Source organism: Vibrio sp. ZF57 (assembly GCF_001691235.1).
GTDB lineage: Bacteria > Pseudomonadota > Gammaproteobacteria > Enterobacterales > Vibrionaceae > Vibrio > Vibrio crassostreae_C.
The window spans coordinates 107,087-164,757 of the sequence record NZ_MAKD01000137.1 but is presented as its reverse complement, the minus strand read 5'-3'; the positions used below and the strand labels follow the sequence as shown (position 1 = coordinate 164,757).

At 43.9% G+C, this 57,671-nt stretch carries 53 protein-coding genes and 1 other annotated feature (1 of these 54 cut by a window edge); of the genes, 26 read left to right on the top strand and 27 right to left on the bottom strand.

Going from position 1 to position 57,671, the window contains the following annotated elements; all coding sequences use genetic code 11:
• Positions 1–82: the 5' portion of a hypothetical protein gene (locus tag A6D97_RS20625; protein WP_017061494.1), read on the bottom strand. It extends 686 nt beyond the left edge of the window; 82 of the gene's 768 nt are visible here — the first part of the coding sequence; its start codon is at positions 80–82; its stop codon lies beyond the left edge, outside the window.
• A 137-nt stretch (positions 83–219) separates the two neighbouring features.
• On the opposite strand from A6D97_RS20625, the gene yeiP reads away from it, so the two are divergent.
• The 3 genes from yeiP to A6D97_RS20610 all read left to right on the top strand — a co-directional run bounded on the left by yeiP (position 220) and on the right by A6D97_RS20610 (position 1,759).
• The gene (yeiP, locus tag A6D97_RS20620) at positions 220–789 is read left to right on the top strand and encodes an elongation factor P-like protein YeiP (RefSeq protein ID WP_017055115.1); all 570 of its coding nucleotides are present in this window, start codon (positions 220–222) and stop codon (positions 787–789) included.
• A 10-nt stretch (positions 790–799) separates the two neighbouring features.
• Positions 800–1,129 carry an HI1450 family dsDNA-mimic protein gene (locus A6D97_RS20615; RefSeq protein WP_065585164.1) on the top strand — a complete coding sequence of 110 codons (330 nt, stop codon included), beginning with the start codon at positions 800–802 and terminating at the stop codon, positions 1,127–1,129.
• 147 nt (positions 1,130–1,276) lie between these two features.
• Positions 1,277–1,759: an RNA methyltransferase gene (locus A6D97_RS20610; protein ID WP_017061495.1), complete on the top strand. Its 483-nt coding sequence runs from the start codon at positions 1,277–1,279 to the stop codon at positions 1,757–1,759.
• A 260-nt stretch (positions 1,760–2,019) separates the two neighbouring features.
• On the opposite strand, the gene rluB is transcribed toward A6D97_RS20610, so the two are convergent.
• From rluB to A6D97_RS20595, 3 genes are all read right to left on the bottom strand, one after another.
• Positions 2,020–3,054 (bottom strand): 23S rRNA pseudouridine(2605) synthase RluB, encoded by a 1,035-nt coding sequence (gene rluB, locus A6D97_RS20605; RefSeq protein ID WP_017055112.1) that lies wholly within the window; start codon positions 3,052–3,054, stop codon positions 2,020–2,022.
• 159 nt (positions 3,055–3,213) lie between these two features.
• Positions 3,214–3,834, bottom strand: coding sequence for an L-threonylcarbamoyladenylate synthase (locus A6D97_RS20600; RefSeq protein WP_009848751.1), 621 nt, complete (start codon positions 3,832–3,834; stop codon positions 3,214–3,216).
• Positions 3,835–3,896: 62 nt separating this feature from the next.
• Positions 3,897–4,751 carry a PHP domain-containing protein gene (locus tag A6D97_RS20595; protein WP_017061496.1) on the bottom strand — a complete coding sequence of 285 codons (855 nt, stop codon included), beginning with the start codon at positions 4,749–4,751 and terminating at the stop codon, positions 3,897–3,899.
• 120 nt (positions 4,752–4,871) lie between these two features.
• Here A6D97_RS20595 and A6D97_RS20590 point away from each other — a divergent pair, with 120 nt between their 5' ends.
• The 8 genes from A6D97_RS20590 to A6D97_RS20555 all read left to right on the top strand — a co-directional run bounded on the left by A6D97_RS20590 (position 4,872) and on the right by A6D97_RS20555 (position 13,594).
• On the top strand, positions 4,872–4,997 hold the full coding sequence (locus A6D97_RS20590; protein ID WP_009848753.1) for a trp operon leader peptide: 126 nt from the start codon (positions 4,872–4,874) through the stop codon (positions 4,995–4,997).
• Positions 4,944–5,058: a sequence feature (Trp leader region), on the top strand. Its footprint overlaps the gene before it by 54 nt.
• 125 nt (positions 5,059–5,183) lie before the next feature.
• A complete protein-coding gene (locus A6D97_RS20585) occupies positions 5,184–6,773 on the top strand; it encodes an anthranilate synthase component 1 (RefSeq protein WP_017067406.1) in 1,590 nt (529 codons plus the stop codon).
• 2 nt (positions 6,774–6,775) lie between these two features.
• Entirely contained in the window at positions 6,776–7,366 is a 591-nt protein-coding gene (locus A6D97_RS20580; protein ID WP_010438041.1) for an aminodeoxychorismate/anthranilate synthase component II, read from the top strand.
• A gap of 9 nt (positions 7,367–7,375) precedes the next feature.
• Complete coding sequence (trpD, locus tag A6D97_RS20575; protein WP_065585163.1) at positions 7,376–8,371, top strand: anthranilate phosphoribosyltransferase; 996 nt, start codon at positions 7,376–7,378, stop codon at positions 8,369–8,371.
• A gap of 25 nt (positions 8,372–8,396) precedes the next feature.
• Positions 8,397–9,836 (top strand): bifunctional indole-3-glycerol-phosphate synthase TrpC/phosphoribosylanthranilate isomerase TrpF, encoded by a 1,440-nt coding sequence (gene trpCF / locus A6D97_RS20570; RefSeq protein WP_065585162.1) that lies wholly within the window; start codon positions 8,397–8,399, stop codon positions 9,834–9,836.
• A gap of 131 nt (positions 9,837–9,967) precedes the next feature.
• Positions 9,968–11,158 (top strand): tryptophan synthase subunit beta, encoded by a 1,191-nt coding sequence (gene trpB / locus A6D97_RS20565; RefSeq protein WP_017063541.1) that lies wholly within the window; start codon positions 9,968–9,970, stop codon positions 11,156–11,158.
• On the top strand, positions 11,158–11,964 hold the full coding sequence (trpA, locus tag A6D97_RS20560; protein WP_017070760.1) for a tryptophan synthase subunit alpha: 807 nt from the start codon (positions 11,158–11,160) through the stop codon (positions 11,962–11,964). Before trpB ends, trpA begins: the two co-directional genes overlap by 1 nt.
• 310 nt (positions 11,965–12,274) lie before the next feature.
• Positions 12,275–13,594 (top strand): dicarboxylate/amino acid:cation symporter, encoded by a 1,320-nt coding sequence (locus A6D97_RS20555; protein ID WP_346393668.1) that lies wholly within the window; start codon positions 12,275–12,277, stop codon positions 13,592–13,594.
• Between the two features lie 102 nt (positions 13,595–13,696).
• On the opposite strand, the gene A6D97_RS20550 is transcribed toward A6D97_RS20555, so the two are convergent.
• The 5 genes from A6D97_RS20550 to hisC all read right to left on the bottom strand — a co-directional run bounded on the left by A6D97_RS20550 (position 13,697) and on the right by hisC (position 19,048).
• A complete protein-coding gene (locus A6D97_RS20550; RefSeq protein ID WP_010438025.1) occupies positions 13,697–15,004 on the bottom strand; it encodes a TRAP transporter large permease in 1,308 nt (435 codons plus the stop codon).
• A gap of 21 nt (positions 15,005–15,025) precedes the next feature.
• Positions 15,026–15,505 (bottom strand): TRAP transporter small permease, encoded by a 480-nt coding sequence (locus tag A6D97_RS20545; protein WP_004736522.1) that lies wholly within the window; start codon positions 15,503–15,505, stop codon positions 15,026–15,028.
• A 67-nt stretch (positions 15,506–15,572) separates the two neighbouring features.
• On the bottom strand, positions 15,573–16,532 hold the full coding sequence (locus A6D97_RS20540; protein ID WP_017063537.1) for a TRAP transporter substrate-binding protein: 960 nt from the start codon (positions 16,530–16,532) through the stop codon (positions 15,573–15,575).
• A 580-nt stretch (positions 16,533–17,112) separates the two neighbouring features.
• Complete coding sequence (locus A6D97_RS20535; protein WP_029235360.1) at positions 17,113–17,886, bottom strand: ABC transporter substrate-binding protein; 774 nt, start codon at positions 17,884–17,886, stop codon at positions 17,113–17,115.
• A gap of 10 nt (positions 17,887–17,896) precedes the next feature.
• A complete protein-coding gene (hisC, locus tag A6D97_RS20530; RefSeq protein ID WP_065585160.1) occupies positions 17,897–19,048 on the bottom strand; it encodes a histidinol-phosphate transaminase in 1,152 nt (383 codons plus the stop codon).
• A gap of 181 nt (positions 19,049–19,229) precedes the next feature.
• On the opposite strand from hisC, the gene A6D97_RS20525 reads away from it, so the two are divergent.
• The 6 genes from A6D97_RS20525 to A6D97_RS20500 all read left to right on the top strand — a co-directional run bounded on the left by A6D97_RS20525 (position 19,230) and on the right by A6D97_RS20500 (position 22,827).
• Positions 19,230–20,117, top strand: coding sequence for a LysR substrate-binding domain-containing protein (locus A6D97_RS20525; RefSeq protein ID WP_065585159.1), 888 nt, complete (start codon positions 19,230–19,232; stop codon positions 20,115–20,117).
• Between the two features lie 285 nt (positions 20,118–20,402).
• Complete coding sequence (locus A6D97_RS20520) at positions 20,403–20,651, top strand: hypothetical protein (RefSeq protein ID WP_010438008.1); 249 nt, start codon at positions 20,403–20,405, stop codon at positions 20,649–20,651.
• Positions 20,652–20,784: 133 nt separating this feature from the next.
• The gene (locus A6D97_RS20515) at positions 20,785–21,351 is read left to right on the top strand and encodes a septation protein A (protein WP_065585158.1); all 567 of its coding nucleotides are present in this window, start codon (positions 20,785–20,787) and stop codon (positions 21,349–21,351) included.
• A gap of 188 nt (positions 21,352–21,539) precedes the next feature.
• Positions 21,540–21,938, top strand: a complete 399-nt coding sequence (yciA, locus tag A6D97_RS20510) for an acyl-CoA thioester hydrolase YciA (protein WP_017061510.1) — start codon at positions 21,540–21,542, stop codon at positions 21,936–21,938.
• Between the two features lie 195 nt (positions 21,939–22,133).
• Positions 22,134–22,430, top strand: a complete 297-nt coding sequence (locus A6D97_RS20505; protein ID WP_065585157.1) for a YciI family protein — start codon at positions 22,134–22,136, stop codon at positions 22,428–22,430.
• A gap of 1 nt (position 22,431) precedes the next feature.
• Positions 22,432–22,827 carry a GspS/AspS pilotin family protein gene (locus A6D97_RS20500; protein ID WP_010437997.1) on the top strand — a complete coding sequence of 132 codons (396 nt, stop codon included), beginning with the start codon at positions 22,432–22,434 and terminating at the stop codon, positions 22,825–22,827.
• 107 nt (positions 22,828–22,934) lie between these two features.
• Here the strand turns inward: A6D97_RS20500 and metE are convergent, their stop codons facing one another.
• Entirely contained in the window at positions 22,935–25,289 is a 2,355-nt protein-coding gene (gene metE, locus A6D97_RS20495; RefSeq protein WP_065585156.1) for a 5-methyltetrahydropteroyltriglutamate--homocysteine S-methyltransferase, read from the bottom strand.
• Between the two features lie 281 nt (positions 25,290–25,570).
• On the opposite strand from metE, the gene A6D97_RS20490 reads away from it, so the two are divergent.
• Entirely contained in the window at positions 25,571–26,482 is a 912-nt protein-coding gene (locus A6D97_RS20490; protein WP_010437993.1) for a LysR substrate-binding domain-containing protein, read from the top strand.
• A gap of 138 nt (positions 26,483–26,620) precedes the next feature.
• Here the strand turns inward: A6D97_RS20490 and A6D97_RS20485 are convergent, their stop codons facing one another.
• Together A6D97_RS20485 and A6D97_RS20480 are read right to left on the bottom strand one after the other, a co-directional pair.
• On the bottom strand, positions 26,621–26,821 hold the full coding sequence (locus tag A6D97_RS20485) for a DUF4250 domain-containing protein (protein WP_010437991.1): 201 nt from the start codon (positions 26,819–26,821) through the stop codon (positions 26,621–26,623).
• 115 nt (positions 26,822–26,936) lie between these two features.
• A complete protein-coding gene (locus A6D97_RS20480; protein WP_029235143.1) occupies positions 26,937–27,617 on the bottom strand; it encodes a hypothetical protein in 681 nt (226 codons plus the stop codon).
• 237 nt (positions 27,618–27,854) lie between these two features.
• Here A6D97_RS20480 and A6D97_RS20475 point away from each other — a divergent pair, with 237 nt between their 5' ends.
• Positions 27,855–30,245: a YgiQ family radical SAM protein gene (locus A6D97_RS20475; protein ID WP_081325381.1), complete on the top strand. Its 2,391-nt coding sequence runs from the start codon at positions 27,855–27,857 to the stop codon at positions 30,243–30,245.
• Between the two features lie 85 nt (positions 30,246–30,330).
• On the opposite strand, the gene A6D97_RS20470 is transcribed toward A6D97_RS20475, so the two are convergent.
• From A6D97_RS20470 to A6D97_RS20460, 3 genes are read right to left on the bottom strand one after another with little or no spacing between them, the layout of a single operon-like run.
• Entirely contained in the window at positions 30,331–30,795 is a 465-nt protein-coding gene (locus A6D97_RS20470) for a GtrA family protein (RefSeq protein ID WP_065585155.1), read from the bottom strand.
• On the bottom strand, positions 30,782–32,269 hold the full coding sequence (locus A6D97_RS20465; protein ID WP_065585154.1) for a glycosyltransferase family 39 protein: 1,488 nt from the start codon (positions 32,267–32,269) through the stop codon (positions 30,782–30,784). Before A6D97_RS20465 ends, A6D97_RS20470 begins: the two co-directional genes overlap by 14 nt.
• Complete coding sequence (locus tag A6D97_RS20460) at positions 32,266–33,285, bottom strand: glycosyltransferase family 2 protein (protein WP_050634924.1); 1,020 nt, start codon at positions 33,283–33,285, stop codon at positions 32,266–32,268. Before A6D97_RS20460 ends, A6D97_RS20465 begins: the two co-directional genes overlap by 4 nt.
• A 125-nt stretch (positions 33,286–33,410) precedes the next feature.
• Between A6D97_RS20460 and A6D97_RS20455 the strand changes: the two genes are divergently transcribed.
• From A6D97_RS20455 to A6D97_RS20440, 4 genes are all read left to right on the top strand, one after another.
• The gene (locus A6D97_RS20455; protein ID WP_065585153.1) at positions 33,411–34,088 is read left to right on the top strand and encodes a response regulator transcription factor; all 678 of its coding nucleotides are present in this window, start codon (positions 33,411–33,413) and stop codon (positions 34,086–34,088) included.
• Positions 34,085–35,383: a HAMP domain-containing sensor histidine kinase gene (locus A6D97_RS20450; protein WP_065585152.1), complete on the top strand. Its 1,299-nt coding sequence runs from the start codon at positions 34,085–34,087 to the stop codon at positions 35,381–35,383. Before A6D97_RS20455 ends, A6D97_RS20450 begins: the two co-directional genes overlap by 4 nt.
• A gap of 161 nt (positions 35,384–35,544) precedes the next feature.
• Entirely contained in the window at positions 35,545–36,480 is a 936-nt protein-coding gene (locus A6D97_RS20445) for a 1-aminocyclopropane-1-carboxylate deaminase/D-cysteine desulfhydrase (RefSeq protein ID WP_065585151.1), read from the top strand.
• Between the two features lie 222 nt (positions 36,481–36,702).
• Positions 36,703–37,440, top strand: a complete 738-nt coding sequence (locus A6D97_RS20440) for a dienelactone hydrolase family protein (RefSeq protein WP_065585150.1) — start codon at positions 36,703–36,705, stop codon at positions 37,438–37,440.
• 75 nt (positions 37,441–37,515) lie between these two features.
• Here A6D97_RS20440 and A6D97_RS20435 read toward each other — a convergent pair whose 3' ends face one another.
• The 7 genes from A6D97_RS20435 to A6D97_RS20405 form a co-directional block, all read right to left on the bottom strand.
• Positions 37,516–38,769, bottom strand: a complete 1,254-nt coding sequence (locus A6D97_RS20435) for a D-amino acid dehydrogenase (protein WP_065585149.1) — start codon at positions 38,767–38,769, stop codon at positions 37,516–37,518.
• 313 nt (positions 38,770–39,082) lie between these two features.
• On the bottom strand, positions 39,083–42,856 hold the full coding sequence (locus tag A6D97_RS20430) for a cellulose synthase subunit BcsC-related outer membrane protein (protein ID WP_065585148.1): 3,774 nt from the start codon (positions 42,854–42,856) through the stop codon (positions 39,083–39,085).
• Positions 42,847–43,956: a cellulose synthase complex periplasmic endoglucanase BcsZ gene (gene bcsZ / locus A6D97_RS20425; RefSeq protein ID WP_065585147.1), complete on the bottom strand. Its 1,110-nt coding sequence runs from the start codon at positions 43,954–43,956 to the stop codon at positions 42,847–42,849. The genes A6D97_RS20430 and bcsZ overlap by 10 nt, the downstream gene beginning before the upstream one ends.
• Positions 43,953–46,247 carry a cellulose biosynthesis cyclic di-GMP-binding regulatory protein BcsB gene (bcsB, locus tag A6D97_RS20420; protein WP_065585146.1) on the bottom strand — a complete coding sequence of 765 codons (2,295 nt, stop codon included), beginning with the start codon at positions 46,245–46,247 and terminating at the stop codon, positions 43,953–43,955. Before bcsB ends, bcsZ begins: the two co-directional genes overlap by 4 nt.
• Entirely contained in the window at positions 46,237–48,870 is a 2,634-nt protein-coding gene (gene bcsA / locus A6D97_RS20415; RefSeq protein ID WP_065585145.1) for a UDP-forming cellulose synthase catalytic subunit, read from the bottom strand. The genes bcsB and bcsA overlap by 11 nt, the downstream gene beginning before the upstream one ends.
• A gap of 3 nt (positions 48,871–48,873) precedes the next feature.
• Positions 48,874–49,656 carry a cellulose biosynthesis protein BcsQ gene (gene bcsQ / locus A6D97_RS20410; RefSeq protein WP_083190255.1) on the bottom strand — a complete coding sequence of 261 codons (783 nt, stop codon included), beginning with the start codon at positions 49,654–49,656 and terminating at the stop codon, positions 48,874–48,876.
• Positions 49,653–49,850 carry a hypothetical protein gene (locus tag A6D97_RS20405; RefSeq protein ID WP_065585144.1) on the bottom strand — a complete coding sequence of 66 codons (198 nt, stop codon included), beginning with the start codon at positions 49,848–49,850 and terminating at the stop codon, positions 49,653–49,655. The genes bcsQ and A6D97_RS20405 overlap by 4 nt, the downstream gene beginning before the upstream one ends.
• Positions 49,851–50,326: 476 nt before the next feature.
• On the opposite strand from A6D97_RS20405, the gene bcsE reads away from it, so the two are divergent.
• From bcsE to bcsG, 3 genes are read left to right on the top strand one after another with little or no spacing between them, the layout of a single operon-like run.
• Positions 50,327–51,910: a cellulose biosynthesis protein BcsE gene (bcsE, locus tag A6D97_RS20400; RefSeq protein ID WP_065585143.1), complete on the top strand. Its 1,584-nt coding sequence runs from the start codon at positions 50,327–50,329 to the stop codon at positions 51,908–51,910.
• Positions 51,907–52,083, top strand: coding sequence for a hypothetical protein (locus A6D97_RS22085; protein ID WP_170791835.1), 177 nt, complete (start codon positions 51,907–51,909; stop codon positions 52,081–52,083). The genes bcsE and A6D97_RS22085 overlap by 4 nt, the downstream gene beginning before the upstream one ends.
• The gene (gene bcsG, locus A6D97_RS20395; protein ID WP_065585142.1) at positions 52,083–53,711 is read left to right on the top strand and encodes a cellulose biosynthesis protein BcsG; all 1,629 of its coding nucleotides are present in this window, start codon (positions 52,083–52,085) and stop codon (positions 53,709–53,711) included. Before A6D97_RS22085 ends, bcsG begins: the two co-directional genes overlap by 1 nt.
• A gap of 132 nt (positions 53,712–53,843) precedes the next feature.
• Here the strand turns inward: bcsG and A6D97_RS20390 are convergent, their stop codons facing one another.
• From A6D97_RS20390 to A6D97_RS22270, 5 genes are all read right to left on the bottom strand, one after another.
• A complete protein-coding gene (locus tag A6D97_RS20390) occupies positions 53,844–54,770 on the bottom strand; it encodes a LysR family transcriptional regulator (protein WP_065585141.1) in 927 nt (308 codons plus the stop codon).
• A 245-nt stretch (positions 54,771–55,015) separates the two neighbouring features.
• Positions 55,016–55,993 (bottom strand): DHH family phosphoesterase, encoded by a 978-nt coding sequence (locus A6D97_RS20385; RefSeq protein ID WP_017062040.1) that lies wholly within the window; start codon positions 55,991–55,993, stop codon positions 55,016–55,018.
• A gap of 58 nt (positions 55,994–56,051) precedes the next feature.
• Entirely contained in the window at positions 56,052–56,858 is an 807-nt protein-coding gene (locus A6D97_RS20380; protein ID WP_017062041.1) for an ETEC_3214 domain-containing protein, read from the bottom strand.
• A gap of 2 nt (positions 56,859–56,860) precedes the next feature.
• Complete coding sequence (locus tag A6D97_RS22080; protein ID WP_170791834.1) at positions 56,861–57,031, bottom strand: hypothetical protein; 171 nt, start codon at positions 57,029–57,031, stop codon at positions 56,861–56,863.
• Positions 57,032–57,109: 78 nt separating this feature from the next.
• Positions 57,110–57,671, bottom strand: a 562-nt coding sequence (locus tag A6D97_RS22270; protein ID WP_240492712.1) for a transglycosylase SLT domain-containing protein, incomplete at its 5' end; no start/stop codon positions are given.

The window sequence follows — 57,671 nt, the reverse complement described above, 5'->3', positions numbered from 1 at the left end:
TTAGAAAGGTAATCAGATCGTTAACCACAGGTTGAAATTCAGGTTGAAAAGGCTGTGTTGGGTCAATAACGGGTAGCTGCATAGGTCGTTTCGGTAAATAAAATAATGATTTAACTATAACTCTATGATCGCCTAGGTGACTTTATGATTCAAGCTATTCCTATTTATAGCATCTCCGAGATATAATCAGCGGATAGACCCACTAAGGACAAACACAAAATGCCTAGAGCAAGTGAAATTAAAAAAGGTTTTGCTATCACAGTAGAAAGCAAAACAGTGATCGTTAAAGATATCGAAGTAACAACACCAGGCGGCCGTGGCGGCCAAAAGATTTACCGCTTCCGTGGTAACGATGTAGCAACTGGCGTTAAAACTGAAGTTCGCCACAAGGCTGACGAAATTGTTGAAACTATTGACGTAACTAAGCGTGCAGTAATGTTCTCTTACGTTGATGGCAACGAGTACATCTTCATGGACAACGAAGATTACACACAATTCATCTTCAACGGTGAGACTATCGAAGACGAACTACTGTTCATCAACGAAGAAACTCAAGGCATGTACGCGATCCTTATCGACGGCAACGCTGCAACGCTTGAGCTACCAACATCTGTTGAACTAGTTATCGAAGAGACTGATCCTTCAATCAAAGGTGCATCAGCGTCTGCTCGTACTAAGCCTGCTCGTCTTTCTACAGGTCTTACTATTCAAGTACCTGAATACATCGCGACTGGCGACAAAGTAGTAGTAAACACTGCTGAACGTAAATACATGAACCGCGCAAGCTAAGATACTTATTATGACCGAAGCTAACGACCTAATGTCTTATGACGACGCAATTGACACTGCATACGACATCTTCCTAGAGATGGCACCTGACAACCTAGAGCCTGCAGACGTGATTCTTTTCACTGCTCAGTTTGAAGATCGTGGCGCAGCAGAGCTTGTTGAAACTGGCGATGATTGGGTTGAACATGTTGGCTTTGAAGTCGACAAAGAGATCTACGCTGAAGTGCGCATTGGTCTTGTGAATGAAGCTGATGACGTTCTAGACGACGTATTTGCTCGCATGTTAATCAGCCGTGATCCAGAACATAAGTTCTGTCACATGCTGTGGAGACGCGACTAATACCGCTGTTGACGCTCATCTGCATGAGTAAACAAGTATTCATGTAAGCGAGTTAAAAGTTAGCCGAGCCCATTGCTCGGCTATTTTTATCACGCTATTTTCCATCGTGATTCATCACTTTCATCATCAACGTTAGATTCACTGATTATGACCAAAGCAAAAACAGACACACAATCAAAAGGCTATGCCTGCATTGGCCTAGTTAACCCAAAGACGCCAGAAAACGTAGGCTCAGTGATGCGAGCAGCTGGCTGCTACGGCGCCAACTCTGTGTTTTACACTGGCACACGCTACGACCATGCGCGAAAATTCCATACCGATACCAAAGAAAAGCACTTAGCCCTGCCTTTGATTGGTGTTGAAGAGCTGAAAGATATTATTCCAGTAGGCTGCGTGCCGGTTGCTGTTGATCTGATTGAAGGTGCTAAGCCTCTACCTGATTACAAGCACCCACCACGTGCGTTTTACATTTTTGGCCCAGAAGATGGCACGCTAAAGAAAGAAATCACAGATTTCTGTCGTGAGACGATTTACGTTCCGACCAACGGCTGTATGAATCTAGCGGCATCAGTGAATGTTGTGCTTTACGACCGACTGGCGAAAGGCGATAACTTTTCGAATCATAAGTAAAAGAAACGAGATACGAGATACGAGATACGAGATACGAGATACGAGATACGAGATACGAGCAGATTATAGATGCGCCTACACGAGATAAGAGATGCGAAAAGCTCGCTTACTGTCACTTATGGCAGCATGTTTTCGATACTCGGTTACTCGCATCCCGCATCTGCTATTTCTCCAGACGTAAAAAAACCTGCTCAATGAGCAGGTTTTTTAGTATTCAGTGCTTTCAGCTAATGAAGCTTTACGCGTAAGAAATTACGTAATTACTGACGTGTTCTTGGCTTAGCTGGTTTAGCCGGACGACCGTTGTTCAGTTTAGGCTTACTTTTGTTAGCCTGAGGTTTGCCTTTGTTTGCAGCTGGAGCGCTACGACCTGAATCAGGTGTTGTAGTACCGCGAGTTGCAGGCTTCTTACGCTTAGTTTGGTTGCTACGGCCTTTTGGTGCGTTTGCACGCTCTTCGTGACGTTTAACAGCACGACGAATTTTTTGGCTACGAGAACGCTCACGCTTACGAGAAGTGTTTGAAGGATCAAGATCCAACAGTGTCTCTTTCTCAGGCTTAAGCTCAACAAGCTCACGCAGGTAGTTAACTTCTTGAAGATCTAGCTCTTTCCAACCGCCACGAGGCAGTTTCTTATCAAGGTAGATATCACCGTAACGTACACGTTTCAGGCGGCTTACTGTCGTTTCTTGAGATTCCCAAAGACGACGAACTTCACGGTTACGACCTTCGTTAATCGCTACGTAGAAAGTATGGTTCATACCTTCACCACCAGCGTAAACAACATCTTCAAAACGAGCCATGCCGTCTTCTAGTTGTACACCACGAGTAACGTTTTTAACTTTTTGCTCAGTCACTTCACCGAATACACGTACTAGGTACTCACGCTCAACCTGACGGCTTGGGTGCATTAGACGGTTTGCAAGCTCACCATCAGTAGTGAAAAGCAAAAGGCCTGATGTGTTTGCATCAAGACGACCAACTGAAATCCAACGAGAACCACGGATCTTAGGTAGACGATCGAAAACAGTACGGCGGCCTTCAGGGTCGTGACGAGTACAAAGCTCACCTTCAGGTTTGTAGTAAGCAAGTACACGACAAACCACTTCTTCAGAAGCCTTGCCTGAAACAGTATGGCCATCGATACGGATCACTGAGTTCTCGTCTTCAAGACGCTCGCCCAGTTTCGCAACTTGACCGTTAACACTTACACGACCAGATTTGATTAAACCTTCTAGTTCACGACGAGAACCGTGACCAGCTCGCGCTAAAACCTTCTGTAATTTTTCGCTCATTTACTCTTTTCTACCTAATTGTCGTCTTCACAGACGTCGAATGAATTTTTCGCGACCAAATCGCGGTCGCGTATTATCGCAAATAACCTGCCAAAAAGCACTTGTTATTTACTGTGGCAGGTTTGCTGTATCGTTACAGACTGTTAATCAGTAAAGCGATTATTCAAACGGCGCAGGATCGCCAGCACCACGACGTAGAACCACGGCATCATCGTCACTGAAGTCAATAACCGTCGTCGGTTGCTCACCTAAGTAACCGCCATTCAAAATGACATCAACCGCATGCTCTAGGCTGTCACGAATTTCTTCTGGATCCGACTCTGTAGTCTCGTTACCCGGAAGAATCAGAGACGTCGACATCAGTGGTTCGCCCATCGCTTCCAACAGGTCGAGTGCAATCTTGTTGTCTGGGACACGAATACCAATCGTTTTACGCTTGGCGTTCATCAAACGCTTTGGCACTTCTTTAGTTGCTTTAAAGATAAACGTGTAAGCACCTGGCGTGTGTGCTTTCAGCAGACGGAAAGCCACGTTATCAACGCGTGCATACAGTGATAACTCAGAAAGATCACGGCATAACAAGGTGAAATTGTGCTTGTCATCGATGCGACGAATTTTACAGATACGTTCAAGTGCTTGTTTGTTTTCAAGCTGACAGCCCAGCGCATAACCGGAATCTGTTGGATAAACCACAACGCCGCCATTGCGAATAATCGCAACCGCTTGAGTAATTAAGCGTGCTTGTGGGTTATCTGGGTGTACATAAAAAAACTGGCTCATTGTTGATCCTCGTTATCGAATCTCTCGACTCTATCATCAGAAGGAGCTGGCTCACCTAAAGACTATTCAGATGGTGAAACCGTTTGAAACTCCCAATCTTTCCATACTTCTTCGACCCCAGAAGGTAGCCAGAGATTGCGTCCAAGTTCCATCCACGGAGATGGGTAATGGAAATCACTGCCTTGGGAGGCTAATAGTTTGTATTGTATAGCATAATCCGCGAGTGTGCGTCTTTCTTGTTGCGCTTGCTGAGGTTGAGCTACTTCCATCGCATCCCCTTTCGCTTCAACAAATGCCGCTAGCAGGCGCTTAACCCACTTGGCTGTAAGTCCATATCGCCCAGGGTGAGCGAGTACGGCTTGTCCACCAGCAGCATGAATAGCCGTGACAGCATCACTCATTGAACACCAAGTTGGCGGCACATAACCTGGGTTATTACGAGTAAGAAACTTTTTAAACACCTGCTGCATAGTTTTCGCATAGCCATTGTCGACTAGCCACTTAGCAAAGTGAGCGCGAGTGATTGGTGCATCACCCGCAATCAATTTAACTTCTTCTAACACCCCTTCACGAGTCGCTTTCTCAAGACGGTGAGCGATCATCTCAGCACGCCCAATACGGTGTTGCTTCTGTTGTTCAATGAGCGCTTTGAGTTCTGGTGACTCAGGATCAACGTTTAACCCAACAATATGGATATCTTTGTTTTGCCAAACAGTCGAAATCTCAATGCCGTTTATCAACTGAATAGGAAGGTTGTTATCCGCAATGTAGCTGCGTGCTTCAGCAAGCCCATCAGTCGTGTCATGATCTGTAATCGCTAGCGCTTCGATGTTAAAGCCAAGCGCTCGGTCAATTAGCTCAGGTGGAGTAAGTCGGCCATCTGAGGCTGTTGTATGACTATGTAGATCAATTCTCATATATTCTTTTTCATTGTTTTCAATTTTTATCGTTATATTTGTGTCAACACACTTGACCCGCAAGCAGAAAACTAGTTAACTAGTACACAAATACGAAGTATCACATTTGATAGGTTCACCATGTTACAAGAATTTAACCAAAACCATAAAGATAAAGTTTTAGAACTTTCTTCAGTAGAAGCAAGTTCAGAGCTTAATTGGTGGCGCACTTGGACAAGTTCTTGGTGGGCTAACGTGTACTTCTAGTTAAACAGTTTGTTTATAAAAAAGTTATCACTAAGCCCGCTTTAATAGCGGGCTTTTTAATTTGTCGAACATCTCACATTCAACTGACTAACAAATCATCGAATTGACCATATTCTAGATTGGGTGAAAGGTATCTTTATGCGACTATGTACGGCAGGAAATTTAAAGAATCATAAAGGAGGTCTTGTGAACAAGGCCATTGAAATCAAAAAGCTGGGAACCATTGAGGTCATCAATTCCTCAGTTCCTTACTCGCAAGATCCAACCAGCGTTTTTCATACTTTGTGTGAAAACAAAACTGATAGTCTTTTGTTGGAATCTGCCGAGATTGAATCTAAACAGAACCTGACAAGCCTACTCCTTATCGACTCTGCTGTTCGCATCGTATGTCGCGGACATGAAGTAACCTTTCAAGCATTGACTGAAAACGGTCAAGCGCTTATCGAACATCTCACTCAAAACGTGAAAGCAGAAATTAAATCTGACCTTACTGATAACGTTTTGATGCTGACTTTTATCGAACCAAGCAACGAATTAGACGAAGACTCACGTTTAAGAGAAGCCTCTTCATTCGATGCACTGCGTTTGGTTCAGCACAGCTTTGAGCAAGACGCGGATAACAAACACGCATTATTCATGGCGGGCTTATTCGCTTACGACATCGTGGCAAACTTTGAGCCACTAGGTGATGCTGAAGCAACCAACAATTGTCCTGACTTTGTATTCTACGTAGCTGAAACACTATTGCGTTTCGATCACCAAGAGAACGAAGGCCTACTTCACGCGAGCTTATTTGCTCAAGATGACAACATCAAAGCGCAATTAACTGACCGTCTAGCCGACATTCAAACTCAGTGTCAGTCCCTGAAAGCCATCACTGAAGTAACGCCGTTAGACAACGTTGAAGCTGTACCTAGCGTTTCAGATGAAGACTTCTGCCAAACGGTTCGTGATTTAAAAGAGTACGTAGTTAAAGGCGATGTATTCCAAGTGGTACCTTCACGCCGCTTCACTCTACCTTGCCCTGCCCCACTGGCGGCTTATAAAGAACTCAAACAAAGCAACCCAAGCCCTTACATGTTCTACATGCAAGACGAGCTGTTTACTCTGTTCGGTGCATCTCCAGAAAGCGCGCTGAAATACGAGACAGAAACCAACCAAATCGAGATCTACCCGATTGCTGGTACTCGTCGTCGTGGTAAGCGCCCTGACGGTCAAATCGATTTCGACCTAGACAGCCGTATCGAGCTTGAACTGCGTACCGACAAGAAAGAAAACGCCGAGCACATGATGCTAGTTGACCTAGCGCGTAACGATGTGGCACGTATTGCCGAAGCTGGCACTCGCCACGTAGCAGACTTACTGAAAGTAGACCGCTACAGCCATGTAATGCACTTGGTTTCTCGTGTTGTTGGTCAGCTCCGTGAAGACTTAGATGCTCTGCACGCTTACCAAGCTTGTATGAACATGGGCACGCTAACGGGCGCACCAAAAATCCGCGCAATGCAGCTTATTCGAGACGTAGAAAAAACGCGTCGTGGTAGCTACGGTGGTGCAGTCGGTTATCTAACTGGTGAAGGGACTCTAGATACTTGTATCGTAATTCGCTCTGCTTACGTTGAAGATGGCGTGGCACAAGTACAAGCAGGCGCTGGGGTCGTATTTGACTCAGACCCACAAGCAGAAGCCGATGAAACTCGCGGCAAGGCACAAGCGGTTATCTCAGCGATTCAAGCAGCTCATACTAAGAACCTAACAAATAAGAAGGAGTCGTAATCATGGCTGATATTGTATTCATCGATAACTTCGACTCGTTCACTTACAACCTTGTAGACCAATTTCGTTCATTAGGTCACAGCGTAAAAATTTACCGTAACAACATTCCTGCAAAAGTAGTTGAAGCGGCGATCAACGAACTAGACAACCCTGTTGCACTGCTTTCACCAGGCCCTGGCGCTCCAGCAGATGCGGGCTGTATGCCAGAGCTGATTCAGCTTCTAAAAGGTAAAGTGCCAATGATTGGTATTTGCTTAGGCCACCAAGCGATTGTTGAAGCCTATGGCGGCACCGTTGCAGGCGCTGGCGAAATCATTCATGGTAAGGTGTCGATGATGGAACACCAAAACCATGCGACTTACCAAGGCTTACCTTCGCCATTGGCTATCGCTCGCTACCACTCTTTAGTGGCAACGCATGTATCTGATAGCCTAACGGTGACCGCTGAAGTAGATGATTTGGTGATGTCTGTGGTTCAAGAACAAGACAAGGTGTGTGGATTCCAATTCCACCCTGAATCAATTATGACGACCTACGGTGCAACGCTTCTAGCAAACGCTATCGAATGGGCTCTTGAGAAAAAGACGATATAGGAAACGATCATGGAACAGATTAATAAACTTTACGAACAGCAGTCTCTTACTCAAGAAGAAAGCCAACAGTTATTTGATGTGATCATCAAGGGTGAACTAGACCCAATCTTGATGGCTTCTGCGCTAACTGCACTGAAAATCAAAGGCGAAACGCCCGATGAAATTGCAGGCGCAGCAAAAGCACTACTTGCGAATGCAAACCCGTTCCCGCGCCCTGATTACGATTTCGCAGACATCGTAGGTACAGGTGGCGACGGTCACAACACCATCAATATCTCGACGACTTCTGCATTTGTTGCCGCAGCGTGTGGCTTAAAAGTCGCGAAGCACGGTAACCGCAGCGTATCGAGCAAATCAGGCTCTTCTGACCTACTGGATTCGTTCGGTATTAACCTAGCGATGACAGCAAAAGACACTCGTACTGCAGTCGACGAGCTTGGCGTAGCATTCCTATTTGCTCCGCAGTATCACGTTGGTGTACATCACGCGATGCCTGTTCGTCAAACCATGAAAACGCGCACTATCTTCAATATCCTTGGCCCACTGATTAACCCAGCTCGCCCTAACATCGAGCTAATGGGTGTTTACAGCAAAGAGCTTGTACGCCCTATCGCGGAAACCATGCTGCAAATGGGCATGAAGCGCGCGGCGGTTGTTCACGGTAGCGGCCTTGATGAAGTAGCGATTCACGGCGAAACCATGGTTGCTGAAATCAAAGATGGCACAATTCACGAATACACAGTGACACCAGCAGACTTTGGTTTGAACACTCACCCTCTTGAAGCAATCAAGGGCGGCGAGCCAGAAGAGAACAAAGCCATCACAACCGATATCCTGACGGGTAAAGGCACTGATGCTCAAGTTGGCGCAGTGGCAGTCAACGTTGCTCTACTGATGCGTCTGTTTGGTCACGAAGACCTAAAAGCCAACGCACAGCAAGCAATTGACGCGATGAACTCTGGCAAAGCATACGAGCTTGTACAAAAGCTTGCTGCACACGCCTAACGAACGACGAATCGAGACAAAGAACATGACACAGACTACCGATAAACTGTCGACCCACGTTTCAGTCAAAGAAGCTGAAATGGCGGAAGTATTAGCAAAAATCGTTCGTGATAAATACCAATGGGTTGAAGCACGTAAGCAGACTCAACCATTAGACGAGTTTAAAGCGTCACTAACTGCAACAGACCGCAGCTTTTATGACGCTCTGAGCGGAGAACAAACGGTTTTCATCACTGAATGTAAAAAGGCCTCTCCGTCAAAAGGTTTAATCCGTGACGAGTTTGACCTCGACTACATTGCTTCTGTTTACAACAACCACGCAAACGCGATTTCTGTGCTGACAGACGAGAAGTACTTCCAAGGTGACTTTGAGTTTTTACCTAAAGTTCGCAGCATTGCTAAGCAACCTATTCTTTGTAAAGACTTCATGGTTGATACCTACCAAGTGTATCTAGCTCGTCATTACTCAGCTGATGCTATCTTGCTAATGCTATCGGTATTAGATGACGAAGAGTACAAAGCGCTGGCGGAAGTCGCTCACTCACTCAACATGGGTGTATTGACCGAAGTCAGCAACGAAGAAGAGCTTCACCGTGCAGTCGCTCTAAACGCTAAGGTGATCGGCATTAACAACCGTAATCTTCGTGACCTTTCGACTGATTTGAACCGTACTAAAGAGTTGGCGCCGCTGATTCGCGAACTGGCTCCAAACGCAGTTGTGATTTCAGAGTCTGGCATCTACACACATCAACAAGTTCGTGACCTTTCAACGTTTGCAGATGGCTTCCTAATCGGTAGCTCTCTAATGGCAGAGAAGAACCTCGAGCTTGCGGTACGCAAAGTAACACTGGGTGAAAACAAGGTGTGTGGTTTAACTCACTCTGACGATGCAGCAAAGGCTTATCAAGCTGGTGCGGTATTCGGTGGTTTGATTTTCGTTGAAGCGTCTAAGCGTCATGTTGATATCGAAGCAGCTCGTTTAACCATGAGCGGCGCACCTTTGAACTACGTGGGTGTATTCCAAAATCATAGCGTTACTGACGTTGCGAAAACGGTTTCTGAGCTAGGTTTATTTGCGGTGCAACTGCACGGTGATGAGTCTCAAGCGTTTGTCGATGAGCTAAAACAGTCACTACCTGAAAGCGTTGAGATTTGGAAAGCTTACGGTGTTGCTTCCGGTGCTAAAAGCTCGCTACCAGAATTACTGGAAAGCAACGTGACTCGTCACCTGCTAGATACTAAAGTGGGTTCTCAAACTGGTGGCACAGGCCAAGTGTTCGATTGGAACCTAATCAACAACCAAAGCGCAATCATGTTGGCGGGTGGCCTAAACCCAGAAAATGCTAACCAAGCCGCTAAGTTGGGTTGCTTAGGATTAGACCTAAACTCTGGCGTTGAATCCGCTCCAGGAAAAAAAGACGCAGACAAACTGCAACGTGCTTTTGCAGCGATTCGCAATTACTAGTCCAAACTCGGCGCTAGAAATTAGAAAGCAGAAACTAAAAACATATTTGTGAGCTTTGCCTTTTGCGAAGCTCAAACAAGATTAAATGACTTGGTGTGAATACACATCAGTAGAATTGAAGGAATAACACAATGGCTAAACTCGATGCCTACTTTGGTGAATACGGTGGTCAATACGTACCGCAGATCCTAGTGCCAGCACTAGACCAACTTGAACAAGCATTTATCGATGCACAAGCCGATCCTGAGTTCCGCAGCGAATTCATGACGCTTCTTCAAGAGTACGCTGGTCGTCCAACGGCGCTAACGCTAGCACGCAACCTAACAAAAGGTACAAAAACCAAACTGTACCTAAAGCGTGAAGATCTACTTCACGGCGGTGCTCACAAGACAAACCAAGTTCTTGGTCAGGCATTGCTAGCAAAACGTATGGGTAAGCAGGAAATCATCGCTGAAACTGGGGCAGGCCAACACGGTGTGGCAACGGCTCTAGCGTGTGCTCTACTAGGTCTTAAGTGTCGTGTATACATGGGTGCAAAAGACGTTGAACGTCAAAGCCCGAACGTGTTCCGTATGAAGCTAATGGGCGCAGAGGTTATCCCTGTTCATTCTGGCTCTTCAACGCTAAAAGATGCGTGTAACGAAGCACTACGTGACTGGTCTGCAACTTATGAAGACGCGCATTACCTATTGGGTACTGCAGCGGGTCCTCACCCATTCCCAACGATTGTTCGTGATTTCCAACGCATGATTGGTGAAGAAACGAAGAACCAAATTCTAGCTCGTGAAGGTCGCCTTCCTGATGCGGTTATCGCTTGTGTCGGCGGTGGTTCGAACGCTATCGGTATGTTTGCGGATTTCATTGAAGAAGAAACTGTTCGCCTAATCGGTGTAGAGCCGGCTGGTAAAGGTATTGATACCGACCAACACGGCGCGCCGCTTAAGCACGGTAAAACCGGTATCTTCTTCGGCATGAAAGCGCCACTGATGCAAGATGAGAACGGCCAAGTAGAAGAGTCTTACTCTGTATCTGCGGGTCTAGACTTCCCATCAGTTGGTCCTCAACACGCGCACCTAAATGCTATTGGCCGTGCTGAATACGACAACGTGACCGACGACGAAGCGCTAGAAGCGTTCCAATTGATTGCACGTAAAGAAGGTATTATCGCAGCGCTAGAGTCATCTCATGCTTTGGCTCATGCTGTTAAAATGGCTCACGATGACCCAGAGAAAGAACAGCTATTAGTGGTTAATCTATCTGGTCGTGGTGATAAAGACATCTTCTCTGTACACGACATTCTTAAAGAGAAAGGAGCATTATAATGGATCGCTATCAATCACTCTTCACTCGCTTAGCTGAAAAGAATCAGGGCGCATTTGTACCATTCGTAACGGTTGGCGATCCTAACCCTCAGCAGTCTCTTAAGATCATGGAAACACTCGTTGAAGCGGGTGCTGATGCACTTGAACTTGGTATTCCATTCTCAGATCCGCTTGCAGATGGCCCGACAATCCAAGGTGCAAACATTCGTGCGTTAGATTCAAAAGTAACGCCAGATGTGTGTTTTGATCTTATTGGTCAAATTCGTGCTAAATACCCAGATCTGCCAATCGGCCTACTGATGTACGCAAACTTGGTGTACGCACGTGGTATCGAGAACTTCTACGAGCGTTGTGCGAATGCAGGTATCGATTCAGTATTGATTGCTGATGTACCAACCAACGAGAGTGGCGAGTTTGTTGCTGCAGCTAAGAAGTTTGGTATTCACCCAATATTTATTGCTCCACCAACAGCAAGTGATGAGACGCTTCAATCGGTTTCTGAGCTAGGTGGTGGTTACACTTACCTACTTTCTCGTGCTGGCGTAACGGGTGCAGAAACCAAAGCAAACATGCCTGTGACAGCCCTACTTGACCGTTTGAACAAGTTTGATGCGCCACCAGCACTGCTTGGTTTCGGTATCTCTGCTCCTGAGCAAGTAAAAGAAGCCATCGAAGCTGGCGCTGCTGGTGCTATCTCTGGCTCTGCGGTTGTGAAAATCATTGAAAACAACGTTGAACAACCAGAAGCAATGCTTAAAGCACTTGCTGAGTTTGTTACGCCAATGAAAGCGGCAACGCAAAAATAATAAATAGGCTCCCACTAGTGCGATAATTAGCGCTGTGGGAGTTTTTCTCCGAGAACACGTCCAAACCCTCTCAATTGTTAAATTTCTGACAAAAACAACACCTCATACAAACCTGTAGCACACCTATAATACCCCACCAAAACATCACCATCATTTATAAAAATAATGACAAATCAAAAAGCAAACGTTTGCTTTAGTGTGAAAAATCATCAAATGACATTTGATTACTGCTTTTTGGTGTTCTTTCATCTCTGCTCATATTGATAAATGTAAAAGATACGTGTAAAACTTCTCGCGAAATATTAATCCAATGGTACATCGTACATTGGTGAGTAGTTCTGGGATTTTTATATTTAGTAGCACAGAGGTTATGGAAGTGTTAAAAGAAAAGAGTTTACTAAGCAACATCGGCGTTCAAGTCGTTATTGCAATGATCATCGGTACCCTAGTCGGTGCGATGATGGGTGACAGCGCAACTATGTTCGCTCCACTGGGTGCTATCTTCATCAATTTGATCAAGATGCTGGTTATCCCTCTAGTCGCGGTTGCCCTAATTTCAGGTGCTGCTGGTCTAGGCAACAGCTCATCAGCAGGTAAAGTGGGCGTGACCACTCTAGGTTACTTTGCACTAACGTCTGCACTTGCTGTAGCACTAGCGCTAGTAATGGGTGAAATATTCGAACCGGGTCGTGGTATCGATGTTTCTGGCGTTGAAGGCATGTTCTCTTCTGAATACGCTGCGAAAGGTGAACTTCCAACGTTCTGGGCAACCATCACAGGCATGATCCCGACCAACGTTTTCCAATCACTGAATGAAGCAAACATTCTGCAAATTCTAGTTTTCTGCTTATTCTTCGGTATTGCGATTTCTAAACAAGCGAAAGAGAAACGTGACCCTATCATCAATGGCGTAAACGCGATTGTTGACGCTATGGTTTGGATGATCAACAAGGTTATGATCATTGCACCACTAGGCGTATTCGGCCTAATGGCAGAAGCTGTGGGTACATTCGGCTTTGGCGCACTTATGGTTGTGTTCAAACTGTTCGTTGTCTACATCGCTGCGATTCTGATCTTCGGCTTTGTTGCTTACCCGCTAATGATTCAAATCTTCACTAAGACTTCTGCTAAGAAGTTCCTAGTGGCAATGAAGAAGCCTCAAGCGGTTGCACTATCAACAGCCTCTTCAATGGCGACACTGCCAGTAACAATGGAAACGGTAGAGAAAGAACTTGGCGTTCGTAACTCTACGGCTTCATTCGTTCTGCCACTTGGTGCGACGATCAACATGTCTGGTAACGCAATTTACTACGGCCTAGTTGCTATCTTCTTCGCACAGCTGTTCAACATCGACCTGTCTATGGGCGCTTACATTGCTATCATCGTAACGTCGACTCTAGGCGCAGTTGGTCAAGCAGGTGTTCCAGGTCCTTCTTTCCTAGTGGTTGCGGTTCTTCTAGCAGCTGGTATCCCTATTGAAGGTCTACCTCTGTTGTTCGCTCTAGACCGTATCTTCGACATGATCCGTACTGCTCTAAACATCACTGGTGATGCAGCATGTGCAGTCATCGTTGATTCTCTAATCGAAGACGAAGCGAAAGAAGCTGAGCTACAAAAACAGCAAGCGTAATATTAAGCTTCAGTTTGATTGATAAATAAAACCGCCTTCATGAGGCGGTTTTTTTATTAGGTAATGATCGATATTGATTCGGTAAATCTTACCCTTGTCAGGCTAATTGATGAGTCCAAACGCACGAGGCAGAGCCAAACTAATTTCAGGAATAAAAGTAATGGCCAACAGTGTGACGATCAATACGGCACAAAACGGCATGATACTTCTTATAACGTTTTCAATCTTAGAGCCACTGACACTACAACCCACAAATAGCGCCGTACCAACGGGTGGCGTTGCAATGCCAATACATAAGTTGAAGATAATCATCATCGCGAAGTGAATTGGATGCATGCCTAAATGCTCAGCAATCGGCATAAAGATAGGGGTAAAGATCAATACGGCTGGCGTAAGGTCCATAAACATACCCACAATCAGTAGAATCAGGTTCATCAGAATAAAGATGATAATTGGATTGTCTGAAATAGAGAGCATCCAATCACTGATCATGGTTGGTAGACCGGTAAACGCCATTGCCCATGACATAATGGTAGAAGCACCAATCAAGAACAGCATAATGCCAGTAACCTGAACCGTTTCTCTACAAATTATCGGAAAGTGTGCCCATTTGAGGGTTCGGTAACAGAGTGACAGTATAAAAGAGTATAGAACCGCTATACATGCCCCTTCTGTTGCAGTGAATATACCACCAATAATACCGCCAATAACAACAACAATAAGCCCTAAGCTTGGTGTTGCTTGCCAAACAATATTCAGCACATCTTTCGTTGTGAAGCCGTCATTCGCACTTGTTTTGTAGCCCTTCTTTTTAGCGATGAAATAGGCGACGACCATACAACTTAAGCCCATTAGAATACCTGGGACATACCCTGCGATAAACAACGCCGCAACGGATGTTCCACCCGATACCACTGAAAATACGATCAGTGAATTACTCGGCGGTATTAATAAGCCTGCCGGGCAAGATGCAACGTTTACTGCTGTTGCTAAGTTTTTATCATAACCATCTTTTTCTAATTCTGGGCCTAAGGTTTTACCAACCGCAGCTGCTGCTGCAACGGCTGATCCTGAAACGGCGCCAAACATCATATTGGCGAAGATGTTCACGTGAAAAAGTGAGCCCGGGATCCAACCAACCAAGAGCTTTGCAAGGTTGATGAGTCGACTCGCGATGCCACCCACATTCATTATATTCCCAGCGAGGATAAAGAAAGGGATGGCTAATAAACTGAAACTATCGATACCGGTAATGATTTTTTGACCCGCAGTAATACTCGCGACTTCAAACGGTAAGATGAAATACATGATGGTTAAAGATGACATGGCAATTGCAATCGCAATCGGCATGCTTATCGCGATCATGAATAAGAATAGGCCTAGCAGCCAAACACCAATGGACAAATCCATAATATAGAGTCCTTTTAAAACTTATTTTTTGTTGGGTTCACAAAAAAGATCAAACGTATTCATGACCAAATAAATGAGGATAATAACGGCTGAAATCGGCAATATTGAATACACCGTCGACATCGGTAATTGCAGTGCTGGAGAGAGTTGTTGTGTGGTTCTTCCCATTAGGGCGATGCCACCTTGAAGCATTGCTAGAAATACAAATGCGCCAGAAATGATATTGATGAGTACATGTAATGCGATATGTGCTTTACCCTTAAGATAACCATCCAATAACGTTATTGCTAAGTGTCCTTTGATACCGAATAAGTAGCTTGCTCCTAATAAGCCAAGCCATACCATCGCATAACGAGCAAGTTCATCAGTCCAGTTACTTGGATCATTCAAAACATAACGACTAAAGACCTGCCAAGTGACAGTAACGACAAGTAACATTAGTGCAAAAGAAGAGACAAAAAGAATCAGCCTATCAAGTAGGTTTCTGAAAGTTGCTAACATGGTGTGATACCTCAAAAAATTTTGCCTTAGCAAAGCCAAGGCAAAATTATATTTTCACTAAGACTGATTAAAGAGCTTCAATTTTTTCAATGAATGGAGCTAGTTTTGGATCTTTTTTCGCCTCATCAATCATAGGTTTAACAGCTGCACGGAAAGGGGCTTTATCAACTTCAACAAACGTGACACCTTCTTTCATTCCTTTCTCTTTGTTCATGTCATCTGTTGCATCCCAGATTTTGATCTGCTCTTCAAGAGACTCAGCAGCAGCTTCTTTTAAGATCTTTTGCTCTTCTGCCGTTAATGAACCCCATTTGTATTCTGAAATGATGATCACGTCAGGTGTCATCATGTGCTGGTCCATAGAGTAAAATTTGGCAACTTCACTGTGTTTCATTTCAACTAAGCTAGAAATATTATTCTCAGCACCATCAATTACACCTTGTTGCAGAGCCGTGTATACCTCATTGAAAGGTACAGGTGTTGCTTTACCACCAAGTAAGTTAACCATTTCCATCATGGTTGGAGAACCAGGAACTCGAACTTTCATGCCAGCTAGATCTGCTGGTGAGTTGATGGCTTTCTTAGCGTAGAAGCTACGTGTGCCTGAATCATAGAATGTAAGACCGATAAAACCTTTACCTTCGCTTGAAAGCAGCATCTCTTGTGCAGCTTCACTTCGCATGAAGGTTCTCATATGTGGAACGTCACGGAATAAGAAAGGCAGTGCATTAACCTTAAACGTTGGTTCAAAAGATTCGGCTAACCCACCATTGATTTTGGCCATATCAATCGCGCCAGTAACAACTTGCTCCGCTTGGTCACGTTCAGAGCCTAATTGACCGTTTGGAAAGATCTTAATCGTAAGTTCACCATTCGATTTTTCTTTAACTTTATCAGCCATGATCACCATGCCTTGGTGAGCTGCGCTTTCTAATGACATTGCATGCCCTAACGTCAAAGTTTTTGCTTGAGCGCCAAATGCCATAAGAATTGAAGCCGCTGCAATCGTCAGTAGGTGTTTTTTCATGTTCTTCTCCAGAATCCATTTTGTAAGAGGTACAGTTTTTATATGCAACGCTATAGCTAAGTTTGAAATCTAACGTTCAATTGCACATCGCTCATAGCAGTAACGTTTCATTACAATATTCTTACTCTATGAATTTTGTATTACAATACTATATGTATATTTTGTGAACTAAGGTTTATCTATTGGCCTGAGAACCTAATTGATTGTGATACCAATCATATTTGGGACTAATTAGACCATTAATCAGTTCTACTTTGGATTTTTTTGTAATTTCGATTACTTTCAACTGCTTTAAGAACAATCTCTTAGTAAAAGAGTATCGATCTATTTATGTTATTTTAAGACATTAAATTCAGTTATGGAGCACGACAAAGAAGGTCTCCTCGCTCGAAAACGCGAGTCGTGAACAGTGCTTTGTGAGGTGATGAAGGCAAGGTTTTCGGTTGGATTTAGGTAACAAGAATAGATAAAGGCAATAGAGAGAAGCTTGAGAGGATGAATTGTTTGTAACAAAAATCCGAGAGCCTTACAGCCCTCGGATTTTTGTTTTTGGTGTTCTAATTTTTAGGCGTTAAACGAATTACAAATCAGCGCCATAGATATCAAACGTGAAGTACTTAGCGGCGATCTTGTCGTAAGTACCGTTTGCTCTGATCTCTTCAATCGCAGCATTGAATTGTTTCGCCAATTTTGAATCCTGCTTTCTTAATGCTAACGCCGTACCCTCACCGATGTAGGCTTTGTCGGTAACGGCTTTGCCTTTGAACTCAAAACCCTCGCCTTCTTTCTTATCTAAGAAAGCCAATGACAGTTGATCTGAGTTGCCGAAGGTTAGATCTAAGCGACCGTTTTGCAGATCCAGATACACTTCATCTTGCCCTGTGTAACGCTTAATGTTGGCAACACTACCAAACTTGTCGGTTACGTAGCGATCGTGAATCGTACCTTGCTGAACACCGATGGTTTTACCCGCTAAGCCTGCCTCATCAACGCTGAATTCTGCGCTTTTAGCAGCAACAAATACGGCTGGTGTTTGGTAGTACTTGTCAGTAAATAAGATTTTACGCTTACGCTCTTCGGTAATGCGCATCGAAGCCATGATCACATCCGACTTTCTTGCCAACAAACTTGGAATTAGCGAATCCCAGCTTTGTGAAACCCAAGTACAATCGAGTTTAGCTTGCTCACACAAAGCATCAGCTATCTCAATATCAAACCCGACAGGCACACCGTCGCTGTTTTTATAGTTGAATGGCGGATACGTAAAGTCCGACGCCAAACGGATTTCTTTCGCCTGTACCGTTGTACCAAGTAAAGCGGCCGCACAAGCGAGTCCTAGTATTATCTTTTTCATCATTGCCATCCTAGATATGATCTTTATCGAGTTGAGATTGAGTTTCTATATATTGATCTTGTTGATGCTGTCGTTTTTGCTGATCTTGTTGAGTCTGTTGTAGCTCGGTTTGGTAGCGTGTTAGTGACGTTATCACTTCTAACATGCTCTCTTGGCTACCAATACTGATTCGAACACAGTTACGCAAAGCCGGTTCATGGTTTTGGTTCCTTGTCACAATGCCGTCCTTCGCCAAGACACTGAACACTTGGTGCCCTGCTTTTTGACGCAGCAAAATGAAGTTTGTCGATGAAGGGTAAACAGACTCGATGAAATCAAACCGCGTTAGCTCACAAGCAAACCAGTTACGTAGTTCAACCAGCTTTTGCGTCGCGTCTTGCATCACTGAGACTCGTTCATCGGACAAAGCGTCTAGCACGATTTGAGATGAGCAATCTGGCATCGGATACGGTGGAATCAGCTTCGCGACATACTGCATCACATTTTGACTCGCTAAGATAAAACCACAACGAACCGCAGCCAGTCCAAATGCCTTAGACAAGGTGCGAATCACAACCAAATGTGGATAGCGTTCAATAAGACTAACGGCTGACGTTTGTGGTTCAAATTCGATATACGCTTCATCGACGACCACTAGCGACTTCCCAATCGTGCCTTCCAATACCTGAATCAAATCCGATTTAGGAATCACATTGCCCGTTGGATTGTTTGGTGAGCAAAGAAACACGATATTCGCCAGTTCTGCCTTATTCACAATATCAGCGACGTTCAGGCTAAAGTCTTCCTGCAATGGAGAGTCCAAGGTATTAATCGCCAATGCATCAGCGCAAAACTCATACATCGCATACGTTGGAGAGCAGACAAGTATGTTGTCGCACGCCGGTTTACAGAATGTTCTGATCAGCAAATCAATCGCTTCATCTGCACCACGAACAGCCACAGTCGCGGCATCGGTACTACAGTAATCTTGATAAGCCTTAGCAATATCTTGTGGTAAGAAGTCTGGGTATCGGTTGTGACTTGCTTCTCCTTGAAACAGCGAGCTTTCCAATTCATTGGCGTTTAGCCAGACACGTCCATCACCACCAATTCTTCTTGCCGATTGATAAGGTATTAATTTTTTTACAGCCTGAGGCACTAAGCTATCAATAAAAGATGTCAAGAAGCTATCCCTTTCACAAAATCACAATGTCTTCATCATTGCCTTCATATTCAAAAAATGTGACTTATACAAATATTGAATCACAAATGATGATTAAGTATTTACATTCAAACAGAACACTATTGATAAATGAATCGAAATAATCACATAATAGCCATGATAAAAAGTCATAGGTAAAGATATGAATCGCACACTTCCTTCAACCAAAACCTTGCTCGCGTTTTTGTCTACGGCAAGGCACCTCAACTTTACACGCGCGGCACATGAGCTCAATGTTACGCAAGGTGCAGTGAGTCGTCAGGTATTGTCGTTTGAAGAAAATCTTGGGTGCGACCTTTTCTATCGTCATGCTCGGGGGTTGTCATTAACACCCAAAGGAGAAGAACTGGTTCCGCTCATCCAAGATACAATTCAGCGACTGCAATCCGCACTGAACCAAGTGGCGAGTTCCCCTTCCAAAATTAAGCTAAACGCACCGAGTTGCATTACCTCTTGGTTGCTACCAAAACTGATGTCTTTTCAAGAAGCCTACCCTGAGATTGATGTTGAGCTCACTTCTACCATCAAGCATGTTTTTGAGCCAAGTTTTGACCCGTTCGATGCCGTGATTACCTATGGCAAGAAGCCGAGCCAACAATCGATCGTCAGCCAGTTATTGTTCAACGAGCAACTCGCACCCGTCTGCCAAGCGCAAAGCATCAAACCCAATCACCTTACCAGTGGTTCCTCTTCTCTAATCAAACCGCACCAACTCGCTCACTACACGTGGTTACACGCCAACAATGAACAAAGTGATTGGCGACTTTGGTTGGAGCACATAGGAAGTCATGACCTTTCGAGCAAGAATAACCAACAGTTCGCAACACTCGATCAAGCGATGAATGCAGCTATTCAAGGATTTGGAATTGCGATAGGCGACATCACGCTTGCCAAGCAAGATATTGATTTAGGCAGATTAGTCAAAGTGAGTGAAGACAGTGTCTTTTCAGGAAATGGTTACTTCTTAATTCAGCCCAAGAATCGCCAAAATGTATCCCTAACTACATTGGTCGAGTGGCTTGTCGGTTAACAACGGGGAAATTGCCAAGCTCAAAGACCATAAGGCTTCAGTAAAGCGTCATAATGAGAATGACAACGTTCTCAAAATAAAACTATTTTCCGTCAGCGACGTATTGTTTGGTTGAGAACAGAATTAGCTTTCATTTAACTGATTGAAAAAAGAATCAATTCAATTTGATAACAGAAATATTCTGTGTCTGTGACCCAAATGGCATTCGAATTGCTTTGTCATAGATAACCCAAACAATTTACAGCAGGTTGTCTTTTCTTCGCACCCTGTCACGGAGGATAGGCTATGACCTTACAAAGACATACATATTACGGCTTAATTCACCATGGGGTTAAAACCTTATTAATGGATAGAATCGGTCACTTCACAGAGCGTGAATATCACGAGTTTCTCGACCTAACGACTGGCAAATCAACCTGTTTTGCGATGAGCGAGCAAGAACTCGAAAATACGCTAGATGATTTGAAAAGTGAGGGTTACCTTGAAGACATCAAGAAACTGATACCTCGCTACCAAACCACATCAATGCGATAACTGGCTTGAAATCGTTATAAACGATTAGCGGTTAGATGGAATTAATTGTTACCCAATTGTCTCGGGCTATTTAGCATCGGGACAGTTTTCGTTAGACTGTTGGCAACTCAACTAACTGGACATTCAGTGCCACATGAAACAAATTCTTGATTTCATTCCTCTCATTATTTTCTTTGCGCTGTATAAGATGTACGACATCTACACAGCTACAGGCGCATTGATTGTTGCTTCTGCAGTACAAATCGTTTTGACGTACATTATCTACAAGAAAGTAGAGAAAATGCAGATCATCACATTTTTGATGGTTGCCGTATTTGGTGGCATGACCATCTTCTTGCACGACGACAACTTCATTAAATGGAAAGTCACCATCGTTTACGCACTGTTTGCGATTGGCCTGACGGTCAGTCACATCATGGGCAAATCAGCGATTAAAGGTATGTTAGGCAAAGAGATCACACTGCCTGATTCGGTATGGGGCAAGATCAACTGGGCATGGACGCTGTTCTTTACCCTATGTGCCGTTCTCAACGTTTACGTTGCTTTCAGCCTACCGTTGGATGTTTGGGTCAACTTCAAAGTGTTTGGTCTACTCATCGCGACCTTGCTCTTCACCTTGCTCACTGGTGTTTATATCTATAAGCATCTACCAAAAGACCAGCAGAAAGAGTTAACGGATAAAAATACCGACGAGAAATAGCCCTTAGGGATGAGTCCTCATACCCTATTTGATACAATTATTATCAATATGCGATTGGCCAATGATACTCGTGATCATTGGCCGCTGATTATTTGTGTTCGGTGAAGACGTTAAAAATTAGACCACCACGAGTCTCGTAAACACATCTATTTTTATATAAAACAATCAATACCATTAAGAGTACGACAATGACTATTCAATCAACTTTGAACCCGATTGGTTCTTTACTTCTTCGCACATTAGCGATGCCTTCTGATACCAATGCAGCAGGCCAGATTTTCGGTGGTTGGATAATGTCACAGCTTGACCTTGCTGGCGGCATACTGGCAAAAGAGATATCTAACGGCAAGATAGTCACGGTTTCAGTATCGAGTATCGAGTTCAAACAGCCGGTTTCAGTGGGTGATGTTGTGTGTGTTTATGGTGACTGCACTAAGATTGGTCGCAGCTCGATGAATATCGACCTAGAAGTCTGGGTTAAGCCTGTACTTGATCACGGTATCGGCGACCGCTACAAGGTTTGTGGCGCGACATTCAACTACGTTGCGGTTGATGAAAGTGGTAAGCCTCGCCCAATCAATAAATAGTACTTTTCACCAAGCTGCTAATGTAGACGGTCTTTAGTTTCAACGAATGAAATCGCTAAAGACCATACTTCTCTCTCGCACCATTTCACAATTTCTTATCATTAGCTCTTCCAATACCAATTAGTTCGCGTAAATTAGCAAGATAGCGAATTTAAACGCCCCCAATTCAGTGAAGTAAAATAAGGATATACCAATATGTGGTACGTGATTTTTTCTCAAGACGTCGAAAATTCATTAGAAAAGCGCCTAAGTGTTCGCCCACAACATCTAGAACGCCTGCAAACACTTCACGATGAAGGCCGACTTTTGACTGCTGGCCCAATGCCTGCGATTGATTCAGACAACCCTGGTGAAGCCGGCTTCACTGGCTCTACTGTAATTGCTGAGTTTAATTCTTTAGAGGACGCACAGGTATGGGCAGACGCAGATCCGTACATTGAGGCACGTGTCTACCAAAATGTCATTGTAAAACCATTCAAGAAAGTATTTTAACGTGAAAAAATGGATTATTGGCTCTCTGGCTTTAGCTCTGCTCGCAGGCTGTGCTTCAAGTGAGCAAGACCAACAAAGACAGCTTGAAATGATGGCGCAACACCGTGCTGGCGTTTTATCTGCCGGCCTGCCGATTGAGTATGGCCCACTGTCAGTCATGCGTGTGCTGGCAAAAAATACCGTTATCGAGATCATGATGATCTACAACCAAGACGCTAAAGGTGCTAAGCCTTTAAACCAAGTCGTAGATATGAGTGTTAACAGCTACTGCACCAACTCTGAAGTTAGAGCAAACCTTGACATGGGCTTGGCTTACAACATTAAGGTTCGCAACACTCGCGGACAACTGATGGTTGAAAAGCTAATCAGCAAAGAGACATGTCAGAGCATTAACTAGATTTGATTTCTAACGTTAAGCTAGTAACAAACAAGAAAGGCCTTGCAGATGCGAGGCCTTTCTTTTCTCAGACTTTTGTTTTTAGAACGATAACACCCTAGCTTTAATTATGCTGATGCTTCTGCCGACTCCCACTCTTTACGCAGCATTTTAGTCGCTGAAACTAAATTAGCCAGTGCCGCTTCTGTCTCTGCCCAGTTACGCGTCTTCAGCCCACAATCAGGGTTTGCCCACAAACGTTCTGCTGGGATTTTCTTTGCCGCTCTCTTAAGTAAATCAACAATCCACTCTTCTGAAGGAATGTTTGGTGAGTGGATGTCATAAACGCCAGGCCCAATCGCATTCGGGTAGTTGAACTCTTCAAACGCTTTCAGCAGTTCCATGTTCGAACGAGAAGTCTCTATGGTAATCACATCGGCGTCTAGCGCAGCGACTGAATCAATGATCTCGTTGAACTCGCTGTAACACATGTGGGTGTGAATCTGAGTTTCTGGTTTAGCACTCGCAGCTGAAATCTTAAAGGCATCCACTGCCCACTCTAAGTATTCTGCATGGTCACGCTTTTTCAATGGCAAACCTTCACGAATGGCAGGCTCATCAATTTGAATAATGTTGATACCTGCGTCTTGCAAATCAGACACCTCATCTCGCAACGCAAACGCCAGTTGATTGGTTATCTCTTTGCGTGAAATATCTTCACGTGGGAATGTCCAACACAAGATAGTAACAGGCCCAGTTAGCATGCCTTTCATCTGCTTTGAAGTCAGAGATTGAGCATAGGTCGACCATTCCACCGTCATTGGTTTTTCACGCTCGATATCCGCAACCACAATCGCAGGTTTCACGCAACGAGAGCCATAACTTTGTACCCAACCAAATTTGGTAGTTTGGAAGCCTGCTAGATTTTCAGCAAAGTACTCCACCATATCATTACGTTCAGCTTCACCATGAACCAGTACATCCAAATCAAGTGCTTCTTGTCGTTTCACCGCATCCGCAATATGACCTTTCAACGCGGTGTTGTATTCCGCTTCACTCAGTTTGCCAGTGCGGTAAGCACTACGCTGAACACGGATCTCTCCGGTTTGTGGAAATGAACCAATTGTTGTGGTTGGCAATAATGGTAAACCTAACACCTCAGACTGATGTGAAGCGCGTTCGGCATAAGGAGCACTTCGCTCGGTTAGGGTTTTGGTAATGGTGTTAATACGAGCTTGAACCTGCGGCTTATTCACATGAGTCGCGCTCTTGCGTGCAACAATCGGCTGGCTGTAGGTTTCACACGCCAAGATAGCATTGTGGTTACCGTCTAGTGCCGCACCCAATATACTCACCTCGGTCACTTTCTGTTTCGCGAAAGCAAACCAACTCTTCACTTCATCGCTGAGTGAATCTTCTAACTCAAGGTCGACTGGACTATGCAAAAGTGAACATGAACTTGCTACCCAAAGTTTGTCTCCTAGCTTCTCTTTCACTGGTTGTAGTAACTCTAGTTGAGCGGCTAAATCAGCTCGCCAAACGTTTCGTCCATTAATCACCCCTGCTGAAAGTACCCAGTGTTCAGGTAACTTACCCACTACTTCATCAAGTTGCTGTGGTGCTGCTGCTAAGTCGATATGTAGGCCATTAACTGGTAGCTCTACTATCTTATCTAAGGTATCAGTCACCGAATCAAAATAAGTAGTGAGCAGCAGTTTTACATCACCTTGAATCACTTGATACACCAACTTGAATGAATCTGCCCATTGACTCTCAAGCTCAAGCGAAAGAATTGGTTCATCGATTTGAACCCACTCAACCCCCAACTTAGCGAGTTTTGCCAAAATTGCTTGGTAAGCGGTAAGAAGGCGCGGAAGAAGAGATAAACGATCAAAACCCTCCTCCACTTCTTTACCAAGATATAAATAAGATAACGGGCCTAACAAAACTGGCTTCACCTTATGCCCGGATTTTATCGCTTCACTCACTTCGTCAAACAGTTGTGGCCAGCTCACTTCAAAGGAATCGTCTTTGCTGAACTCAGGCACAATGTAATGGTAGTTGGTGTTGAACCACTTAGTCATATCAGAAGCCGCAAAGCTATCTTTAGTGCCGTCACTAGACGTATGCGTACCACCGCAACAAGTCGACTGAACCTGAGATTGACCACGCCCCACACGGAACAAAGTATCTAAATCTGGGAAGGATTTTTCATCTTCAGAACCACCAGTATGGCGCTTTGGTACGTGGCCTAGAAGTAAAGTCGTTGTTAATACATGGTCGTACCATGCGAAGTCACCCGCAGTTGCAAAGCTAAGATTCGCGTCAGCTTGTACATTCCAGTTACGATTTCTTAGTTCGCTACCGAGTTGCTTTAAATCTGATTGGCTAATCTCACCGCGCCAGTATTTTTCTAAAGTGAATTTGAGTTCGCGTTTTTCGCCGATACGTGGGTAGCCTAAAATATGCGTTGTCGTAGTCATGAACCTGTTCCTTATTCAATAATTTTTAGTGTTCGATCAAACTGCCTAGCTTATGGTTTAAGTTCTTTATAAGGCGTCTGGATGGCTAAACTATCTCCCTAATCTGAACGATGAACAACGTCCAAATATTCATCTTGTTTATTAAAAATATTCATCTTGAATAATCTAAAGCTGAAAAAATTAAATCCATCTGGACATCTAGACGTTTACAAATGGAAGAAAACCCCGTAGGGTGATTATTAAGAAATATTGAATTGGCTTAGGGAATATGAGGAAAACTCATGATAGAGCTTAAACACCTTCGAACATTGACTACCTTAAGAGACAGCGGCTCGCTAACAGCGACGGCAACTTCTCTTCACTTGACTCAGTCGGCGCTTTCTCACCAACTGAAAGACCTTGAGGCGCGTATCGGTGGTCAGCTTTTCCTACGTAAAACTAGACCAGTTAAGTTCACCTCTGAAGGTGAGATTTTGCTTAGGCTTGCCGATGAGATACAGCCAAGAATAGCTAAAGCGGAGAACGAACTCGCGAGCCTGAAAGAGGATGTGAATGGTCGTTTGCACATGGCGATTGAATGTCACTCATGCTTCCAATGGTTAATGCCTGCTTTGAAGGAATATCAAGTGGCTTGGCCAAGCGTAACGCTAGATTTCTCGTCAGGCTTTGGGTTTGAGCCGCTACCCGCGCTAATGGCAGGCGAGCTAGATTTGGTGATCACCTCTGATATACAGCCTCGCTCTGAGGTTCACTACGAACCACTCTTTGATTTTGAGATGCGTTTGATCACCGCAATCAACTCACCTTTGGCAGAAAAAGCGAGCATTGAACCGCAAGATCTTAGCGATCTCACCATGCTCACCTACCCTGTTCAAAAACAGCGTTTAGATGTCGTGAAGCACTTTTTACAGCCTGCGGGTGTAGAACCTAAAAAGTGGAAACAAGCGGACAACACGTTAATGCTAGTTCAAATGGTATCAGCAGGTTTGGGAGTAGCGGCTCTACCAAACTGGGCGATCAGTGAATTCTCAAGACAAGGGCTGATTGCCAGCAAGCCATTAGGCAAAGGACTATCAAGAAGACTGTTCGCAGCGGTAAGAAACTCTGAGAAAGATAAACGTTACCTGCAAGCTTTCTTTAGCACGGCAAGACAGCAAAGTAAGAGTCACTTAGATGGCATAGAGGTCGTTTAAAGATGATTTATGGCTAAGTTAAGCTCGATCGATTCGTCAGAAACAAAAAAGTCACAGATAATCTGTGACTTTTTTTCTCTCAACACCCACAACACGCGATGCATGTCATTTTCGATAAAAGATGCGCTAATCTTTAGCTTATCTCGAGTAAGACTTAAACTGGTTAGTCAATGGATCGTATTGATAGCCAAGCATATCGAGCTTGCCCACAACACTTTCTGTATCCATTTCATACATGCTGATCAGCTCTTCAAAGCTATCGCATTCTAGGCGAAGTTTTTCATTAACGATTCCTAGCAAAATAATGCTATCGAAACCTTTGACGTTGCTTAAATCCATCTCGTACTCCTTACGAACACACTGACTAGAGTTAAGTTTAGAACGCTTACCAACGTCACGCTAAAAAACAGATCACACTTCTTAACAAGAATACGTAATTAATGAAAGTGCGTGATTAAAGCGCCCAAACTGGCGTTAAACCCACAACGGCCACCAATAACATCAACAACGAAATACTCAGTTGAAGCTTTTCAGGCGTTCTTGCGAACAGTAAATGCCAACACCACACCACGATTGAGGAGATCAACAAAGCAAAACTAAATAGCAAAGTGGAAATCACAGGTTCTAATTGAGCTTCAGACAAAGAGTAAACACTCACGACGGTCGCCAGTACTACCAACATACCGGTTAGCACGCCCACAACAGGAAGCACTCGATGAAATGCCTGCAACCGTGTCCTTGCAATCGTCAGTAGTAGATGGCCAAACGCTGCTCCTAACAGTACCACTAGCAGCAAAGTAGTAATGATACCAACAGCGGTTGCTTGCTCAGTCGCTTGTATAGCAACATATGACAACGCTAAACCACAGGCCAAGTACATCACCCAGATAGGACCAGAATCGCGAGTCTTCTTGGTTTGAACTTGAGAATAGAAATAAAAGATCGCGAACACGACCAGAAAGGCTTCAATTTTTACTGAAGCGACGGCAAGCCACAGCACGCCAATCGCAGGTAACATCTTGTGGATCCGACCACGCTGCCCCGGACAAATATCCCCTTTCACCAAGATGAGGGTTAAGATCAGTTGGGTTCCTAAAAGCATCGGAGCAAATTGTACTAATAACGTTTCGACCATTGTGGATCTACTTCTTCAGACTTATTTTCGCGAATAATATCAAAAACTGCTGCGAACACTAATCAAAATCACAAATTAGCGACGTTATTCAAGGCTTCAACTATGCTGTTGTATGGCTCTTTTATCGCCATTTACCGTAAAAAGACGAAAGACACCAGAACTAACAGGGGCATGTTCTACTGGCTAGTCTAGGCTCATGCCGCTATAATTCCCGCCTCAAAAATCAGAGGTTGAAATATGTACAGCGATATCACTCCTATTCACGAACACAAAAAATACTGGGCCGAGTGCTACGGAACTGCACCATTTTTGCCTACCAGTAGAAAGGAGATGGATGCTCTTGGATGGGATAGCTGTGACATTATTATTGTAACTGGTGACGCTTATGTCGATCACCCGAGCTTTGGTATGGCTATCATCGGCCGTCTGCTTGAAGCTCAAGGTTTCCGCGTGGGCATTATTGCTCAACCAAAGTGGGACAATAAAGATGCCTTCATGAAGCTAGGTAAACCTAACCTATTCTTCGGCATCACAGCGGGTAACATGGACTCCATGATCAACCGCTACACCTCTGATCGCAAATTACGTCACGATGATGCTTATACTCCGAACAATGAAGGTGGCAAGCGTCCTGATCGTGCAACTCTGGTTTATTCTCAACGTTGTCGTGAAGCTTACAAAGGCACGCCAATCGTGCTTGGTGGTATTGAAGCGAGCTTACGTCGTGTAGCTCACTACGACTACTGGTCAGATAAAGTTCGCCGCTCTGTATTGTTTGATGCAAAAGCTGACATTCTTCTTTTTGGTAACGCTGAGCGTGCATTGGTTGAAGTAGCACACCGCATTGCCGATGGTGAAGACATGTCTACGCTGACCAATATCCGCGGTACTGCTATCAATCTTCCTGCGGCCCCTGAAGGCTTCAAGATCATTGACTCTTCTCGTATCGAAAAGCCGAACAAAGCGTATGTTCCGGTTAACCCGTACGAAGTTGAAACTCAGTGTGATACCAAGAAAGACGAAAAAGAAGAAGTAAAAGCGCAACCTATTACTATTCGCCCTTCTCGTCACGATGCAAAAACTACAGCGGTTCGTATCCCAGGTTACGAAAAGCTAAACAATGACCGTATTCTTTACGCTCACGCTAGTCGTATTCTGCACCTTGAGACAAACCCGTACTCAGGTCGTGCTCTGATTCAACGTCACGGTGATCGCGAGCTTTGGATTAACCAAGCGCCTATTCCATTGACCACAGAAGAGATGGACTACGTGTTTGGCCTTGCGTACAAGCGTGTTCCGCACCCGATGTACGGCAAAGCGAAAATCCCAGCATACGACATGATAAAAACCTCGGTTAACATCATGCGTGGTTGTTTTGGTGGTTGTTCTTTCTGTTCAATCACAGAGCACGAAGGTCGCATCATTCAGAACCGTTCGAAAGAATCTATCTTGGATGAGATCGAAGACATTAAAGATAAAGTACCGGGCTTCACAGGTACTATTTCTGACTTGGGCGGCCCAACGGCGAACATGTACCGTTTAGGTTGTTCAGATCCAAAAGCTGAAATTAACTGTCGTCGTCCATCATGTGTGTTCCCGAAAATCTGTGAAAAGCTAAACACAGACCATCAACACACTATCGACCTGTACCGCTCTGCGAGAAAAGTACCGGGTGTTAAGAAGATCATGATCGCTTCTGGTGTACGTTACGACTTAGCGATTGAATCTCCAGAATACGTTCGTGAGCTTGTGACTCACCACGTTGGTGGTTACTTGAAGATTGCTCCAGAGCATACTGAAAAAGGCCCACTGGATCTGATGATGAAGCCGGGCATGGGCACTTACGATCGTTTCAAAGAGATGTTCGAGAAGTACAGCGCTGAAGCTGGTAAGAAACAGTACTTAATTCCTTACTTTATCTCTGCTCACCCGGGCACAGAAGATGAAGACATGCTTAACCTTGCAATGTGGCTGAAAAAGCACAACTACGAGTGTGACCAAGTACAGAACTTCTACCCATCGCCAATGTGTAATGCAACGTCGATGTACTACTCAGAGACTAACCCTCTGAAACGCGTGAAATATAAGAAGCGTGAAGATGTTCCTGTGCCGAAAGGTGATCGTCAACGTCGTCTGCATAAAGCACTGCTTCGTTACCACGATCCTGAAAACTGGAAAATCATCCGTGAAGCACTGATCAGCATGGGTAAACAGCACCTAATTGGTGACAAAGCAAACTGCCTAGTACCAGCAGAAGACTTTGATGCACAAACACCGGCACAACGTCGTAAGTCTGGTCGTCACGGTTCACAACGCTTTGCGACTAAGCACAGTAAATCTCAGCCAGGTCTTGGTGGCGAAAGCCCACGTAACCACTCTGGTAAGAAACCGGGTGGCAAGAAGCCGAATGGTAACGGCAACGGTAGCCAAGGTAATGCTAACCAAGGTGGCGGTAATGGCAATGCTCGTAAACCAGCGACTGGCTTCATTAAGAAAGGTCCTGGTGGTCAGCAATCACAAGGTAATGGCGGCGGAAATGGCAAACCAAACCGTAACAAAGCGGGCAATGGTCAAGGTGGCAAACCTGCAAGTAACGGCAAGAACCGCCAGCGCGCAGCACAACGCTAATATCGCGAACCGATTGACTTCGCTATCGTAAAAACACAAAGCGCAGCTATTTAGCTGCGCTTTTTTGTGTCTGTTACAAGATAGCCTAACGAGCAAACACCCAATACTGACTAAGCAAATAGTTACTGACCATGCCCACCAAGATGCCAACCGCCATTGCGATAAACACTGCCCCAGTAAATGCAGGCAGCAATTCAGTCATCAACTTAAAGCACAGCAAATTAGGTATCGCCGATATCGATGCTGACAGCATGAACTTTTGCCACTGAATCAGCTTTTCGGACCAACTCCCCTGCCCTTTGAGCTCAAAGGTCAACACTCGATTTCCAAACCAAGTTGTCGTTGCAGCTACGATGAAAGAGCCAATTCGAGCACTCATTAACGGCAGCCCAATAACGTAATGCAGCAATGCAAACACGGCACAATCGACAACAAAGCCACCCGCCCCCACCATAGCGAATTTAATCATCTTATGGTGAGGTTGTAGTTTTTTGTTTAGCGCGTCGAACTTGTGGCTAAACAGTCTCGATGACGAGTTAAAATTGAACATCGCCATCACTTCGAATATGGCTCAACGATATATTTGGTTTGATATTTTGGCTATGACAACTAAATAGAGCGCGCTTGATCTTCACCGTCGGTTCTAAAATACAGGTCAACGCGTTGTCTTTAATCTTGGTTTCTACTTCCGCTCTTTTACCAATCAGATAGAACTTGTCGATACCATCTAACTGCTTAACATCAAGTAGCTTTTTCGCTTGTCCATGACTGTAAAATTGCCCAGAGAACGGTCGTTTACCGATGTAAAAGCTCGGCGCTTCATCCGTGATCTGCTCGAAGATAATACGGTCACTTTTCTCGTTCGCTTTGCCTAGGTTGAGGTAGACCATCGCAATCATTAACAGCACAGGTAGCACCAAAGCCACACTCGAGAACCACTTCTTATCTTTTTCTACCACAAGCGTTGCCACCAGCAAGCCAAGGGCTGGAATACCCGGTAGGACGTAAGCTGGAAGAATATTACCCGCCATAGTGAAAAGAATTAGAGGAGAGACCAACCAACACACAAGGAATGAAAACAACCCACTATGTTCAGCGTTAACTTCTGCGATTTTCTTACGACGGGCGAAAGTCAAAATAGGCAACACAATCGACCACGGCGCAGCCGCTTGAATCCAGAAAATCCAAATCATGCCTCTTGCTTGGTCATGGGCAGAACCGTATAAATCGCCCTCCCAACCACTCACAACAAAACGCTTAAAGTGCTCGCCAACAATAAAGTAATCAATAAAACCCGGTGTTGCCATTTCAGCCATGATGTACCACGGCAAAGCAATCGCTAGCATCACGCCTAAGCCTGACAACAGTGGAAAGCGTTGCCATAACACTTTAAAAGCGCCAAAAAATCCATGTTGCAATACTAACCAAGGGCCGGTAGCGATACCCATAATCACAATCGCTACCGGCCCTTTTGCCAGCAAGCCTAGTGCTAAGCCAATGAAACCGACATAGCCCCAAGACCGATTAGTCTTCGCGCTCCCTTCTCCCTTCGAACCCTCTCCTCCTAACCAACATAGGTAGAAACCTAACATGGCTATGGTCATCGCTAACGTTAATGCCATGTCAGTCATAACAGCACCCGCCGCGATAGAGAAAATCCCACATGTCGCCAATACCACGGCCGCCACCAAGGCACTTTGTCCGGTGCGCTTAGCCATGTACGCAACCAACAGAATCGTCGCAAAACCTGCTAGCCAGTGTGGTGCACGCACAGCAAACTCACTCAAACCAAACAGCTCAATCCCAGCCGCACTCATCCATGTGAACAACGGTGGTTTACCCCAGAAAGGGATGCCGTAATCAAATTGAGGGGTTAACCAATTGCCGGTTTCTACCATCAAGCGAGCCATTTCTCCATAGCGCGCTTCCGTAGTATCCATTAAAGGGTATGTCGCCAGAGATAAGAGCCTTAGAACCAATGCAAAAGCCAACAAATACCATAGGTGCGTTCGGTTCAGGCTCATGCTGACTCCTCTAATTTAAAATGTGTTTTTAATGCTGGGGTATCGACCACCGATTGAATCAGATACAAAGGGCGGTTCTTGGTTTCAATGAAAATACGACCTATGTATTCCCCCATTAAACCAATACTCAGAAGTTGAATGCCGCCAAGGGCAAGTTGAACCACCATCATGGATGGGTAGCCAGTAATAGGCTCACCAAACATCATGGTTTTGAACACGATGAAGACGCCATACACAAAAGCGGTAAGCGCCACTAATCCACCAACGGCCGTCGCAATACGCAGTGGGCGGATAGAAAATGATGTGATGCCATCCATCGCCAATCCGATGAGTTTCAGGTAGTTCCATTTCGTCTCGCCACAGAAGCGAGCATCGCGCTTAAACTGAATCGTTGCTTGTCTAAAACCTGGCCATGAAAAGATGCCTTTCATGTAACGGTTACGTTCAGGCAGTTGGTTGATATGGTCGACAACCTCTCGGCTTAACAGTCGGAAATCACCGACATTTTCTGGAACATCGATCTTCGCTGCCACGTTCATGACTTTGTAAAAGCTTGCTGCTGAAAACTTCTTAAACCACGTTTCACCATCACGTTGGCTACGCTGCATATTGACGACGTCATAACCTTCGCGCCATTTGGCAATCATTTGAGGAATCAGCTCGGGTGGGTCTTGTAGATCGGCATCGAGCAAGATCACAGCTTGTCCTCGGCAGTGTTCGAGGCCAGCACTCATCGCTGATTCTTTACCAAAGTTACGGCTTAAACCGATCACAGAAATTGAGCTATTGATTGAAGTGAATGAACTCACCAAATCCAAGCTGTTGTCTTTGCTGCCATCATCGACATAAACAATTTCACTGGTGATGGGTAAGCTATCCAGTACCTTGGTTAAGCGAGAATGAAACTCTTCTAACACCTCTTGTTCATCGTAAAACGGCACAATGATCGATAGTGAAACGGCGGGATTGATCCGTGATGTGGAGACTTTAGGTCGGCTAATATGAAGTTCAGACATAATACGTTCTTCTATTTTTTAATCTGAATCCAATCTACCCCCTCATAAGTGAAAGTTATGTTATTGACATATTTTTCACGCTCACTCAGGATAATGTTACCGTCTATTTCTGTATGAGAATCAAAATGAAACGAGTTCTATTAGTCGAAGATAACCGTGAAATCGCAGGTGTCTTGTTTGATTATTTTGAGTGTATTGGCATGGAACTCGATTATGCGGACAACGGCGAACTCGGTCTGCAACTCGCGTTGGAAAACTCATTTGATATCATCATATTGGATCTGATGTTGCCAAGAATGGACGGCCTCACGGTTTGTAATAAACTGCGAGACCAAGGCAACGCGACACCTATTTTGATGTTGACTGCGTTAGATAGCCGCGATGATATGTTAAAAGGGTTTGAGCATGGTGCCGATGACTATCTAACCAAACCTTTTGATTTGGATATTTTGGAAGCCAGAATGAAAGCGCTTGTTCGTCGTTACCGAGGAAAAGTGGCTTCTTCTAAATTGCAGTTTGATGAACTCACCATCGACCAAAAAACGCGTAAAGCGTACCGTCAAGATAAGTTACTCGCACTCAACCCAACCACTTACACCATCCTTGAGATGTTGTGCCAAAAAGCACCAGAAGTGGTTACTCGCGAAGATATTTCCTACAAACTCTGGGAAGAAGACGAACCCAACAATGACGTGTTGCGCAGTCACATCTATCAATTACGTAACCAACTCGACAAGCCGTTTGATACTCAGATGTTGATTACCGTCCCTAAAGTTGGATTCCGTCTGGAGTCATCGAATTGATTTTAAATGTTCTCACGAGCACCAAAACCCTAACCGGCCGCTTAGCGGTTTTCTTTGGGTTAATGGCCGTGATTGTATCGGCCTTTGTCTATTTAGTCTTTGTTGCCGCACTCTACATGTCAGAAGATCGCGTCGGTGAAAGACGCATCCTAATTGACCGCAACTATGCAGTCGGGTTATTCCAGTCAGGTGAAAGTGGAGAGCTTCGTATTGATGACCTGACTATCGCTTACAACGATCTTTCCTATCTACCGAAAAAGTATTTAAAGTATATTGAAGGCAAAGAAAATTTCATTGGTGAGGTCGGTGAAGATCCAGAATCTCGCATGGTCTATGTAGGCGAGTATACTCATGAAGGTAGAACTCACCCTATTGTTCTGCTTTCTGAAATAGACCGTGTCGAGCTTAGTGTCTTTGAGCTCGTTTATGCCACCACATTTGTATTAGCCCTTCTCTCTATTCTAATATTCAGCTTCGGAGCTCTGCTCTATCGGTTGTCTAAACGGCTGATTGAGCCCTTCAACTCCCTGTCTGAACAGCTTGAATCCAATAAGCTCAATCTAAACGAAGAATTTGGAGTGAATGACGATGCGGCGGTGGAGTTTCGTCAGTTGACGGATCAACTCAATCAATACAGAAGAGAAATCAATTCTCTAGTAAAACGCGAGCAAGCTTTCGCACGCTACTCAAGTCATGAACTAAGAACTCCGTTGACTGTTGCTCGTGGTGCCAATAAATTGCTATTAAGAAGCGAAACAACGGAATTTCAATCTCGTCAGGTTGAGCGCATTGATGAAGCCATTATCCAGATGTCAGAAATGGTCGATGCCCTGCTCGGTTTAGTTCGTTATGAAAGAAACAGTGACGATGCACCGCTGCGCTTGTTTAGTCAGCAAGAGTTAGAAGCTATCGTTTCCAAGAATTCATTACAGGCGGATGAGAAGCAAGTCGAGATATCCCTACACATTCAATCAGAGCCGACCATTCAAGCCACCAGCGCGATCATGAATATGTTGGTCGGCAACTTATTGAGGAATGCCATTGCAGCGACCAATAGTGGCACTGTCACGGTCACTCTGTCCCACGAGAGTATTGTGATTGAAGACCAAGGTGAAGGCCTTCAGGAACAATACAATCCGAATGGTCATGGATTAGGTTTATTGATTGTCGACGACTTGTGCCAACGCTTCCATTGGGGCTTTGAGTTGGTCAATCGCAACTCTGGAGGGTGCACTGCCAGAATCGCCTTTCAGACAGATTCAACCTCATCTAAACAAACATCTACAAAAACATAAACATCAACTAGATCAGCACCAAATAAACTCTTAGAGCTGTACTCAATATCCTAGGAAAACTTGATTTAGTTGGTTTACAGCACTTGCAGGCTACTAGATACTTGTTAGTCCTATTTGAACTAAAAATGCTGGCTTCTTAGTCAGCGTTTTGTCTAAGTGCGATGAAACTAAATAATAGCCCTGTAACTCAACATCAATACAACGACCACACCTTTTTCTTGAAGCGTGACGATCAGCTCCACTCTCACTTTTGCGGCAATAAAGCGCGAAAGTTCATGAAGCTACTGGAAGACGATCACCCAAACATCACCACTCTAATAAGCTACGGTTCTGCGCAAGCTAACTCTCTATTCTCGCTCGCTGCACTTGCAAAAATTAAAGGCTGGACGCTTGAGTTTTACGTTGACCACCTGCCTAAATGGCTACAAGAACGTCCAATCGGCAATTACCGTGGCGCTGTAGACTTGGGCGCTAAGGTTATTTCAGTCAAAGAGACGGGCTCTGAGCTTCATCCGCAGGAGTATATTGAGCAAATAAGACAGCCAGATTCTCAGTGCATTGTATTGCCTGAAGGTGGACGCTCTCAGCTTTCTGAATACGGAGTGAAGCAACTGGCAATGGAAATACTCAGCTGGACGCGTTTCGAAAGCAAACACGATTTCGTGGTGGCACTGCCAGCAGGCACAGGCAGCACGGCTCTGTATCTACATAAGCATTTAAAACTACACAACATCCCGGTATTAACCTGTGCATGTGTTGGCGGCAGTGATTACCTAACGCAACAGTTCAACGAGCTTGGCGAAACCGATCACCCGCAGATATTACCGCTTAAAGCCAAACACCACTTTGGTAAGTTGTACCAGCAGGACTATCAAACTTGGTTGGCTCTACAAGAACAAACTGATATTGAATTCGACCTGCTCTACGACCCATTGATGTGGCAATGCTTAGAACAATGGCAAGAAGATAACCCAACCAAAACTGTCATCTATATCCATCAAGGTGGTATCTTAGGTAATGAGTCGATGTTGCCGCGCTATCAACGTAAGTACCCAGAACTTCGAAGTAGTCACACCGCTGATAACGCTACTTGGTAGTAATCCGTTCTTTTCTACTCTAATGCCCCGCATTTCTGCGAACTGAGAATTTCTCAGCGCATCATGAACAGCCATCGCACTCCCTTTCGATGGCTGTTTATCAGTAATAGCCACCTGCTATCCCTGCCAGACATTTCAAGTTAGAGACAGAAATCTGGCGAGAATCATCGCGTTATCTATACTTTCGATTGGAACGTCAATTGTCATCGAAAGGAATTACGCATGCGAAAACTCACTACACTCGGCCTGTTTTCAGTTTTACTGCCCTTCTCTGCGATATCAGGAGAAAACGTCACTTACCAAGTCGATGGGATGGATTACGAAGGTTATTGGAGTGAGGCCAGTGACCAAGCACCTTTAGTACTGCTAATACACGATTGGGATGGCTTAACCGATTACGAAAAGAAACGTTCTGAGATGCTCAACGAACTCGGTTACAACGTGTTCGCCATCGACCTATTTGGTAAAGGCATTCGCCCGACCGAAGTGAAAGATAAAAAGCAACACACAGGCGAACTGTATAAAGACAGAGAAAAAATGCGTACGTTGCTCAACGCTGGTGCCATGGAAGCGAAAAGACTTGGCGGCAACTTAGATAACAACGTAATGATGGGATACTGTTTCGGCGGAGCCGCTGTATTGGAAGCCGCTCGTGCGGGCATTCCTTCGAAGGCTTATGTCACCTTCCATGGCGGTTTATCAACACCAAAAGGTCAAGACTACTCGCAGACTAAAGCTCCCGTAGTCGTTTTCCACGGCACGGCTGATGCCATGATTTCAATGCACGACTTTGGAAGCCTCGCCGCTCAACTTGAATCCACCAAAGTTCCGCATGAGATGATCACTTATAGTGGTGCGCCGCATGCCTTTACCGTATTCGGCTCAAACAACTATCAACAAGAAGCTGACCAAAAATCTTGGGATAGATTTACCCATGTGCTAGAAACCACGACCAGATAATCTTCTCCCTCAGAACCCACAACCCCATTCGAAAACTTAAGAATGGGGTTGTTTAATTATCACTGCATCATCTCGCTACAAATAGCGGTGGATACTTAAGTCATCAGTTTTAATATCACTAGCTGAGCCACTGACCACGCTTGCCAAGATCTTTCCTGAGCCACATGCCATTGTCCAACCTAATGTCCCATGTCCAGTATTTGTAAATAGGTTCTTGATAGGCGTCTTACCGATAATAGGCGTACCATCCGGCGTCATTGGTCTTAACCCAGTCCAGTATTCAGCCTTAGAAAAGTCACCCGCTTGTGGGAAAAGATCTTTAATCACCATATCAATCGTGGCTTTGCGTTTTTCAGGGATAAGGTAATTAAACCCCGCAAGTTCTGCCGTCCCTGCAATGCGAATACGATCATCAAATCGCGTCATCGCTACCTTGTAAGTTTCATCCATCACAGTCGAGGTTGGTGACTTATCTGCATTCACGATCGGCAGTGTTAGCGAATAGCCTTTCACTGGATAAACCGGGATCGACAAATCGACTTGCTTCAACAGTTCTCGAGAATAGCTTCCTGAAGCGACCACGTAAGCATCCGCTTTGAACTCGCCTTGAGTCGTTGTAATACTCTCAATGGTTTGATTCTGATGATTGAGCCTAACCACTTCGGTATTAAACACGAACTGAACGCCGAGTTGCTTGGCTTTTTCGGTCAAGGTTAAACAGAACTGATGACAATCACCGGTTTCATCGTGTGGTAAATACAGGCCGCCCACCAGCTTGTCTTTAACGTCTGCTAAACCAGACTCCACTGACAGACACTGTTCAACATCAAACAGCGAGTGTTCGATTCCACTCTCTGTTAATAGCTTCATATCCTGCTGAATAGCGTCCAATTGTTTTTCGCTTCTGAATACTTGCAAGGTGCCTTTCTGCCGGCCCTCATAAGCCAGTTGTTCACTGGTTCTTAGATGAGTGAGACACTCTCGGCTGTAGTTAGCGACTCGCAACATGCGCGATTTGTTTTGTGCGTATTTGGCTTCATTGCAGTTGGCGAGCATCTTAGTCGCCCAAGAAACCAATTCAGGAGAAAGTGAAGGCTTAACTTTTAAAGGGGCATGCTCTTGGGTTAACCATTTCATCGCTTTCAATGGAATACCAGGCGCCGCCCATGGTGAAGAATAACCGTAAGAGATTTGCCCAGCATTCGCAAAACTGGTTTCTTTGCCACTGCTATCTTGACGATCAATAACCGTGACCGAGTGACCTTCTTTTGCCAAGTACCATGCGCTGGTCAATCCAATAACACCACTGCCAATTACAATAACTTCCATTCTCTTCCCCTAATGCCTGACAAAGCCAAATCTGTCGAACACAGCTGTCAGTCTAAAACTCGTTTCGTTAATAACTTGTAACTTATTCCGCATGTGTTGACTTAACAATAGAGGTGGCATTGACAAAACATCAATTCGACTTAAAAACGAATTCGTCAGTTTGGAAGTGTGATACAAGAAGGCTTAAAAGACTTTAAAAACGAACTATCTTCTTAATTAAGTTAAGCTCAAAGCGTACTACGAGTAATTAGTATCAAGCCAATGTAAAAAAGCGACTCACTTGAGTCGCTTTAGGTTTATTTAGTATTAATTTCTAATAAAAATCGCTATACAAAATCGGTTGCGCAGGAGGGAATTCAATAGGCTGCCAACGATCATTGAATGTGTATTTGGCGTAGAGCATAAAATGGTTTGGTGTGTAAAACTCTGAGCGCTGAAAATCCAGTAATGCACCTAAATACCAACGCTTACTCACGCGTTTTTCAACAGCCGCTTGAAAAGATGAACCAAAACCCCCACCCGATTCAGACGTACCATTTGGGCTCAGATAAGGTGCGTCTTCTTGCGTCCATGAATTGGAAATAGAGCCACTTAATAAATATGACCAAGTGTTGTCGTATCGACCGTAGTAATTGACGGGTAACGAAACCGACAGATAACTTTGCGGGCTGTAATAGCCGCCATGACCAAGCGAGTACTCACCTAGGTTTTTATCATACCCAAGATAAATCAGGTTTGTTCCAATACTCAAACGCTCGTGATCGTTAGAAATCAACTTGTAATAAGCACCACCAAAAACACCAAGTCGATTGTTATCCTCGACATTTTCACCCGTTAGCGTGTGATATTGAAGGCTACTCCAAAACCCATAAGGCCCCCCTATATCCCAACTGGTATTAAACTTAACTCCCGTTCTTACAACTCCACCCCACTTAGTTCCTTCTATATCGGGAGTACCGGAAGGAACTGACATTCCCGCGTAAGAGAGTGTACTACTTGTTTCTGGACGACGAGAGGCAACTGCCGTCCAACCAAACTGCCCTAGATCACCATCAACACTAACACCCCCAACCCAAGTCGTGTGGTCAAAACCTACTGGTGTTGTACCAATATCAGCACTCCAGTTTTTAGCTTGCCAACCAACCCCCAAAGCCATACCCGATGCACTATCTTGGAACGAAGTAACTTCTTGATTCGTTGATTTGTCATAATATTCGAGGTTACCTGAATCTATTGATACATAGTCTGCTCTAAGTAACAAATGACCGTCCCACTCTTCAATTGGCAATCTAGCTTCAATAGGAACTTGATTCGATTGGTTTTGACCATCACGGGCGCTGTAATCCCAACCAATAATAATGTGACCATCACTACGGTCATGTAATGTATCTAGATCCGATTTCACATTACGTGTTAACCAATAATCATCACTATTATTGTACAACTCTCGCAACGTAGGAGTCGTCGTTTCTGCAGGGCTTTGTCGTTCTGCTTTCTCAATTCGGTCACTGTTCAGTGCTTGATAGGCTCTCTCTTCAGCTAATTGCCACTGTTCATTTTCCATCGCAATTGCCATACCATCTCGGTATTCGAGCACACCCGCATCTGCCTTGCTATCGAGTAATGCGTTGAGCTGATTCGCGTCATCTACGTGTCCTTGCTGATTAAATATACTCGCCGTGGTCATCAATTGTGATGCCGTTAAGAAGTCAGCCTTTTGCTTTAAGATGGGATGATATTGGTTATAGACCTCTGTATCTCCATTTAATGCGCTGACACGTAACATTCCAATTTGAGCTTGGATTTTGTAAGGTTCAGATTCTGACAAGACCCTACTGTAAAGATCTAAAGACCGATCTAAGCTTTCATTTTCTAGCATTAAGTCAGCCTCAGCCAAAATACGGCGTGTTCTTAGTTCATCAAACTGCAAAAACTCTGACGCACTAAAATCTTGAGCTTCAAAACTAGGGGTTAGTTCGTCAAACCAAGCATCAAAATCTTCAAATTTAGTTAAACTTACCATCAGCCCACCATACGCAAGTTGCTCATCGGTAGAAATAAATGAAGAAGGTTCGATGCTACGGTAGATTCTCTTAGCTTCTGGTACTTCACCAACATCTATCCAAGCACCTGCAATGCGAGACAAGGCTTGAACCTGACCTTGATACTGTATCTCTAAACCCTTCAACAGATCCGAGACTGCTTTAGGTGATTCTTGGTAACGCGTGTCAAGACCTTGGAGCTTAGAGTCTAGCTTTAACCGAGTAAGAGTTCTCTGCATTGAACTGGTTACTTGTTGCTCTGGAACACTTTCCAGTTCTGCTATAGCCCGATCAACTCTAAAGCTCTGTGCAAGATAAAGCGCATAAGCGAACTTCATTTCAGGATCAGAGCCCTCTTTTGCCCAATCCTCCATCAACTGATCCGCACGAGGCTGATCTCCCATAGAACGAACAACGCCAGCGATGTCCAATCTAAGCCAAGGGGAGCTTGGGTTTAATTGGATAAGCGCTTCGACTGACTCAACCATAGCTTTATCATCATTGTTAGCAATTGCGTTTCTCAAGCGAATAAGAATGATCTCAGAATCGATACTACTAATCTTATCTTCAACAACTTGCTGCTGAGTTGATGAGTAGCGGTTTGCTACTTCTCTAGCTCCAGACAAGTCTCCCTGATTTATCTTAACGTCAAGTCGCCCTCGCAATGCGGACCCATTCAACTTATCGAGAGTTAGAGCCTTTGAGTATGTTTGATCTGCCGACGAATATTTTTCTTCCTCAAGGTAAAGAGCCCCTAAAGCAACGAATGCATACGGTTGTGTGTTATCGAGAGCTATCGCCTTTCGGTATAAGCGTTCCGCTTTGCCCCTTTCGCCTTTTGCTAACTGGAGATCACCTTGATCTAAATATGCCCAATACTGAGATGTTTCAACCAGCGTAGCCCATTTGGATGAGGTATCTGGATTTTTGTCCAATTGTTGAGCTTGCTTAAAATACTCTAGTGCTTTTTCTTGTTGTCCCTTGCGCAGGTAAACCTTACCCATCCCCCCTAAAATCTCTGGATCTTTAGGACGAGTAGTGAGCGCATAGCGCAACTGAGCTTCAGCTTGATTTGTTTTGCCTAATTCGAGGAGTTCTAATCCCTTCAGCTTTGCAAGGTAAGTGGGATCTTTACGTAATTCCTGTTCTAGTTTCCATCGTTCCTTCGCCGTTTGATTTGCTTTTTGAATCTCTAAATCTGAAGGATAGTAACTCGCCAGAATTGCGTATTGCTCGGTCACTGATTTTGATATGGGCAGTTGTTCTAAGGCTCTTAACCAAGAAGTAGCCGCTCTCGTTCCCACAACAGGTGCCAACGCTAGTTGTCGATAAGTATCCAAAATCCAACGATCACCCGGATTGTCTTTGCGTATATGATTGGCCAATGCAAGCTGAAATTGAGGAACTCCTGGGTAGTCAGCATTCAGACGTTCAAGTCCAATCTTCACTTGACGCCAGTTACCATCTAAGTTGGCTTGCAGTTGCAGGTATTCAAGTTCAAGAGCAGCTGAAGGCATACCGTTAGGGAAAATGATTTGGTAAGCTTTAATAGCTTCTGTGTAGCGGCCAGATTTAGCCAATAACTTAGCTCGCTGATAATCGCCTCTTTTTTCACCTTGAATGGCCATTATTGAAGACAAAGAGCTTGCTTGTGAGGAATCTGGGGCGATATCTTTTAAGCGCTGATAACTTTGCTCAGCCAGTTCCGGCTGCTTACGCTTCAAGAACATCGTTGCTTGATAATAAAGCCCTGATAGGTTGGCTCTTTCAATAGCAAACAACCTCTGTAGAGTACTTTCTACAATATCGTCGCGACCGATAGCATCAGCAAGCTTTAGTTGGTTGACTAGCCATTCCACAGAATCAACTCTAGCAAGTGAAGAAGAAAACTGAACAAGTTGCACAGGTTGATAAACAAGATCGAGCTGAGCCTTGGATAAAGGCGCTGAATTCACGCCTATCGCCTTAGCCGTACCGACAGAAAAAAGACCACTCACCACAATAGCAAGGGGTACTAGCCAATAAGAACCTACTCTTACTGACATTGCTTACTCCACGCTGGTTGCAACTCTCCATGTTCGCCAAATCTAAAACGCTCATTGTGCCAACCAAGACCAAACAAGCTCAAGACATTGTCATAGTAATGGTTGTTTTTACCAGTCACTACTTCATTTTTAGCCCGAGTAGCCTGTGCTTCAAGTAGTTCTGAATTATCCATCGAAGCAAGTAATGGTAATGCGGCGGCTGAAAACCCTGCGCTTCCTTTTTGAGAATACTTGCCAGTTACTGTATCAACCTCACGTGGTGGTGCTCCCAATCGTTTAACCGCTGAAGCAAATGGCTGCATTCTATTAACGAGTTGTGCTTTATGTTGATTCTGTTCATTGAGCATACCCGCCCACAAATAAGTGCGAATTGCGTTATAACTCCCAACAGAGCCCGTGACTTTATCTTCGGTAAATTGTTTTCCGTTTAAAGTCACCCAGTCAGGGCTAAAACCTTTCGCCAATGTTTGATCAAGCATTAAAGCACTTGATTGGTACATCGAATCCCACGAGTATTGTGGGTAGAGTTCCTGCATACGGCCAATCAGCTGTAAAGGAACATAGCTAGGGTTCAAACGATAGCCATCATCACCGAGATCAAATCCCTTAGGCGCTGGTAGTAAAATAGTGCCAACATCAGCAAGTTGAACCGACTCTTCTCTCAATATACGAGCTGCCAATAAATGCCCTAAAGATTGATAGTAATAGTTATCCCACAAGCGCCCCGCCTCACCCAACGCATAAGCAATCCACAAGTCAGAATCTGATGCAGGGTTTGCATCGAGTATGCCAAATTGACCATCGACTCTCTTTCCCCACAGCCAAGCGGGTAGCCTTGCAGTTAAGTCGCCACCCGCTAAATTTGTTTGAGTCCAGTTCAATACTTGCTCAAACGCTTCTTGGTCATTAGCAACCAACGCAAAAAATAGAGCATAAGACTGACCTTCAGATGTGGTAATTAAACGCTCATCACTACCATCAATTACTCGACCACTATCAATATATGTCGATTTAAAATTGCTCCATTGAGCCCACTCACACGTAGCAGCCATAAGTTGAGGAGATATCAATAGCGATAGCAATAAGATTAACTTTTTCATTGTTCATCCCCCTCAGTTTTCTCTAGACGCTTGGCTGCGACCTGACGCAATACTCTCCACAGCACTATAGTTACAATAACCATCATCAACGCGGCAAAGCAGGCAATAAGAACCGGGTGACTAGAAAAGTGATACCAAATTAACTGCCAAACAGGCAACTCACCAACATAGTAGTGAGCACCGACATTGTAACTCGCGACTTCATCATTCCTGAGCGTAATTAAGGAGCCAAACATATGTTGTACTTTACCGGAATCACTTAAAGCACTATCTATTGACGCAAAATCAGATGGGTGCGCTGCCATGATCGATACCAAACTACGATTACTTGTAAATGGAGACTCCATTCCATAAATCGCTGCAAATGATCCATTAGCCTCAACTGAAACATAATCTGTTGCGTCTTGTTTAGCATTGGAAGGGTTCATCCAGTTCATCCCAAGCTGTTGCTCATTTTTACTTGGTAATCGAATTTGACGCTGTCCGGCTTCAATAACAAGATTAAGTTGCTCTGGGTCATAGCCAGCCTCTTGAAGCTCGCTAGCAACGCCAATACTTAATATGTCTTTGTCTGCCAAAGATTCACTATCCCATTGATCGGTCACCATTACCTGAACACCCGGATAACCAGAGTCGCTGCCTAATGATCCCATAACATTGAGAAAAGTTTGCAGTGCTTCTATCGGCGCATGCTTCGGTAGAATTACCGCAGTTTCGGACAAATCAGCCATCCTTGTGTAAGGGAAGCCAGATGTCGCAAATGCACGCATATTAGGCATCTCGATGTAGTGAGGGAAGCCACTAAAATCGATAGTTGAATCACCATCAACGACTGCGTACTGCTTACTAGGTTGAGTAACTTGGCATTGTCCATCCGTCACAGAAGCAAAGCCAAATTCAAAGTCGATTTGGTTCTTACTACCCACTTTAAATGCTGGAATTCTTACTCGGTCATCCGAACTCAAAAAACTGTCATCCAGCAAGGGAACTCGAACACGGTTAGAGTCACCACCTTGTCCTTCTGTCGTTAAGTTGAATGCCTGAATAAACTGATCATTAATACTTAGCGTCAAACGAGATCCTGAGTGATCGTCGGTTGGTGGAGAATAGCGATAATTTAAGTCCATCGGTATACCACGACTCTGCCAAGTGAATAGGTCCGGCGGCAAACGCAGGCTGACACTAATCGGCGGAGGTGTACGCCCTTCAACTTGGAGCGCACTTTTTTGCTCCACGAGCTCAGATAGAGCCACGGGACGGTCGGTACTTACCCAATTAGGCGAATCATAAGGCACTCGTGATTTTATCTGTTTAACTTCATTAATCTTCGCGATTGGTCCAGTCAATATTTGGTTGCCTAACGCCAAGCCTTGAACTGCTGTATTCAGGTCATCACTATCACGTCCAACGACTAAAAGAAGTTTCACGTAAGGATTCGTCGGATGAGTAATAACTTGTAAGTAAGGGCCGTCGGTGTCGGGAAAGTCCCGCAAGAAATCAGGTTTATTATCATTAGTGATAAACACGACTGCATTACGGTTTGGCAAGGTATCCAGACTCAAAGGGAATTGTGCTCCTCGCCAACTCGCTAATGCACCAAAATACGAGCTGAGTACACCAGCTGCTTTGATATCATCAAGGTTGTATTGATCGCCAATAACCACAGGTAAATCTAATTGACTGAAATCACGAACATCAAAAAACGGTGCTGGTAATAAGCTCAAATCACTCTTGATCAAAGTTTTCTGAACAAACATTTCAATTCGACTACTTTGACTTATCTCAGCCCAAATACTCGAATCATTTGGATTTGCACAATCTGTTTTTGTATTGCCAATCAACTCAAAGCGTATTTGGTTATAATTGCTGAAATAACGTGTATCTAATGGCATAGACAAACTCAACTTTTGCCCTTGCTGCCCTTCAACGATAGAAGTCACACCCATCAGTTCATTGTTCAAATACACTTTTACGTGTGAAACCAATGAGAGAAGTGCTGGGGATGGTGTGATATCAAAGTACAAAGTCGCCTTTGAAACGACTTCATCAAGTCGAGAGCCGAACCCGACGTAGGCACTTGCCTCACTTCCTTGAATCGCAATCGAGCCTGTATAGCCAAGTTGACTAAATGGAATGACGCGTTTAACTACTGCGGCATTTTTATTATCTACCTGTAACGCCTCAGCAGACATTTCTGACTGATATTGTTTAATACTTTGTGCGGCAACGTTGCCCGACAAACACGCGATGGAGAGTGCAGCTAACGCTGTTATTGTTTTATTATTTAGCATGACTTGGGGTCCTGATTGGGACATAGCGTGGTCTTAGTGACCAAATAAATTCGAAACACTTTAAAAATATATCCACACCATCCATTATAAATTTAGGGCTGTGCTTCAATAAACGTTTATAGCCGTTAAACCCTACCTGAAGTACGGCTCGCATACTCGATAGCGGCTTATCTGACTGATACCCTTGTTGCCATTTCGCCCATGTATCAGCCCGAGCGAATGTACATTGGACATATTGAATTTGTTGCTGGTGAGACAATTGCTCCAACTGAAGACCAAAGATACCTTTAGAAGCATAGGCAACGGTCATTGGGAAAACGAACTCTTGTCCACCACGTTTGAGTACGACTTCTAAACACTGGCCAAGCAAATGCTCGCAGGTTTTGTCCTCAACACCATCAATCTCGACTCTAATCCCACCTAGAGAAAAGTCTTTCATTTCCGCTTGAATTAGGTGTCCGGTATTAAGCTTCACAGCAACCGGCATCGAGACTTCTACTCGGTGATCTTTACGAACTTGTTTTGCCTCAACCGCTACGGCAACCGCAGCACCCAAGATCAAGAGGTTATATAAAGTCCAAACAAGATTCACAATGACCGTACCGACCTCATCATTCGGCCCCCAACCTAAACGGTAGAAACCCACGCCAGCCCCTAGAATATTCAGTGCAACGAGGACGAGATAAGGCCTAGAGATTACCCAATCGTAGTGAGACTTTTCGACTAAGCCGCCTTTAGCCGTTACGTTAAAAGTACCTTTATGGGGAGCAAACAATGCAACAGTAGTTGGTCTTGCGATATACCAAGCTAGAACTGTCTCGTAGACCTCCCCCCAAAAAGAATAACGATGGTCGCCCTGCATTCGCGAGTTAGTCATGCTGGCATGCACCATATGTGGTAACACATAGAGAATAATAGCTAGCGCCGGAGCGTAAATTACATATGAATGCAGAATCAAAAAGGCCAGAGGTGCAATTAGAAACACTATCCTTGGGATACCGGACAAGAAATGCATCATCGCGTTTAGATAGCAGAGTCGTTGTGACAGCTTGAGCCCTTTTCCTTTAAGGGGATTATCTACACGGAATATCTGAGCCATACCTCGAGCCCAACGGATGCGTTGACCAACGTGTGCAGATAAGGTTTCAGTTGCCAAGCCCGCCGAAATGGGCTGCTTTAAATACGCTGAGCGATAGCCAAGACGGTGCATTCTAAGAGAGGTGTGCGCATCTTCTGTCACCGTCTCAACCGCAATACCTCCAACCTCTTCTAACGGTTCACGCCTTAAAACAGCACAAGAACCACAGAAAAAAGTAGCGTCCCATAGGTCGTTGCCATCTTGAATCAAACCATAAAACAAGTTCCCTTCATTCGGCACATTTCGGAAGTTCGACAAGTTACGCTCAAATGGGTCAGGAGAAAAGAAATGGTGAGGTGTTTGTATCAACGCAAGCTTAGGGTCTTTAAGGAACATTCCCATCGTCAACTGAAAGAAAGCACGCGTCGGAATATGGTCACAATCGAAGATTGCGACATACTCACCACTAGTGCGCTCTAATGCATAATTGATGTTGCCAGCTTTGGCATGTTCATTAGTAGGACGACGGATATAGTTAACTCCAACACTCTTAGCAAAGTCTCGAAAGCTGTCACGCTTGCCATCATCAAGAATATGGATGTTTAATTTATCTTTTGGCCAGTCAACGCCAAGCGACGCATAAACGGTTGCTTTAACAACGTCCAGGTCTTCGTTATAAGTTGGAATCATCAAATCGATAGTTGGCCAACTTGAATGGTCTTTGGGCATAGAAACGGGCTTTCGACTTAAAGGCCAAATATTCTGAAAGTAGCCTAATAATAGTACGATCCAAGAATAAGTTTCAGCCAACAACAAAATGCCGCCAAGAATCAAAGCTATCGGGTCATCCCAATTTAGAGTGGACGAATAACGCCACCACAAGTAACGACACGAGGCCGTAACAGAAAGAATAATGAGCAACATGGTTGGGAAGCGCCCTGGCATACGGCGAACCATCATGGCCAAAGCCCAGAGCAACAATATAAATACAGTTTGAGCCTGATAACCGAAAGGGACGGTAAAACAGAGCAACGCGATAAAAACGACAAAGAAAAGCAGCGTGTAGTTTAAAAACATCGCTAATTTACTTTCTTTCATTCGCTCGCGAATTTCTGAGCCATTGGTTTGATCCGCTGTTTTCTCTAGCCAAACAACCAATTTAGATATTTGATCCAGCGGTATATAAAAGACTTTCTTAAGCCAAGCCGAGACTTGACTAAAAGCTTTAGTCACTTTCTTAGACACAAGAACACAAGGGGTCTGCTTAAAAAAAACAAGCCACAGCGTTTGAATCATAAACCTAACAGGATCAACTAATCTCGGAGCAGCAAAGTTGATATGAGGGTACAAATGTAAAGGCAGCTTCCATGTAGGTATACCCGCAATAACTGGTTTCAAAAAGACAAAACTCAAAGAAAACCAAACCGACAAAATAAACTCGCCAGCCCTTGTACCACTGCAATTCCAGAATTGCTCATAGGCAACCTTCTGGGATTTAAATTGGTCTATTATCCAACGCTGGAAAATCAAATTCAGGCTACGCATAAGTTAGCCCTGGGATTGCTTAGATGAAAAAGTTGAAACGCACCAGAAAGCGAGAGACTGAAAATCTTTAGCAGCCTGACTAATCGGGGAAAAATGCTGAACAGTAGTAAGGTTAGCAACACAGTCTAGTAAGGCAGTATCACGATGGATCAGTACTGGCACTAATATTCGACCATACTCTTTTTTCAAAACCAACATAAAATCACGCCCTACTTCAGTTTCTGGTTGATAGTGACTAATGAGAATTCGGAGTTTACCCATAGCGACTAAGTCATGAAAGAGTGGATGATTTTGAATCCACGATTGAAGTGCGCTATAGCTAAGTGCATCGGCCGTAATTGTAAGAAATACCGCATCTATTGCATCAATAGCGTCGTTGGCCAATAGGTTGTTTAGATCAGAAAGCTGCGAATGGAACAATTGCCACTGTTCACCCTGCTCTTCGCTCGCATTTAACGTGGTTTCAACTAATGAGTTCAGGAACTGAGCTCTATTCTGTTCGAATTGATTCTGTTGTTTGGAGGGCAACTGACCGAAGGGAAGGAACACCGCGCCTTGTGGGCTCTGGTAACCAGCTTCAAATAAGGAAAGATTGTGCAACACTTTTGCTGCCCACCCGTCGTGCTCGTCATTAATGAGGCCTAGATGAAGCCCCATTAAATTCTCTGGTGAAGCATCTATCGCCAGTACTTGCTTATTGATCTTCACTAAAGCCTGAGACAGATTCGCAGTAATAGTCGTAGAGCCACAACCACCGCGCAAGCTAACAAAAACGAGACGTTTCATATCGCTTTCGCTTCTAAACCTGTCTGCTTTTTACCAACAAAATGTTCGGTATCGTTGACTCGCTTTGATTGAAATATTAACCACTTACTTTTCACTTGTGTATAAGACTCATTCTCTGTCATTTCGATATACTGATGTTCAGTTAAGTTATATGAAGCGTAGATCGAATTAATGTCTTTTGCTGGTTCAGCCACTCGATATTTCCAAAATAAAAGCACAAAAACACAGAGGTAAAGACGTTCCTGTCAATTCCTTAAGTCTGTATCCATTACGCTGATAACAATTTAACGCACAAACCTATGCGCAGAATCTTAGTAGAATTTAAAAAATGAACCGTGGAACCTTGATTCGTACTCGTTCCATTTAATAGATGGTGTCTTCTTAGGTATTGAGTAATGACCAATTTAAAGCCAAGTTGTCACTGCTTATTAAATGTCTATATTTAAAATCAATAACATGGGAACATCCATTAGCAATGACTATGATATACGGTGTGATACATGACTTTTTGAAAAATTATAATATCTCTATTTTAATTTTCGATCAAACTTGATTAAAATATCTACGTCATTTTATTGTCATAAATTAGTTGCGTAGCTTTAGAGTATAACTCCCTTCGTTATATTCTACTTACCAGCTGATAAATCAACCACTGAACTTAAGGAACTTTATGCACTCGATTCATGGATTACCGGTGACCATCAGTGAAAGAGAGTATGAATCTGTATACGTCAATTTGTTTACTCATAAGCGACTAGCAATTGATTCCTTATTCAACTTACTAAAAAATCAAGACAACACATCACTTACAATCTTCACAGACAAAGAAACATTCTTGACTGGTATCACTGACGAAGTCATCTCAAAGATCAATAACTTAGCAAATACATCACTAGATCAAATGTATTTTGTTAATAACCATCAGTCAAAGAAAACAATTAATCCTATTTTGCTATCCAGAGACATTTACAGGGTGAATGTAAAGGCAGGTTCTACTTATGTTTTATTTATTCATGACTCCTTACTCGCTCATTGTAATGACAATGAAATTAATGAGTTTCTACGAAACATCGAAAAGTTGGCCATTAACAAAAACCTAGCCATCAGTTTGTGTATTTATGGGAACCTTGCAACATCCATATTAAAACCTAAACTGCTGACGAATAACCGATATATAGCTGGGTTAGCGACTATGACACCAATAGACGAGTCAACTTATAATTACCTCGTTGATTTTTGGTCGAACAAACATGGGGTTAAGTCAGATAGTGAATATATTCTAACGAGCTCAAACAGCCATCAATTGGAAGCTACTTTGAATCAGAGCCTAAACTCTGCAGGCACTACTGAAGACAGAGCGGACAGCGATCGGATTTATGTCAGTAAAGAAGTTTTAGGTGAGGGCGTTAAGGCGCCCAAAAGCGTGCATTTAGCCAATGACAATCAAACACTATTGAGCATGATTGATAGTCCAAGAGCATCAACCGTGATCTTTAGTTGTGGCGATCAAAGTGAAGTCAGGCAGCTAGCTATCGACTGTTACAGGTTGCGAGCTAAAGCGGGTAATCAGTTAAAAATAGTTATTCGTGAGACCAACCAGTGTCTGCGATATACAGATGAAAAATTTCTACTGCGGGCAGGAGTCAATTTGATCTGTCCAGTTCAAGTTCCTCACATGCGCTTTATGACTCAGGTCGAGGCCATACAAGGCCAGGTGTCGACTCGATCCTTACCTATAAATGTTGAATCACTGCTCAAATATGATCTTAAGTTCGGCAACAAAGGCTACTTGCTCAACAAAGAGTTCACCAATTATTGTAGCGATGTTATTGCAATGTCATCACGCTCAAGCATTCGATTTGCACTGATAAAGCTTAATCTATTACCCGGAATGACCCCAGAGGAATGCTTGCGACTGTGCCATATTCGCCGAGACGGTGATATTGTCACCGCCTGTAATAATGCCCTGTATGTTCTTTTTAGTGCTATCCGTCATAACGATATCAATGTTGCGCTGAACAACATCTTCGAGTTTCCTATTCGCGATCTGTTCCATACGGTTCAAACCTATGATACTCAACATGATATCGAAGCCGAACTACTGCACATCATTGAAGATCAAACTGCAATCTCACCTGAAGTATCGAAATTAACGACAGAACAAAAAATATTTTCAGATATTTCTCAACCCATTGCTGACATACATCCCCTATTCGCTATAAAAACAGTCATCGCCTCTAAGGGAAACATATGAACATTAACGATTTTCTGCTTACGGCAAGCATCAGTATTTCTATCGGGGTGCTACTGGGGTACTTTCTGCGCGATGCTATTGAGTTTGGTAAACGCTTTTATCAACGTCATCTCACTCGTTCACGATATTTCGAACAAGATGTCATTATCACTAAAAATAAGAAGCTTAAATAATGAAACCTCATGTTAAGGATTCCATTTATGCAAACCTAAGTTTAGGTTGGTGGAATATCTATTTTATCGCAAAAGTAGCCCTTTTCGCTCAAGGGACAATTGACTTCCACCCAGTTGAAAACTTCGCTTTATTACTATTTATACTGCTCCCAGTGACAGTGAAACCGATCAACGCATTTCGCCACCTAATAGCCATAGTGATAGCAGCTTGGCTGTTACATTATGACTCTTACCTTCCTCCACTGGATAGGCTTTGGGCACAAGCGGGACAATTGATCCAGTTTGAAATCGGATACCTTATTGAGCTTATGGGTAGATTTGTTTCACTCGAAACTCTCGTTGGCTTATTCACACTATGTGCGGGTTATTTCATTCTAAGTAAATTTTTGCGCGTCTCAGTCTTTGTCGTTATCGCGATGCTTTATGTCAGCCTGCCGGACAATACCGACTCTTCTGCTCAAGTTGTTGTTAGTTCAGATTTACCACAAGAGAATACTCCTGCAGAGCAACGTCCAGAACAACCGCAAATTGCTGAAATAAACGATCAGTCCCTCAACAAAATGACAGCCGACTTTTTCGAAAAAGAAGCGTCTCGCTCTGTCTCGTTTAGTCAGGACACTAATGCAGGTGCACCGTTTGATTTACTGTTCTTAAGTATCTGCTCTGTTGCATGGGACGATATAGAGATTGCTGGATTAGCAAACCATCCATTGTTTAAAGAGTTCGACATCATGTTCGATAACTTCAGTGCTGGCACCTCGTACAGTGGTCCTGCTGTTATTCGACTCTTAAGAGCGAGCTGCGGACAGCAAGAACACAGCCAACTGTTCGCATCAGCGCCATCGAACCAATGCTACCTGTTTGATAACTTGAAAAACCTGGGGTTTGAAGAGAACCTGTTAATGAACCATAACGGTGTATTCGACAGCTTCCTCGAGCTAATTAAGAAGGATGGGGATTTACAAACAGACCTCATGTCTCAAGAAGGATTTAAACCTTACCAAAAGTCATTTGATGGCTCATCGATATTCAGAGACAAACAAGTCCTAGATAACTGGATACAGCAGAGGCTCAATAGCAACGACGAAAAAGTAGTCGCACTGTATAATTCAATATCATTGCATGATGGCAATAGAATCATCAATTCAAAATCCAGTACTTCAATGATCAGTTATAAAAAACGTTTGAAGAACCTACTTGATGACCTTTACGATTTTTTCAAGCAACTTGAAGCGTCGAAACGCAATATCGTCGTTGCTCTCGTACCAGAACACGGAGCAGGTATGCGCGGTGATAGAATGCAAATACAAGGTATGAGAGAAATACCCGCTCCTGCAATTGTACATACCCCGGTTGGCATTAAAATTTTTGGAGAAAATATTGAGCGTAATGGTGAAACCGAGCATGTTAAAGCACCTTCAAGCTATCTAGCGCTTTCGCAATTGGTTGCCAATATTTTAGAAGAAGATATCTATAGTCGCCGCCAATTCACCCCAGCTAAATTAGCTGAAAATCTGCCAGAAACACCTCTAGTGGCACAGAACTCGGGGTCGACAGTGATGGAGGTAGATGGAAAGTACTACATCACTCTCGATGGCTCTAGTTGGATTGAATACCCAAATAAATAGCCATTAGTCAGGCTCTGTCAATACATAAAATTGTGACAATTAAAATACAAGCCAGTGCATTTCAATCACTGGCTTTTTAATACCTACCATTATCAGATTGTTTAATCTAAATGCACACCAACCTACTTCAACTTAAAGATTGTAAGCGTCATGACTCAAGAAAGTGGCGTTCTCGAGTAAGAAATCTAACAAGGTTTCCGCTTGTAGCGTTAGTTCACGGCCTTTCAAAGATTGAACCTTAACCGTCGCCTTCGATAGCATCTCCAACTCGGTCGCAACCACTTCTATCTGCCCTGACTTTATCTCATCGATCACAGTGAGTTTAGGCATAAAGGTGACGCCCAACCCTGCTGAAACAAAGTTTGTCAGTGCAGTGACCGAATTGGTTTGTAGCTTTGGCTGCAAGGTAAGATGGGAAATTTGTTCAGCCTGCTTTACCAGCCTCCCCATGCCGGTCGAGTTATCGATCAAGGCGAGAGAAGCGTCTTGAATATCTTGCATTACCACTGGTGCATCTTTCATCGTAAGGAAGTGCCCCTTCGGAGCAATCAATTCGAGCGGATGGCTGCGTTCAACGTGAGAGTGCAGTTTAGGATGTGGTGCAGACGCATAGGTTATCGCAAAGTCTATCTGTTGATCTTCCAACATCTTGACTGCATCCAATGCCCCTGCGATCTCAATAGAAAGATTGATATCAGGATAACGAGTCATGAAGGTTTGCATCGGTTTAGAGACCAAGTTAGTAATAAATCCTTCTCCAATCGCGATGCTAACATTACCGCCCTTGAGGTTTTTAAGCTTGGTTAGTCGAGCAAGCACTGCCGCCTCTCCACGAACAATGGAGCGATAGTAGTTCAACAGTTCGTTCCCCGCCTCAGTCAGCAGAGATTGGCGGTTGTTGCGCTCCCATACTTTCATTTCCGCTTGCGCTTCTAACTGTGTCAGCATTCGACTCATCGCGGCAGGGTCAACGTTCATCATCTTAGATGCCTTACGTAACGACCCATATTTTGACAACGCATTTAAATACTCAAGAGCACGGATATTAAAGTGGTGCATTCAACTTCCTTGTGATTCGACTAACACTTGATCAAGCGTCTCACAATTTTACTACGAACATATATCCCAATTTATCAAGATTGTAATTGCACTTTCTAACTTGTGCACCGAGTCACTTCAAGACATCACATCAAAGGCTGATATACGTGTTTTAGCTTGCTGTCGATAAAACAAAGGCGACAACTTTCGTCATCACCTTTGAGTTGTTACTTCTTGTAGAGCAACAATCATTTTCACTGATGGACTTAGGCATCAAGTAAAAGGTTCGGTCGAATCAAGTCATAAACACAAGCAAGTTCACTGCTGAATTCAAACTGTTTGTTGATAATGCCGCCAGCCATATGAGGGTGCCCGCCGCCAAAACCAATCCCTTTTTCATTAAGGGCCCTTCTAACTATCTTCGCGACATTGTTTTTTGAACACTCTGAACGGAGAGAGATAAAGGTCTTCTCTCTATTTCTAGCAGTGAGAACAACAATATCGAGCTCATCAACACTCAGCAAGAAATCACCTAACACGCCAAGCATATTTTTAGGGCAACCTTCAGGAAGCACAGCAAATGCTGCGTTTTTTTCACGACGTAAGCTATCGAGCATGGAATAGAAAAGTTTTAATTCATGGAACTCTACTTGATTACGACAAATTTTGTTAACCATATCATTATTGGCCTTCGCTTGAAGATACAACAATGCTTTTAGATCTGCAGTCCCTACCCCTCGGGTAAAGTTTGCGGTATCAAAACTCAGACCAACCAATAGTGCTGTCGCAATATTTTGGGGCATCTGCAGAGAAAAATAACGATAATACTCAACCATTATGGTTGCTGTTGAACCATAGTTTGAACGTATATCGGAATACCATACAAAATCAGGTGCTTTCACTTGATGGTGGTCGATCACTCCGACCTCAAGCCCCGGAAAATCGATGACATTTTTCTCACCAATACAGCCATCAACAACAATAACCTTGTCATCCGGTTGTAGTTTCAAATCTTTTGGCTGATAGATTGGAATATCTAGCCAATCTATTAAGTTCCTGAGTGACACTCGATCTATATAACCATGAAACGTAATATATGGGCGCAACCCTTTGCTTTTTAATAAGTATGCTAAGGCGTATGCGGAAGAAATCGCATCATGGTCAGGAAAGTCATGAGCTTGAATAATGATTCTGTCATCACCCTTAAGCCGTTCTAGAAAGCTTTCGAACTTTAAATTTGCCATAATCCCACTGCTAATAAAGTTCTAGCTTGATCATAAGCTAGAACTGATGCGTTAATGGTTAACTCTTATGAATTAAACGATATTCGGTGTTAGACAAAATAGCTTCTTCTAAAGCCCCCACACCTAACGTACTGTAACCATAGAAATTAGGTTTCGCATTCAAACGTAAAGACTGTACGCTTTCTACAACGTTCTCGTCCATTGTTAAAGCGTCTACCACTTCCGAAAGCAACTTCCTGTTCTCTTGTGACATCGGCGAAATAAACTCACTCGCACCACTGATTGATGAGTACAAGTAGCCAAATTCGCCACCATTATTCTCTTCAATGTAGTAGTTACCTGTTCTTGCAAACGATGCACGGATCTCATTGACACTTTCAATAGAACTAAACGTCTGTGCAAAAAACTCAGAACCACCTGCATGCTCGAATGTTTCTGGAGCAAAGTCTTCATTTGGGAAGACCAGATAAGCGACGATCGCATTATCTCGAGTAATCGCAGAAAGGATGAAGTTGTCGTCCTGGTAGTACTTAATCACATCATCCGTTGTAGCGCGCTTAATATAAACAGGCGCACCAAATGTTTGGTCTAAGGTTTCGGCAGATGAACGAATATAGATTTTGTCCAACTTTCTATGCGATGGAATGTCTGTCATTTGAGAAAGACCAAAATCGAACATCTTTTCTAGCGCGTCAAAGCTGTCATTAAAGCCGCCCAAAGCAATGGAAATAACCGACACTAAGCCGATAGTGCGTGCCATACCGCCCTTCTTCTGCTCTTCCAACAGAGACTCTTGAGTGTCTTGAAGTTCTTGTAACTCTTCCTGTATATCTTTTTGAATATCCTTGTTTTGCTCTTCAGACATTTTTAACCTTTGATCTCGTCGATTTTATCCATTAGCGCATCTGTACCATCTTCAGCCTTCTCTTGAACTCGCTCAAAAGCATCCGTGTCCATGGTGCTTTCAATTTCATCGCTGTAATTAAGAACAAGATAAATGCCGATACCGATAAATACTAAAGCGAAAATTTTAAACATTGCTACTCTCAATTCATTAACTGGTAATCCAAGTACATGCCAATGACATGTACTTGTTTGTTTTGCTTAACTAATTTATTACTTATACAAAGCGATACGACTGTTTACTTTCTTCAAGTAATTTTTGGTTTCGTCGTACGGCAGATTAACCACTAGCTGATCATAGACTTGTTGAGGCGTCAGCTGGTTGATAATCTTCGATGCTTTGCCAATACTGGTGGAGCGATCTTTATTGAACGCTCTAGCCACATTACCCGCACCAGTGTTATATGCGGCAATGACACAGTACAAACGGCTTTCGTCATTCTTTATCTTGCGAAGATACTTACTGTTTAGGATGTCTAAATAGGCCGTACCTGTTTCTACGTTGATAACTGGTTGATACAGATCCGCCACTTTCATTGGCGCGTCGATATTACGGACTTGTTTGTTAACGTCATGACCCGCACTGGTTGGTACCACTTGCATCAAACCAAACGCAGGCACGTGTGATTTCGCATCCGGACGGAACGCCGATTCCGAGTGCATGATTGCCATAATCAGTGCAGCATCAACTTCCCAGTTTTTACTCTCGTTTTCAGCCAACGCACTGTACTTGCTCGCGCGCGCTTTTAAGCTGTTCTCAGGAAGCTTAACTTTG

Excerpts from the sequence above, each read along its gene's own strand:
- bcsQ (WP_083190255.1), bottom strand. The coding sequence starts at position 49,656 with ATGAAACGTCTCGTTTTTGTTAGCTTGCGCGGTGGTTGTGGCTCTACG.
- yciA (WP_017061510.1), top strand. The coding sequence starts at position 21,540 with ATGACTATTCAATCAACTTTGAACCCGATTGGTTCTTTACTTCTTCGC.
- A6D97_RS20470 (WP_065585155.1), bottom strand. The coding sequence starts at position 30,795 with ATGTTCAATTTTAACTCGTCATCGAGACTGTTTAGCCACAAGTTCGAC.
- A6D97_RS22080 (WP_170791834.1), bottom strand. The coding sequence starts at position 57,031 with ATGTTTAAAATTTTCGCTTTAGTATTTATCGGTATCGGCATTTATCTT.
- A6D97_RS20580 (WP_010438041.1), top strand. The coding sequence starts at position 6,776 with ATGGCTGATATTGTATTCATCGATAACTTCGACTCGTTCACTTACAAC.
- A6D97_RS20520 (WP_010438008.1), top strand. The coding sequence starts at position 20,403 with ATGACCTTACAAAGACATACATATTACGGCTTAATTCACCATGGGGTT.
- A6D97_RS20380 (WP_017062041.1), bottom strand. The coding sequence starts at position 56,858 with ATGTCTGAAGAGCAAAACAAGGATATTCAAAAAGATATACAGGAAGAG.
- yeiP (WP_017055115.1), top strand. The coding sequence starts at position 220 with ATGCCTAGAGCAAGTGAAATTAAAAAAGGTTTTGCTATCACAGTAGAA.
- bcsE (WP_065585143.1), top strand. The coding sequence starts at position 50,327 with ATGCACTCGATTCATGGATTACCGGTGACCATCAGTGAAAGAGAGTAT.
- A6D97_RS20515 (WP_065585158.1), top strand. The coding sequence starts at position 20,785 with ATGAAACAAATTCTTGATTTCATTCCTCTCATTATTTTCTTTGCGCTG.
- A6D97_RS20615 (WP_065585164.1), top strand. The coding sequence starts at position 800 with ATGACCGAAGCTAACGACCTAATGTCTTATGACGACGCAATTGACACT.
- trpB (WP_017063541.1), top strand. The coding sequence starts at position 9,968 with ATGGCTAAACTCGATGCCTACTTTGGTGAATACGGTGGTCAATACGTA.
- bcsZ (WP_065585147.1), bottom strand. The coding sequence starts at position 43,956 with ATGAAAAAGTTAATCTTATTGCTATCGCTATTGATATCTCCTCAACTT.
- A6D97_RS22085 (WP_170791835.1), top strand. The coding sequence starts at position 51,907 with ATGAACATTAACGATTTTCTGCTTACGGCAAGCATCAGTATTTCTATC.
- A6D97_RS20600 (WP_009848751.1), bottom strand. The coding sequence starts at position 3,834 with ATGAGCCAGTTTTTTTATGTACACCCAGATAACCCACAAGCACGCTTA.
- A6D97_RS20480 (WP_029235143.1), bottom strand. The coding sequence starts at position 27,617 with ATGGTCGAAACGTTATTAGTACAATTTGCTCCGATGCTTTTAGGAACC.
- A6D97_RS20545 (WP_004736522.1), bottom strand. The coding sequence starts at position 15,505 with ATGTTAGCAACTTTCAGAAACCTACTTGATAGGCTGATTCTTTTTGTC.
- A6D97_RS20445 (WP_065585151.1), top strand. The coding sequence starts at position 35,545 with ATGAAACTAAATAATAGCCCTGTAACTCAACATCAATACAACGACCAC.
- trpCF (WP_065585162.1), top strand. The coding sequence starts at position 8,397 with ATGACACAGACTACCGATAAACTGTCGACCCACGTTTCAGTCAAAGAA.
- A6D97_RS20485 (WP_010437991.1), bottom strand. The coding sequence starts at position 26,821 with ATGGATTTAAGCAACGTCAAAGGTTTCGATAGCATTATTTTGCTAGGA.
- A6D97_RS20455 (WP_065585153.1), top strand. The coding sequence starts at position 33,411 with ATGAAACGAGTTCTATTAGTCGAAGATAACCGTGAAATCGCAGGTGTC.
- A6D97_RS20490 (WP_010437993.1), top strand. The coding sequence starts at position 25,571 with ATGATAGAGCTTAAACACCTTCGAACATTGACTACCTTAAGAGACAGC.
- A6D97_RS20430 (WP_065585148.1), bottom strand. The coding sequence starts at position 42,856 with ATGTCAGTAAGAGTAGGTTCTTATTGGCTAGTACCCCTTGCTATTGTG.
- rluB (WP_017055112.1), bottom strand. The coding sequence starts at position 3,054 with ATGAGCGAAAAATTACAGAAGGTTTTAGCGCGAGCTGGTCACGGTTCT.
- A6D97_RS20550 (WP_010438025.1), bottom strand. The coding sequence starts at position 15,004 with ATGGATTTGTCCATTGGTGTTTGGCTGCTAGGCCTATTCTTATTCATG.
- trpD (WP_065585163.1), top strand. The coding sequence starts at position 7,376 with ATGGAACAGATTAATAAACTTTACGAACAGCAGTCTCTTACTCAAGAA.
- A6D97_RS20595 (WP_017061496.1), bottom strand. The coding sequence starts at position 4,751 with ATGAGAATTGATCTACATAGTCATACAACAGCCTCAGATGGCCGACTT.
- bcsA (WP_065585145.1), bottom strand. The coding sequence starts at position 48,870 with ATGCGTAGCCTGAATTTGATTTTCCAGCGTTGGATAATAGACCAATTT.
- A6D97_RS20590 (WP_009848753.1), top strand. The coding sequence starts at position 4,872 with ATGTTACAAGAATTTAACCAAAACCATAAAGATAAAGTTTTAGAACTT.
- A6D97_RS20435 (WP_065585149.1), bottom strand. The coding sequence starts at position 38,769 with ATGGAAGTTATTGTAATTGGCAGTGGTGTTATTGGATTGACCAGCGCA.
- A6D97_RS20505 (WP_065585157.1), top strand. The coding sequence starts at position 22,134 with ATGTGGTACGTGATTTTTTCTCAAGACGTCGAAAATTCATTAGAAAAG.
- A6D97_RS20385 (WP_017062040.1), bottom strand. The coding sequence starts at position 55,993 with ATGGCAAATTTAAAGTTCGAAAGCTTTCTAGAACGGCTTAAGGGTGAT.
- metE (WP_065585156.1), bottom strand. The coding sequence starts at position 25,289 with ATGACTACGACAACGCATATTTTAGGCTACCCACGTATCGGCGAAAAA.
- A6D97_RS20465 (WP_065585154.1), bottom strand. The coding sequence starts at position 32,269 with ATGAGCCTGAACCGAACGCACCTATGGTATTTGTTGGCTTTTGCATTG.
- A6D97_RS20475 (WP_081325381.1), top strand. The coding sequence starts at position 27,855 with ATGTACAGCGATATCACTCCTATTCACGAACACAAAAAATACTGGGCC.
- A6D97_RS20390 (WP_065585141.1), bottom strand. The coding sequence starts at position 54,770 with ATGCACCACTTTAATATCCGTGCTCTTGAGTATTTAAATGCGTTGTCA.
- A6D97_RS20610 (WP_017061495.1), top strand. The coding sequence starts at position 1,277 with ATGACCAAAGCAAAAACAGACACACAATCAAAAGGCTATGCCTGCATT.
- A6D97_RS20535 (WP_029235360.1), bottom strand. The coding sequence starts at position 17,886 with ATGAAAAAGATAATACTAGGACTCGCTTGTGCGGCCGCTTTACTTGGT.
- bcsB (WP_065585146.1), bottom strand. The coding sequence starts at position 46,247 with ATGCTAAATAATAAAACAATAACAGCGTTAGCTGCACTCTCCATCGCG.
- A6D97_RS20555 (WP_346393668.1), top strand. The coding sequence starts at position 12,275 with ATGGTACATCGTACATTGGTGAGTAGTTCTGGGATTTTTATATTTAGT.
- A6D97_RS20540 (WP_017063537.1), bottom strand. The coding sequence starts at position 16,532 with ATGAAAAAACACCTACTGACGATTGCAGCGGCTTCAATTCTTATGGCA.
- A6D97_RS20440 (WP_065585150.1), top strand. The coding sequence starts at position 36,703 with ATGCGAAAACTCACTACACTCGGCCTGTTTTCAGTTTTACTGCCCTTC.
- bcsG (WP_065585142.1), top strand. The coding sequence starts at position 52,083 with ATGAAACCTCATGTTAAGGATTCCATTTATGCAAACCTAAGTTTAGGT.
- A6D97_RS20460 (WP_050634924.1), bottom strand. The coding sequence starts at position 33,285 with ATGTCTGAACTTCATATTAGCCGACCTAAAGTCTCCACATCACGGATC.
- A6D97_RS20525 (WP_065585159.1), top strand. The coding sequence starts at position 19,230 with ATGAATCGCACACTTCCTTCAACCAAAACCTTGCTCGCGTTTTTGTCT.
- trpA (WP_017070760.1), top strand. The coding sequence starts at position 11,158 with ATGGATCGCTATCAATCACTCTTCACTCGCTTAGCTGAAAAGAATCAG.